The sequence below is a fragment of the Clostridium sp. D43t1_170807_H7 genome (assembly GCF_015555905.1).
GTDB lineage: Bacteria > Bacillota > Clostridia > Clostridiales > Clostridiaceae > Clostridium.
Window position 1 is genome coordinate 1 of record NZ_JADNLK010000018.1, and the last position, 57,660, is coordinate 57,660.

General features: G+C 28.9%; 45 protein-coding genes, 2 tRNA genes, 1 pseudogene and 3 riboswitches. Of the genes and pseudogenes, 4 read left to right on the forward strand and 44 right to left on the reverse strand.

Going from position 1 to position 57,660, the window contains the following annotated elements:
• Position 1: 1 nt before the first annotated feature.
• The 5 genes from I2E98_RS11675 to rph form a co-directional block, all read right to left on the reverse strand.
• Positions 2–72, reverse strand: a tRNA-Gly gene (locus I2E98_RS11675).
• A 60-nt stretch (positions 73–132) separates the two neighbouring features.
• Positions 133–208, reverse strand: a tRNA-Pro gene (locus I2E98_RS11680).
• Positions 209–305: 97 nt separating this feature from the next.
• Positions 306–791: a metallophosphoesterase gene (locus tag I2E98_RS11685; protein ID WP_207737608.1), complete on the reverse strand. Its 486-nt coding sequence runs from the start codon at positions 789–791 to the stop codon at positions 306–308.
• Between the two features lie 197 nt (positions 792–988).
• Entirely contained in the window at positions 989–1,591 is a 603-nt protein-coding gene (locus I2E98_RS11690; RefSeq protein WP_195469078.1) for an XTP/dITP diphosphatase, read from the reverse strand.
• Between the two features lies 1 nt (position 1,592).
• Positions 1,593–2,336 carry a ribonuclease PH gene (rph, locus tag I2E98_RS11695; protein ID WP_195469079.1) on the reverse strand — a complete coding sequence of 248 codons (744 nt, stop codon included), beginning with the start codon at positions 2,334–2,336 and terminating at the stop codon, positions 1,593–1,595.
• A gap of 123 nt (positions 2,337–2,459) precedes the next feature.
• Between rph and I2E98_RS11700 the strand changes: the two genes are divergently transcribed.
• A complete protein-coding gene (locus I2E98_RS11700) occupies positions 2,460–4,109 on the forward strand; it encodes a hypothetical protein (protein WP_243251104.1) in 1,650 nt (549 codons plus the stop codon).
• Between the two features lie 67 nt (positions 4,110–4,176).
• On the opposite strand, the gene I2E98_RS11705 is transcribed toward I2E98_RS11700, so the two are convergent.
• Positions 4,177–5,670: an ABC transporter substrate-binding protein gene (locus tag I2E98_RS11705; protein ID WP_195469080.1), complete on the reverse strand. Its 1,494-nt coding sequence runs from the start codon at positions 5,668–5,670 to the stop codon at positions 4,177–4,179.
• A 267-nt stretch (positions 5,671–5,937) separates the two neighbouring features.
• Between I2E98_RS11705 and I2E98_RS11710 the strand changes: the two genes are divergently transcribed.
• A complete protein-coding gene (locus I2E98_RS11710) occupies positions 5,938–6,222 on the forward strand; it encodes a hypothetical protein (protein ID WP_195469081.1) in 285 nt (94 codons plus the stop codon).
• 80 nt (positions 6,223–6,302) lie between these two features.
• On the opposite strand, the gene ligA is transcribed toward I2E98_RS11710, so the two are convergent.
• The 34 genes from ligA to I2E98_RS11875 all read right to left on the reverse strand — a co-directional run bounded on the left by ligA (position 6,303) and on the right by I2E98_RS11875 (position 49,813).
• Positions 6,303–8,288: an NAD-dependent DNA ligase LigA gene (gene ligA, locus I2E98_RS11715; protein WP_195469082.1), complete on the reverse strand. Its 1,986-nt coding sequence runs from the start codon at positions 8,286–8,288 to the stop codon at positions 6,303–6,305.
• An 84-nt stretch (positions 8,289–8,372) separates the two neighbouring features.
• Positions 8,373–10,700, reverse strand: a complete 2,328-nt coding sequence (pcrA, locus tag I2E98_RS11720; RefSeq protein WP_195469083.1) for a DNA helicase PcrA — start codon at positions 10,698–10,700, stop codon at positions 8,373–8,375.
• A 427-nt stretch (positions 10,701–11,127) separates the two neighbouring features.
• Entirely contained in the window at positions 11,128–11,844 is a 717-nt protein-coding gene (locus tag I2E98_RS11725; protein ID WP_195469084.1) for a pseudouridine synthase, read from the reverse strand.
• Positions 11,845–11,974: 130 nt separating this feature from the next.
• Positions 11,975–13,975, reverse strand: a complete 2,001-nt coding sequence (locus I2E98_RS11730) for a triple tyrosine motif-containing protein (RefSeq protein WP_195469085.1) — start codon at positions 13,973–13,975, stop codon at positions 11,975–11,977.
• A 152-nt stretch (positions 13,976–14,127) separates the two neighbouring features.
• The gene (locus tag I2E98_RS11735; protein WP_195469086.1) at positions 14,128–14,571 is read right to left on the reverse strand and encodes a YaiI/YqxD family protein; all 444 of its coding nucleotides are present in this window, start codon (positions 14,569–14,571) and stop codon (positions 14,128–14,130) included.
• A gap of 12 nt (positions 14,572–14,583) precedes the next feature.
• Entirely contained in the window at positions 14,584–15,936 is a 1,353-nt protein-coding gene (locus I2E98_RS11740; protein ID WP_195469087.1) for a glucose-6-phosphate isomerase, read from the reverse strand.
• A 95-nt stretch (positions 15,937–16,031) separates the two neighbouring features.
• Positions 16,032–16,757, reverse strand: coding sequence for a DUF6241 domain-containing protein (locus tag I2E98_RS11745; protein WP_195469088.1), 726 nt, complete (start codon positions 16,755–16,757; stop codon positions 16,032–16,034).
• Positions 16,758–16,844: 87 nt separating this feature from the next.
• Complete coding sequence (locus I2E98_RS11750) at positions 16,845–17,669, reverse strand: M15 family metallopeptidase (protein WP_195469089.1); 825 nt, start codon at positions 17,667–17,669, stop codon at positions 16,845–16,847.
• A gap of 237 nt (positions 17,670–17,906) precedes the next feature.
• Positions 17,907–19,448 carry a glutamine-hydrolyzing GMP synthase gene (gene guaA / locus I2E98_RS11755; RefSeq protein WP_195469090.1) on the reverse strand — a complete coding sequence of 514 codons (1,542 nt, stop codon included), beginning with the start codon at positions 19,446–19,448 and terminating at the stop codon, positions 17,907–17,909.
• A gap of 159 nt (positions 19,449–19,607) precedes the next feature.
• On the reverse strand, positions 19,608–21,062 hold the full coding sequence (guaB, locus tag I2E98_RS11760) for an IMP dehydrogenase (RefSeq protein ID WP_195469091.1): 1,455 nt from the start codon (positions 21,060–21,062) through the stop codon (positions 19,608–19,610).
• A gap of 164 nt (positions 21,063–21,226) precedes the next feature.
• A riboswitch (purine riboswitch) is annotated at positions 21,227–21,324 on the reverse strand.
• Between the two features lie 288 nt (positions 21,325–21,612).
• On the reverse strand, positions 21,613–22,362 hold the full coding sequence (locus I2E98_RS11765) for an A24 family peptidase (RefSeq protein WP_195469117.1): 750 nt from the start codon (positions 22,360–22,362) through the stop codon (positions 21,613–21,615).
• A gap of 224 nt (positions 22,363–22,586) precedes the next feature.
• Positions 22,587–24,215, reverse strand: coding sequence for a chaperonin GroEL (gene groL / locus I2E98_RS11770; protein ID WP_195469092.1), 1,629 nt, complete (start codon positions 24,213–24,215; stop codon positions 22,587–22,589).
• 17 nt (positions 24,216–24,232) lie between these two features.
• Positions 24,233–24,517, reverse strand: coding sequence for a co-chaperone GroES (groES, locus tag I2E98_RS11775; RefSeq protein WP_133016411.1), 285 nt, complete (start codon positions 24,515–24,517; stop codon positions 24,233–24,235).
• A gap of 311 nt (positions 24,518–24,828) precedes the next feature.
• Positions 24,829–26,316 carry a 4Fe-4S dicluster domain-containing protein gene (locus tag I2E98_RS11780; protein WP_195469093.1) on the reverse strand — a complete coding sequence of 496 codons (1,488 nt, stop codon included), beginning with the start codon at positions 26,314–26,316 and terminating at the stop codon, positions 24,829–24,831.
• Positions 26,317–26,550: 234 nt separating this feature from the next.
• Positions 26,551–27,618, reverse strand: coding sequence for a M28 family peptidase (locus I2E98_RS11785; protein ID WP_195469094.1), 1,068 nt, complete (start codon positions 27,616–27,618; stop codon positions 26,551–26,553).
• Positions 27,619–27,817: 199 nt separating this feature from the next.
• Entirely contained in the window at positions 27,818–28,741 is a 924-nt protein-coding gene (locus I2E98_RS11790) for a DNA-3-methyladenine glycosylase 2 family protein (protein WP_195469095.1), read from the reverse strand.
• Positions 28,742–29,035: 294 nt separating this feature from the next.
• A complete protein-coding gene (locus I2E98_RS11795) occupies positions 29,036–29,458 on the reverse strand; it encodes a C-GCAxxG-C-C family (seleno)protein (protein WP_195469096.1) in 423 nt (140 codons plus the stop codon).
• Between the two features lie 37 nt (positions 29,459–29,495).
• A complete protein-coding gene (locus I2E98_RS11800) occupies positions 29,496–29,876 on the reverse strand; it encodes a PH domain-containing protein (protein ID WP_195469097.1) in 381 nt (126 codons plus the stop codon).
• Positions 29,877–30,230: 354 nt separating this feature from the next.
• Positions 30,231–31,079 (reverse strand): 3-hydroxybutyryl-CoA dehydrogenase, encoded by an 849-nt coding sequence (locus I2E98_RS11805; RefSeq protein WP_195469098.1) that lies wholly within the window; start codon positions 31,077–31,079, stop codon positions 30,231–30,233.
• A 196-nt stretch (positions 31,080–31,275) separates the two neighbouring features.
• Positions 31,276–32,304, reverse strand: coding sequence for an electron transfer flavoprotein subunit alpha/FixB family protein (locus tag I2E98_RS11810; protein ID WP_195469099.1), 1,029 nt, complete (start codon positions 32,302–32,304; stop codon positions 31,276–31,278).
• A gap of 22 nt (positions 32,305–32,326) precedes the next feature.
• A complete protein-coding gene (locus I2E98_RS11815; protein ID WP_195469100.1) occupies positions 32,327–33,106 on the reverse strand; it encodes an electron transfer flavoprotein subunit beta/FixA family protein in 780 nt (259 codons plus the stop codon).
• Between the two features lie 15 nt (positions 33,107–33,121).
• Positions 33,122–34,261, reverse strand: coding sequence for an acyl-CoA dehydrogenase (locus tag I2E98_RS11820; protein WP_195469101.1), 1,140 nt, complete (start codon positions 34,259–34,261; stop codon positions 33,122–33,124).
• Between the two features lie 77 nt (positions 34,262–34,338).
• Entirely contained in the window at positions 34,339–35,148 is an 810-nt protein-coding gene (locus tag I2E98_RS11825) for a short-chain-enoyl-CoA hydratase (RefSeq protein WP_195469102.1), read from the reverse strand.
• A gap of 344 nt (positions 35,149–35,492) precedes the next feature.
• Positions 35,493–36,122, reverse strand: a complete 630-nt coding sequence (locus I2E98_RS11830) for a redox-sensing transcriptional repressor Rex (protein ID WP_195469103.1) — start codon at positions 36,120–36,122, stop codon at positions 35,493–35,495.
• Positions 36,123–36,526: 404 nt separating this feature from the next.
• Positions 36,527–38,722 (reverse strand): heavy metal translocating P-type ATPase, encoded by a 2,196-nt coding sequence (locus I2E98_RS11835; protein ID WP_195469104.1) that lies wholly within the window; start codon positions 38,720–38,722, stop codon positions 36,527–36,529.
• A 30-nt stretch (positions 38,723–38,752) separates the two neighbouring features.
• Positions 38,753–39,121, reverse strand: coding sequence for a metalloregulator ArsR/SmtB family transcription factor (locus tag I2E98_RS11840; protein WP_195469105.1), 369 nt, complete (start codon positions 39,119–39,121; stop codon positions 38,753–38,755).
• 225 nt (positions 39,122–39,346) lie between these two features.
• Positions 39,347–42,013 (reverse strand): cation-translocating P-type ATPase, encoded by a 2,667-nt coding sequence (locus tag I2E98_RS11845; RefSeq protein ID WP_195469106.1) that lies wholly within the window; start codon positions 42,011–42,013, stop codon positions 39,347–39,349.
• A 570-nt stretch (positions 42,014–42,583) separates the two neighbouring features.
• On the reverse strand, positions 42,584–43,099 hold the full coding sequence (locus I2E98_RS16340) for a magnesium transporter (protein ID WP_347708033.1): 516 nt from the start codon (positions 43,097–43,099) through the stop codon (positions 42,584–42,586).
• Positions 43,100–43,146: 47 nt separating this feature from the next.
• Positions 43,147–43,701: a CBS domain-containing protein gene (locus tag I2E98_RS16345; protein WP_347708034.1), complete on the reverse strand. Its 555-nt coding sequence runs from the start codon at positions 43,699–43,701 to the stop codon at positions 43,147–43,149.
• A gap of 255 nt (positions 43,702–43,956) precedes the next feature.
• The gene (locus I2E98_RS11855; protein WP_195469107.1) at positions 43,957–44,526 is read right to left on the reverse strand and encodes a xanthine phosphoribosyltransferase; all 570 of its coding nucleotides are present in this window, start codon (positions 44,524–44,526) and stop codon (positions 43,957–43,959) included.
• An 87-nt stretch (positions 44,527–44,613) separates the two neighbouring features.
• A riboswitch (purine riboswitch) is annotated at positions 44,614–44,714 on the reverse strand.
• A gap of 135 nt (positions 44,715–44,849) precedes the next feature.
• Entirely contained in the window at positions 44,850–47,267 is a 2,418-nt protein-coding gene (locus tag I2E98_RS11860) for a L,D-transpeptidase family protein (RefSeq protein ID WP_195469108.1), read from the reverse strand.
• A 157-nt stretch (positions 47,268–47,424) separates the two neighbouring features.
• The gene (locus I2E98_RS11865; RefSeq protein WP_195469109.1) at positions 47,425–47,925 is read right to left on the reverse strand and encodes a DedA family protein; all 501 of its coding nucleotides are present in this window, start codon (positions 47,923–47,925) and stop codon (positions 47,425–47,427) included.
• 35 nt (positions 47,926–47,960) lie between these two features.
• A complete protein-coding gene (locus tag I2E98_RS11870; protein WP_195469110.1) occupies positions 47,961–48,491 on the reverse strand; it encodes a phosphatase PAP2 family protein in 531 nt (176 codons plus the stop codon).
• A 137-nt stretch (positions 48,492–48,628) separates the two neighbouring features.
• Entirely contained in the window at positions 48,629–49,813 is a 1,185-nt protein-coding gene (locus I2E98_RS11875) for a chloride channel protein (RefSeq protein WP_195469111.1), read from the reverse strand.
• 182 nt (positions 49,814–49,995) lie between these two features.
• Positions 49,996–50,069, forward strand: a riboswitch (Fluoride riboswitch).
• Positions 50,070–50,128: 59 nt separating this feature from the next.
• Here I2E98_RS11875 and I2E98_RS11880 point away from each other — a divergent pair.
• Positions 50,129–51,361: a cation:proton antiporter gene (locus I2E98_RS11880; RefSeq protein WP_195469112.1), complete on the forward strand. Its 1,233-nt coding sequence runs from the start codon at positions 50,129–50,131 to the stop codon at positions 51,359–51,361.
• A 49-nt stretch (positions 51,362–51,410) separates the two neighbouring features.
• Here I2E98_RS11880 and I2E98_RS11885 read toward each other — a convergent pair whose 3' ends face one another.
• Together I2E98_RS11885 and I2E98_RS11890 are read right to left on the reverse strand one after the other, a co-directional pair.
• On the reverse strand, positions 51,411–51,620 hold the full coding sequence (locus I2E98_RS11885) for a heavy metal-associated domain-containing protein (protein ID WP_195469113.1): 210 nt from the start codon (positions 51,618–51,620) through the stop codon (positions 51,411–51,413).
• A 66-nt stretch (positions 51,621–51,686) separates the two neighbouring features.
• Positions 51,687–53,915 (reverse strand): heavy metal translocating P-type ATPase, encoded by a 2,229-nt coding sequence (locus I2E98_RS11890; RefSeq protein WP_347708035.1) that lies wholly within the window; start codon positions 53,913–53,915, stop codon positions 51,687–51,689.
• A gap of 250 nt (positions 53,916–54,165) precedes the next feature.
• Between I2E98_RS11890 and I2E98_RS11895 the strand changes: the two genes are divergently transcribed.
• The gene (locus tag I2E98_RS11895) at positions 54,166–55,599 is read left to right on the forward strand and encodes a carbon starvation protein A (protein WP_195469114.1); all 1,434 of its coding nucleotides are present in this window, start codon (positions 54,166–54,168) and stop codon (positions 55,597–55,599) included.
• 131 nt (positions 55,600–55,730) lie between these two features.
• Here I2E98_RS11895 and I2E98_RS11900 read toward each other — a convergent pair whose 3' ends face one another.
• Positions 55,731–56,537, reverse strand: coding sequence for a hypothetical protein (locus tag I2E98_RS11900; RefSeq protein WP_195469115.1), 807 nt, complete (start codon positions 56,535–56,537; stop codon positions 55,731–55,733).
• 122 nt (positions 56,538–56,659) lie between these two features.
• Positions 56,660–57,511, reverse strand: a pseudogene (locus I2E98_RS11905) (DUF4145 domain-containing protein); the annotation flags it as partial.
• Positions 57,512–57,660: the final 149 nt, after the last annotated feature.

A 57,660-nucleotide genomic window follows, 5' to 3' on the forward strand; every position in this document is an offset into this window, starting at 1 on the left:
GAGCGGGTAGTGGGAATCGAACCCACCTTTCCAGCTTGGAAGGCTGGAGTATTACCGATATACGATACCCGCATATTCCTTATTTAGTTAATCAGATTTACTCGCAAAAGTCAAGTTCTTTTTTAACTAAACTGGTCGGGGTGACAGGGATCGAACCTGCGACCTCATGGTCCCAAACCACGCGCGCTCCCATCTGCGCCACACCCCGGTAATCACATTGCTACATCTCGCAGCGACAATGATTATTCTACATGATGATTTTTAATACGTCAATACTTTTTTTTAATTTTTTTTATAATTTTATTTTATATCTCTTTTATATATACTATTGGCTCTTTATTATCAACTAAATCAATATAACCTAAAGTCTTATCAACTCTACCCATTCCATGTGAAATGCTTCCTGGATTCATCAATATTAAACCATCATATTCCTCAATAATAGGTAAATGAGAATGACCAAATAGAACTATATCTGCTCCTACTTCTTTTCCTCTATAATAAATAGAATTATATCCATATTTAACACCATATTTGTGTCCGTGACACATAAATATTTTCTTACCTTGAATTTCTATTATTCTTTCTTCTGGATATTTGCCATTACAATCGCAATTTCCTGTAACTGCATATACATCCCCACTGAATCCTTCTGTAATTTCATCTAGGTCATTTTCTCCATCACCTAAAAACAAAAGTACTTGTGCACTACTTATTTTTTTCTTTATTTTACTTATACTATTTCTATTACCATGAGAATCACTTATAACTGCAATAAGCACTATAATCATCCTTTCATTTATAAATATAACTAAATTACCAAGCAACTTCTTTAGTTAGGAGTTAGTAGTTTATGTAGAAACTCCTATTGTCGTTTCTACATAATATATCTTTTTAAATTCAGTTCAACTGAATTTATTTATTAACTACTAACTACTAACTCATAATTGAAAAAAGTGTTTCTCACTTTTTTCAATTATACTCTTTATTAAATTAATATCTCTTTAAGTTTTTTAAGGGCATTTCCTCTATGAGATATTGCATTTTTTTCTTCTGGTGTCACTTCTCCAAATGTTTTATTGAATCCTTTATAGAAGAATAATGGATCATATCCAAATCCACCCTCTGTTTTTATCTCTTCTATAATATAGCCCTCAACTTCACCCCTTACAGTTTTAACATTACCATCTTCAAATACTACCGCTATTACACAAACGAATCTAGCACTTCTCTCATCACCTTTAAAAGCCTTCATTTCTTCTAATAGCTTAATATTATTATTATGATCATTTCCATGTTCACCAGCATATCTAGCTGAATATACTCCAGGTGCTCCATTTAAACAATCTACCTCTAACCCAGAATCATCTGATAAAACTATAAAGTTACTTTCACCCTTATTTAATAAATATTGATGTATTTCCATCGCTTTCTTTTTAGCATTTTCTTCAAAAGTTAAACCATCTTCTTCAACTTCTATATCAATAGCCATATCCTTTAATGAATAAACTTCATAAGGACATCCTTTAAGTATTTCTTTTATTTCTTTTATTTTCTTTAAATTATTACTAGCTAAAATTATTTTTTTCATACTACTCACCTGTTCCAATCCATAAAGAATCCATTTTTAAACATTCTTTTTGTAATTGAATCATTTGTTTTATTCCCTTTTCAGCTAAATCTAATAATTCATCTAATTCTTTTCTATTAAATGGTGCCTCTTCTCCTGTACCTTGAATTTCTACGAATTCACCCTCATCTGTTCCAATAACATTCATATCAACTCTCGCTGTTGAATCCTCTTCATAACATAAATCAAGCAACTTTTCTTCTCCAACAATACCTACACTTGTTGCACATAAAAATTTTCTAATAGGATAAACTTTAAATGGTCTTTGTTTGTGAAGCTTATTCATAGCATCAACTAATGCAACAAAAGCACCACAAATAGAAGTAGTTCTTGTTCCACCATCTGCTTGAATTACATCACAATCTATCCAAATAGTTTTTTCTCCTAATGCTTTTAAATCTACAACAGATCTTAATGCTCTACCTATCAATCTTTGTATCTCCATAGTTCTACCATCAACCTTTAGTCTTGATATATCTCTAGGTTTTCTTGTTGAAGTAGAACGCGGAAGCATATTATATTCTGCTGTTATCCACCCTTCTCCTGTACCTTTTAAAAAGGGAGGAACTTTCTCTTCTATTGATGCAGTACAAATTACCTTAGTATCCCCAACTTCAATTAAAACTGATCCCTCTGCATGTTTTATATAATTTCTAGTTATTTTTGCCTGTCTAACTTGGTCATTCTTTCTTCCGTCACTTCTCATTTATAATTCCTCCATTTTAACAACTACTTATATATATAAATTTCTCCTTTTTTTAAAAATAATGCAACAAATTCTCACTCTATTCATACTATTAATATAAGGATTAATTAAGAGGTGAAAAATTTGAGATATATTGGGCCATTTTTTAGAATGAACAGCCTTTCCGAAAAGGAAATTAACGGACAACTTTTTTATTTATCTAAAGAAGCAGTAAAAACTATTGTACTAAACTCAAGATGTGGTTTAGTCTCTCAAATAAAAAAGTATAATAAATTATATTCCTCAATTGATATTACCACAAATAGTAATTTTTCTCCACTATTATGTGTATATAGAAAGGCTTCTCCAACCTTTATTCATAGTAAAAATTCAAACGGATTTGATGAAGAAACTTTTAAAAAGGAAATCAACCCAGGTACTAATGCATTAATGTCATTATGCCTATTAGAATTATTAGACTACTATAGAAGTTTTGAAAATATAGACAAAAATATTTATTCAATAAATGAAATATATAGAAACCTAACAAAGGATCAGCTTGATTTTTATTCAACCCATTTAAGAAATAGGGAAGGCGTATTTGTAGATAAGAAAAACCTATTAGAAAATAACACTAAAAACTTTAATTTGGTTGATAAAGATAAGAAATTTAAATTTTCTGATCAAGCATTTATGATGCTTGCATATTATTTATACTCTATAAAGAATCCTAATGATGAATCTTCTGATTCATATAAGGAATTCTCAGAACAAATTTTAAAGATGTTTTGTGATTTTAAGGATCAAATTTATGATTGCTCATTAGACGAGGTGTGTAAAGTTCTATTATCATTAAATATTCTCTATAGCTATAATGATAATAATAACGATGAATTAAAAGATTTAATTATAGATCTTGCTGATTATGCTATGTGTAAATTCGATGAAAAAGATTATTATATTGATTCATTAGACACGGCTTCTTTATGTTCTATAGTTTTAACTTTGTCTTATAAACATACAAAAATACTAACCTTTTCAGAAAAGACAACAGAAATTATAAATAGACTATATACGTTATATGATGAGGATAAAGGTGCTTTTTATAAGCTTTCTTCAAAGAAAGAAATTAAATATTCATGCTTTGATATTACATTCTATATTTTAGCTTTTATTATTTATCAAAGCATAATTAATAATTCTAATGAATATAAAGTTATGATATCTACAATATATAAAAAATTTATTATTAATTCTGGTCTAATAACAAGCTGGCCAGAAGCTCCAACTTTAGATGATTATGAAAGATATCGTGGATTTAGTTTAAATTCTAATGACATGGTTGATGAAAGCTACTTTAGAATGCCTAATATCCCTACTCCCGAGAGTACTGGCAACGCGCCTATATTCAATAAATATATAACTTACAACAAACGTAAAGACTCTTTTTCTATTAGTAAAAATACATTCGATAGCTATAGAAATTTCTTAAATTTCTTTTTACTTATTCATTTTTTTAAAAATGAATATATGGATGAATTAGGTTTACTAGAAGATAGAACTAATCCTATTTCTGAAGTTAATTCATTACAAGAAGATTCAATTGATGATGTTAAATCTACTTCTGATATAACTATTGAAACCGAAGATATTATTGGAAGTCCTGTTAATGCTTCTATCGAAGTCATTGACATTATGCCTGAAGAAGTAACAATTAATGAAGAAGTTAAAGAAATACCTGCAAAAAACGTAGATACATCTAATGCAGATACCATAGAATCTGATAAAGATTAATTAAATATTAGTTTACTCAAAATAGAAGGACAATCAAGGAACTATGTTTATTCCTTGGTTATTCCTTTTATTTTTTTATACTTTTAAAGTCTATATTGCCATTTCCATCTAATATACTGCTATCAACAGTACTATCAACAGCTATTGTATTATTATAAAATAATAATGGTAGTATCCTATAATTATTAAATAAGTCTTCCTCTATTTCTGCAAATAACTCTTCCTTTTCAGCCTTTGAGTTTGAATTATTTATCATTTCTCTTTGCTCTTTTGGAATAAAACTAGAAATAGTATTTAAAAGTTGCTCATCATCATCTAATTTTGCATAAACATTAACTAATGCAATATCATAGTAATTTTTTTCACTAATTAAATTCATATCTTCTTCTGATAATAAATTAGCTACAATTGTAATATCAGTATTATTATTAAACCAACTATATATATAGCTAGTTATATCTTTATTTTCAAGACTTTCTTTAGCTACTAGAACTATCTTAGATGGCATAGTTATGTCTTTTTCAGTATTTACCATAACATTTCTACTTTGAAGCTTAGTTAAATCATCTTTATTTTCTCTGAAATAACTGCACTCTGCTAATTCAACTAATATATTGTTTTGATTTTGATATTCCTCTATAGCTTCATTTACTAACCTATAAATTTCATTTTTTACCTCATTAGAAAAATTTGAATTATTTATATTAAAAGCTAAATATAATGCTTCATTTGACGGAGACTCAACTAGCTTTCCCTCCTTTTTTAATCTTTCTAATTGACTTTTAGGTGGGTTAATTACAATGTCTCTATTTCCTATTTCAAATGATGCCAATGCTAAATCTTCACTATCATCCTTAACTAAATGTATTGTTTGTGCCAACTCTACACTAGACTTATCGCTTCTTTTTAGCATAACTTCACTTTCATTTATACTGTCAATGTAATAATCTCCAGAATAAGGAATATTATTGTAATTCAAAGCTATATCTTCCCAAAACAAAACATCCTTCCTTAATCTATATTGTGGCTTTGTTAATTCTTCTATAAATCCATCATCCTTTGAATTTAATCTTATTTTTATATTATTTTCATCAAAAGTAATTGCAACTGTCCCACTGAAGCTTTTATTACTTTCTAAATACTCTTTTACTCCAAAAACATTTAATAATGCTGATATTTCATTATCCTCTGTAATTACTTCTCTAAAAAATGAGACAATATTTTCTGGTGTTATCTTATTTCCATCACTCCAATATGCATCATCTCTTATTTTAAAAACATATTCTAATCCATCATCATTCACTTCATAACTTTCTGCTAATGAAGGTTGTATATTTCCATCGGAATCAAGTTCTACTAATCCCTTACTAGTTGCACAAACTATATCCTGTTGCCTTTTATCTAAATCTCCTATAGATTTTAAATTTGTTGGTATACTATTTATTGAATAAACAATATCGGCAGTATTATTTGAAGCTTGTTGTGGAGTTCTATCTATAAAACTCAATAAAATAATTATGGTTATAATCGAAATAGAAATAGTTAATATTATTTTTTTCAAATTAATTTCCCCTTTCTACATACTTTTTTATAATTATAGACATAATTATAAAGAATTAATCCTTTAAAATATAAGTTAATATTTTTTATAGCATTATTTCCAATTTATGATATAATCATTTAAGTAAGATTCAAAATTTTATATTTTGTCAATCGAACTTGCCTGAAGCTCCAAATTTTCAATTTGGCTAGCTGAAGGTACACTTTAATGTACTTATCGTATAAAAAAGATGAGTTTCCTTTTATAAACTTATGGAGGTACTAAAACATGACAACTGCACTGCAAGTAGTTCAAATAATTTTCCAATCAGTAGCTATTATTTTTATGATTTGCTTTATGTTTATTGGAATATGGTCTTTCATAGCTTTTCTTAAAATGGCTAAAAACCAACGAATTCAAACTTTTTTACTTGAAAAAATAAATAAAAGTATTTCATCACTTGAAAAAGTAACAACTAAAGATGAACCTTCTTTAGATACAGATTTTTTAATGGAAAATTTAACACCTAATGAAGATAATAATATTATAAAATTTGATGATAATATAAATTAAAAAAGCAGTTACAAATAACCCTTATTTGTAACTGCTTTTTAATTAATATCTTAGGATAATATTCATTATTAATTAATCCATTAAATCATTTTTTCAAATTCCTCTTCTGATAACACAGTAATTCCTAAATCTTGCGCTTTTGTTAATTTAGATCCTGCTTCTTCTCCAGCTATAACATAATCTGTTTTCTTACTTACGCTTCCTGAAACTTTTGCACCTAACGATTCTAATTTAGCTTTTATCTCACCTCTAGAGTAATTTTGTAAAGTTCCTGTGACAACTACAGTTTTACCATTGAATGAACTTTCTACTATAACTTGCTCTTCAAATGAAGGATTCACTCCAAGCTTTAACAGCTCATCTATAGTAGCTAATACTTTTTCCTCTTGAAAAAATTCTAAAACACACTTAGCAACTATATCCCCAACATCTTGCACAGATACTAATTCATCAAATGTAGCATTTTTTAATCCCTCAATAGACTTAAACTTATTAACTAAATCTTTAGCAGTTTTAACACCAACATTAGGAATACCTAACGCATATATAAATCTGTATAATTCAGGTGTTTTACTTCTTTCTACTGCATCTAATAGATTTTGAGCCTTCTTTGGTCCAAATTTATCTAAAGTTAATAATTCTTCATAATCTAACTTGTATAAATCAGCAATTGATCTTATATCAAGTTTTTCAAACAACTGCTCTGCGGTTTTTTCTGAAAACCCTTCAATATTCATAGCATCTCTACAAGCAAAATGAACTATACTTTTTACCATTTGAGGTTTACATGATAATGTATTTTCACAGAAATAGTGAGCTCCATCTAAAACTAAATGACTTCCACAAGCTGGACAAGTTTCTGGAACCTTAATTTCAGTAGCATTTTCTAAACTTGATTCAACAACTCCCATAATTTCTGGAATAACATCATTAGACCTTCTAATAAATACATCTGCACCTATCATTACTCCTTTTCTTTTAATATCATCCATATTATTAAGGGTTGCTCTCCTAACTGTAACCCCAGCAAGTTCAACGGGCTCAAGGATTGCTGTAGGACCAACTCTACCACTTCTACCAACATTCCATTCAACATCTAAAAGTTTAGTTGTAGCTTCTTGAGCTTCAAATTTAAATGCAATTGCCCATTTAGGGAACTTAACTGTATATCCTAGAAGTTCTCTTGTTCTTATATCATCTATTGCAATAACAACTCCATCAATATCATAGTTCAAATCAAATCTCATATCTTTGATTTCATTTATATATTTTTCTACTTCTTCTAAAGTGGTTGTATATCTTATATAATCATCCATTGGAAGCCCTTTTTCTTTTATGAAGTTAAGCATTTCTTCATAAGTTTTAAAGTTTTCTCCTTCTTTATATCCTACATCGTAAAAGAATGCTGAAAGTCCTCTTCTAGCTGTTTCTTTAACATTTAAGTTTCTTAAAGCCCCAGCAGCACCATTTCTTAAGTTTTTAAGAGGCGTTTCTGATGTAGCATTATATTTATCAAAAGCTTCAACAGTCATTATTGCTTCACCATGAACTTCGAACAAATTACCACTTGAAGTCTTTAAAGGAATTTCCTTTATTGTCTTAACTTGAGCAGTTACTTCTTCTCCAGTTTCACCATTTCCTCTTGTTGCTGCTGTTTGAAGAATTCCATCCTCATTATATGTTAAGTTAATAGTTAATCCATCAAATTTCTTTGTTATAACATATCTAAGCTCTGGCAAATTTTCGCCTCTAGAATTCATCTCGTTTACAAACTTAACATTTCTATTATGCCAGTCCTTTATTTCATCAAAGTTTTGAGCTTTGTCTAAACTCCAAAGTCTTGCTTTATGAGTATATTTATTAAAACCTTGAAGAACTACATCACCGACTCTTTGCGTTGGAGAATAAGGTAATATATATCCTGTCTCTTCTTCTAAAGCTCTTAATTCATCATACTTGCTATCATACTCTTTATCAGATACCGATGGATTATCTAAAGAATAGTATTCATATGCATATTTATTTAAAAGTTCAACTAATTCCTCTATACGAATCTTCTTATCCATTCAATTTTTCCTTTCTTTATTAAAAATTTAAAAGTGATAAGCTAAGAGTTTAATCTTGAGCCTCCCACTTATCACTTATAACTCTTATAAAAGCTCTAGTTTTGCCATTGATAACATTAGCATTTTTACTCCTTGTTGATTAAATGCTATTGTTAATTTTTTATCTCCATTTACATCTGATACTGCAACTATTGTTCCCTCACCAAATTTATCATGTTTAACTTTTCTTCCAATTGTAGCTTCTGCTGCAGTCATTTTAGATGTTGCTGCTACTTCATTTGATATTGAACTTGATCTATTTGCTCCACCAAAATTCCTATTCTCAAATGTTCCATAATTACTTCTTAAACTATGTGGATTGCTATAAGATGGCTTAAATCTACCATTTACTGTTCTAGCTCCTGAAGCTGACGTTACATCTTTGCTATCACCAGTAATTGTAACGTATTCTCTAAGTTCAGGTTTAATTTCAGAAATAAAGTCTGATTGAGGATAAGCAACCGTTCTACCAAATACCCTTCTAACTTCAGCAGAAGTCATAAATAAGGTTTCTTTAGCTCTAGTTATACCAACATAGCAAAGTCTTCTTGATTCTTCCATCTCAGCATCACTATTAAATGAAGCTTGACCTGGGAATATTCCATTTTCCATACCAACCATAAATACTACTGGGAACTCTAATCCCTTTGCACTATGAATAGTCATTAGAACAACAGTACCATTTTCATCCTCTTCATCATCAAGCTTATCTGTATCTTGAACAAGAGAAACCTTTTCTAGGTAAGCTTCTAATTGTGTCTTATTTATATCAAATTCACTTGATCCTGCCGCTTTTTCTTTTTCATAATTTTTCTCAAAATCAACGGCGTCAGATACAAGTTCCTTTAAGTTTTCTATTCTACTCTTATCTTCAATTTGTTTTGAAGCTTCAAGTTCTTTAATATACCCTGTATCTTCTAAAATTGTCTCAATTAAATGTGATACTGGTACAGTTTCAGAAATCATCATTAGATTTTCCATAAGCTCCATAAACTTTTCAATCCCTGCGCAATTTCTAGCAGTTAATGTTGGAATAGTTCTAACTTCTGATAATGCATCCCATAAAGGTAATTCATAACTTTCAGCAAAATCTAAAACCTTTTGTATAGTTGCATCTCCTATTCCTCTCTTAGGAACATTTATTATTCTTCTCAAAGCTATACTATCAGAAGGGTTAACTAGAACTTTTAAATAACTTAACATATCTTTAATTTCTTTTCTGTCATAGAACTTAGTTCCACCAACAATTTTATAAGCTATTGCTGCTCTTCTCAAACTTTCTTCAAATATACGTGACTGAGCATTAGTTCTGTAAAGTATAGCAAAATCTTTATATTGTTTATTTTGCTCTTTCTTTATTTTTTCTATTTGATTAGCTACGAATGTACCTTCATCTCCATCTGAATATGCTCTATATACTTTAACCTTATTACCAGAATCTTGTTCTGTTCTTAGAACCTTACTTTTTCTATTTGAATTATTTACTATAACAACGTTAGCCGCATTTAATATATTAGCTTTTGAACGATAATTTTGCTCAAGCTTTATTACTTTTGCATCTGGATAATCCTTCTCAAAGCCAAGAATATTTTTAATATCAGCACCACGCCATTGATAAATGCACTGGTCATCATCCCCTACAACACAAATATTTCTATGTTTTGCTGCAAGTAATGTTACAAGCTCATATTGAGCTCCATTAGTATCTTGATACTCATCTACCATAATATATTGGAATTTTCTTTGATAAAATTCTAATGTTTCTGGATTCTTTTTAAATAATTCTACTGTCTTACAAATTAAATCATCAAAGTCTAAGGCATTATTTTCCTTTAACCTTTTTTGATACATTTTATAAACTTCAGCAATCTTCTTTTCTCTGAAATTAGATTCATGTTCTCTATAGTAAGAATCAGCACTTTGCATATTATCTTTTGCTCTGCTTATCTTACCCATTATTTCTTGTTCGGTTATTTCCTTGTCATTTATATTAAGAATTTTTATGCACTCTTTAATAAGAGTTTTTTGATCTGTTCCATCATATATCGTAAAATTCTTTTTATATCCAAGTTTCTCTATCTCTCTTCTTAGTATTCTTACACAAGTTGAGTGAAATGTAGATATCCACATGTCATTAGCCTTATCCCCTATAAGTGCCTGAACTCTCTCTTGCATCTCTTTAGCTGCTTTATTCGTAAATGTTATTGCTAATATTTTATAAGGAAAAATATTTAAATCTTCTATCATATGAGCCATTCTATGTGTTAAAACTCTGGTTTTACCTGAACCTGCTCCTGCTAAAATAAGTACAGGCCCCTCTACAGTTACCGCACCTTCATATTGTTCTTTATTAAGTAAAGATTTTAAATCCAAAAGAACATCCTCCCTTCATTTTCACGACTAAACTATATCTTTTAATCGAACATACAATCTATATAAAAATTATTATAACATAGTTAGTATATATTATTACCATAATTAATTAAATTTAAAAAACCTATTATAATAGAGACTAATATAATAAACCGTATTTAATTAGTGCCCTTTAACAAATTATATAAAATATCTTAACGAAATCGTTTACCATCTTTATTTTTGAACGCAAAAAAACGCAACCCTTGGGGCCAGGTTGCGCTTCAGCAATAAGCAATAAATAAAAAGGGGGCTATTTAATTCCTTTTATTTATCCTTGCATTAATATTATAGTAAAGAAAATTTTATATTGCAAGGGATTTTTGAAAAATATCTTGCTAATTTTTATACATATGAATGTTTTCCTATCATTTTTTGTTTTCTTTCGTTAAAAACTCTTTAATATAGCTAATTCTTCATCTGTAAGCTCTCTATATTCGCCTTCTTCTAGATCTTCATCTAAAGGTAATGTACCAAATTCAGTTCTCTTTAAATATGTAACTTTCTTACCTACTGCCTCAAACATTCTTTTAACTTGATGGAATTTTCCTTCTTGAATAGTAATCATAACTTCTGATCCTTCATCAGTTGCATTTAATATTTCAAGTTTTGCCTCTTTACAAAGATATCCATCATCTAATGTTATTCCAGCTTTAAACTTAGCTATATCCTCATCAGTAACTTTTTTGTCTATTTTAGCATAATAAACTTTATCAACCTTCCACTTTGGAGATATTAATCTATGATTTAATTCCCCATCATTAGTTAATAATAATAATCCTACTGTATCCTTATCTAATCTTCCTACTGGGAATGGTTGAAATACTTGATGTTCAACCTCTAATAAATCAATTACTGTTTCATCTCTATTATCATAAGTAGCAGATACTACTCCATCAGGTTTATTCATCATTAAATAAATAAACTTTCTATAGAAAATTTCTTCTCCATTAATAACAATTTTATCATTTTCAGGATCTACTTGCATTCCACTATCCTTGGCTACTTCCCCATTAACCTCAACTAATCCACTTCTGCAAATTTTCTTAAGTTCTTTTCTTGTACCATAACCTAAATTAGATAGTACCTTATCTAGCCTTTCCATAAAACACCTCGTAAAACTTTTATATAGCTTATTCTATTATTAATATCTCCTAATTGCAAGAATTTAAAAATACAGCCTCCCGAAAATCCATATATTGTCTGTTCCTCGGAGGCACATACATTTTTTGGAATTATTTGACCTCAAATTCAATATTATCATAATCTTCGTATGGAACGTCTTTATGAAAACTTTTATCTAAAACTAGAACTCTATAATTTCCACTCTTAAATGGAACAAATGTATAATAATTTTTTCTACTATATCCTTGTGCTAAAGTCCATTCCCCATTTATCATAATATAAAATTCATAACATACTTCTTTTCCACCTTCTGATATCGCTTCAAAAGTAACTTCATCTCCCACTTTTAATTCATTGGATGAAATCTGTAATTTAGTTGAGTTTACAGGTACAACCTCATGAACATAAATAGAAACTTCCTTTTTACTATCATATTCTTCAGTAGATTTTATATTTTTTGCATATATTACAAAGGTATATTTTCCAGGACATTTTGGTTTTATCATTATTGATTTCTCAGCTACAAAACCAGTATTTTCTACTTCATATCCATTTATTTTAGTTACAAATTTAGTTAAAGCATCTTTTGTATTTTTAATAATTGCTTCAACATTAATTGTGTCTCCTACTAAATATGTTTCCTTACTATTCAATAAAATATAATCGATATCTGCCGATACATAATCTTTTGCTTCAATAAATAAAGATGTAGATGCATCATAGTTTTTCGAAGAAAATTCATCCTTTATTTTAATATCAACTTCATATTCTCCGGCTTCTGTTGGTATAAAATTAACCCAATTATTTGTTCCATAATCTATCTTTTCTTTTTCTATACCATTTTCATATATTGTAAATTTATAAAGTGGCTTAATTCCTCCATCAGTTTTAACCTTAATATTTACCGTTTCACCTATTATACATCTTTTTCCTCTATCACATTTAACATCAACTATTCTAACTGTTTTTTCACCTTTATTATAAATTTTATATTCAATAGATGTTGTATCTTCATAGTCTCCTTCAAATGAAATATCTTTAACTTTAAGAGTTATTTTATATTTTCCTTCATTCCTAGGCTCCCATATAAACTCATTTCCTCTTATATAACCGCTATCTTCTGAGATAGGTCCTTCTATAATATATCTATATAATAATTCCCTTCCTCCATCTACTAAGGCTAATAAATTCACTTCAGTTCCAACTGCTTGTGGTGACTTAATATCACTTTTAAATGATCTGATTTTAATCTCATTATATGGATTTACATTATAAACAATAACAGCTCTATCATCGAATGAATTAGCTGAAAACATATCTCTTACATAGCATAATAGCTTGTACTCTCCCGGCGACTTTTCCTTAAAAGTAACCATACTCTTAGAAGAAAAATCCTGAATACACGTAACCTTTCCTTCTTTATTTATCTTTAAAAATTTATATAATAATTGTCTATTTTTTTCATAGTTAGCTTCTACTTTAAAAATTAACTCTTCATTAATCAATATATTCGGAGTTAAGCATAAGAAGTTCGTTATTTCAATTTTTTCTAAATCCTTTACTTCAAATTTTATAGTTGTAAAATCATCGACATTTCTTTCAGAGTCTACCTTTTTACATTCTATTAATACTTCTATATTACCTGGTTTTGTAGCTGTAAAAACAAACTCATTCTCTGTAGTATAATCCCTTAAAACTTCCCAGTCTTTTTTACCTTTTACCCAAAATCTATATAACACTAATTCTTCATTTGCTGTAACATTAATGTGTAACTTTTCTCCAACATTTATCTTATTCTTATTTATTTCAACTTTATTAATCAATTTCGAATTTTCAACTATTTCATATTCTGACCTACCAAGATAGTCATATGCATTTTTACAATTAGTTGATTTTCCTTGAACCATTATCATATATTTTCCTGGTTTAGTAGGTTTCCATGTACAAATATTGCTTTTTGAAAAGTCTTGTATAGGCTTCCATATTCCCTCAATACCCTCCATAAATTTATATTCAACATCATCATTTTCAGTTAAAAATGCTGCAATATTTATATTTTTATTTAAGTCAGCAGGGCTTTTATTGTCAAAATCAATTAAAACCTCTTTCATCTCTTTCCACCTCACCATATTATATATACTCAAATTAACCATTATTTACATAATTTTCTATTTCAATTATACTATTTCCTTTTCAAAATAAAAACTGAAATTTGTCTAATATATATAAAAAAAAGAACAAACTATAGATATATTTCTACAGTTTATTCTATATTTTTATCCTTCACCAAATATATTAAATTTTTTTGTAATCTCTTATCATCTTCTATAGTTCTTTTCTTAGCATTAGGAGTTTTTCCTCCACCCCGTCTTATCTTTTGGGATAAATGCCTTTGTTCTAACATTGCTCCAATGTTTTCATTTGTGTAGATATATCCTTTAGGACTAATTACAGCAGCTTTTCTACCTAAGCAAATAGCAGCAACTCCATAATCCTGAGAAACTATAATATCATCACTAGTACATTCATTTACTACTTTCATATCAACACTTTGAAATCCACTATCAACAACTCTAACTTCTCCATAGTCTACTGTTATGTAATGATGAATATCACAATAAATTATAAGGTCTAACTCATACTCTTTTGCTATCTTTGTAATAATGGAGATACCTGGACAGGCATCTCCATCAACTATAATTTTCATATTGTAAAATAATTATTTTAATCTAGATTCTAATTCAGCTTTTAAATCTTCATAACCTGGCTTACCAAGTAAAGCAAACATGTTCTTCTTGTATGCTTCAACTCCTGGTTGGTCAAATGGATTTACTCCTAATAAGTATCCACTTATTCCGCAAGCTTTTTCGAAGAAATAAACTAATTGTCCAAAGTAGTATGGGTTTAACTCAGGAATATTTAATACCATATTTGGTACTCCACCATCATTATGAGCTAATAAAGTTCCTTGGAATGCTTTCTTATTAACGAAGTCAACAGTTTTTCCTGCTAAGAAGTTTAATCCATCGGCATCATTTTCAGAAGCTTCTATGATTATTTCTTTAGTAGCCTTTTCTACATTAAGAACTGTTTCAAACATTATTCTATTACCATCTTGGATGAATTGTCCCATTGAATGTAAGTCAGTTGAGAAATCAACTGCTGCTGGGAATATACCCTTTTGATCCTTACCTTCTGATTCTCCATATAATTGCTTCCACCATTCATTGAAGTAGTGTAAAGATGGCTCATAGTTAACTAATACTTCTACAGCTTTACCTTTATTGTATAAAGCATTTCTCATAGCAGCATATTGATAACAAGCATTTTCTTTTAATGAAGGATTAGAGTAAATTTCTCTTGCATCAGCAGCTCCTTGCATTATTTCTTCAATATTTACTCCAGCAGCCGCGATTGGTAATAATCCAACTGCAGTTAAAACAGAGAATCTTCCTCCAACATTATCTGGAACAACAAAAGTTTCGTAACCCATTTGATCAGCTAAACCTTTTAAAGCTCCTCTTTCTTTATCTGTAGTAGCAAATATTCTTTCTTTTGCTCCTTCAACTCCATATTTCTTTTCCATGAAGTCTTTGAATAATCTAAATGCTATTGCAGGTTCAGTTGTAGTACCTGACTTAGATATAACATTAACAGATACATCTAATCCTTCGATAGCTTCAAATAATTCTGTTATATATGTTGAACTTATATTATTTCCAACAAAGAATATTTTTGGAGTCTTTCTCTTATTGTTTGGTAGCATATTATAGAAGTTATTTGTTAACATTTCTATAGCAGCTCTTGCTCCAAGATATGAACCACCTATACCTATAACAACTAAAACGTCTGAATTTGATTGAATTTTTTTAGCAGCAGCTTGTATTCTTGCAAATTCTTCTTTGTCATAATTAACTGGTAGATCAACCCATCCTAAAAAGTCATTACCAGCTCCTGTACCCTCATGAACTGTATCGTGAGCCCACTTAACCATACCTTCCATCTTATCTAATTCACTTAAAGACGCATATGGTTGAACTTTTGATAAATCTAAACTTAAACCATTTTTCATTTTCATACCTCCAAATAATGTGGGATTTTTAACAAGCTTTATTATATCATAATTTTTCTTATACTAACAATTTTAACAATAATTAATTTAATAAATTATTCTGTCATTACTTTAATTACTTGCTCAACCTTTTCTTCATTTAATGCCTTGGCTTTCCCTACATTTCCACCAAGCTTATTCCACACATAATTATGCACTTCAACACCATTTGAAAAATCCAATTCTAACCACTTTTTTAATTCATCTGAAAGATAATCATCTTGGCCTTTTAGTTCATTAACCATTTGAGTAACAGCCTCTCTAGTAATTTCATTTTGTCCCCATATTTGCCCATCATCTGCTATTATTATAGTATTAGCCATATGATGTACTATATCATAACATTGAGTTAAATCCATATGTGATACTGCACTATTGGAATTTTCTGTAACTTCATTTTCTATCACTGTATTTTCCTTTTTTGAATTTTTATTCTCATTAATTTCACTTACTTTATTAAATGCAAAATTAACAATTTCATATCCATTACTCCATAATACTAATATTGTTGAAAGTGATATTATTAATACTAAAAGAATTACAATTATTTTTTTCCCATTAGGTGATTCTTCTTCAAGCTCTTCTTCAAATTCATCATATTCATCATCATCTTCTAACTCTTGTTCCCCATCATCCATCATCTCTTTAATTTTTTTATTCATAAAATCTTCTACATTAGTTTCCTTATTCCCTTTTATCCCCATCTTATTATCCTCTTCAGCGATCTCTCGTTTATCACGCTTAATAGTTTCATCTAGTCTTTCTTTAACACTTTTCCCCATAAATGTACCCCTCCCAATTTATATCTAGTTACACAATAATTATACCATATTATACCATTTATGGTTATTGAAAACATTTTTTTTACTTTAATTTAGTTTTTTTAAATCATCAATTTTATTTTCCACTTCATTTATATATTCCTCAAAAGTTAATCCTCTATTCATTATATCTTCAGCCACTTCTTCATTACCAATATATCTAAAATGCCAAGGCTCATAATTATATCCTGTTATATCCTCCTTACCCTTTAAGTATCTCAATATGAATCCATACTTATAGCAATTTTCATTAAGCCATCTAAATGCATCCGTATTTTCAAAACCTTCATCTAAGGTTAAATACTCATCACACAAAATGTCTATAGCTAGTCCACTTTGGTGTTCTGAAGCACCTGGCTCTGCAGTATAAGCACGAGTTCTCTCCTTTCCATTTTGCTTCATCCTAGTATAATATAATCCCTTCTGTATACCATAACTTCTATACCCTGATACTCCAACCAATGAAATACCATCTTTCGCTGCTGCATCAAACATTTTCTTTACTGCATCTGCTGCAGCATTCTCTAAATTATTATCTTGAACATAATCCAAAAATTTTGCTTCACACTTTTTCAAATTACTCGGAATATAATCCTCAGTTAATTTATTCTCCCTATTAATTAAAATAAAATACTCATTATTTAATATATTTTCTAATCTTTCTATTTCCTTATAATCACTTTCCATATCTTCATATTCTAATTTTTTCTTCTCTGTATTGGCCAATAAAACTTCACTACCACTACTATTTACACTAACACTCTCATCATCTTTCTCTAAGTTACTCAGTCTAATATTTGTTAAATAACATACTCTAACTATAACCACACCAATTACTAGCGCAAACCCCAACTTTTTTAAAATATTATTCATAGTATTCTCCTTAATGTAATCTATAATTATATAATATAATGATTCTACATGTATAATTTTTCTAATAATATTCAACATTTATTATAATCGCTTTATACATTTTTTTCCAATGATTTTATTCAAATTTTAATCTATTTATATTAATTATTATTTATATAAACATAATAACACCATTATAATTCCATAACAAAAAAAATCGCTACATTCCTGTAAAAATACAGGTTTGTAGCGATTTTTTTATTCAAATTCAATAGTTGCTGGTGGTTTTCCTGTACAATCGTACATTACTCTGTTAACACCATTAACTTCATTTACTATTCTAGTTGTTACTTTTCCAAGAACTTCCCATGGAAGATCTGCTGATTCAGCTGTCATGAAGTCACTTGTAGTTACTGCTCTTAGAGCAATTGCATAATCATAAGTTCTTTCATCACCCATAACTCCAACTGATCTCATATTAGTTAAAGCTGCAAAGTATTGTCCAATAGATTTATCTAATCCTGCTTTAGCGATTTCTTCTCTGTAAATTGCATCCGCATCTTGAACTATTCTTACCTTTTCAGCAGTTACTTCTCCAATTATTCTAATACCAAGCCCTGGTCCTGGGAATGGCTGTCTATATACTAATTTTTCTGGTATTCCAAGTTCTAAACCAGCTTTTCTAACTTCATCTTTAAATAATAATCTTAATGGTTCGATTATTTCTTTAAAATCAACGTAGTCAGGAAGCCCTCCAACATTATGGTGAGATTTAATAACTGCAGATTCACCTAATCCACTTTCAATTATATCTGGATAAATTGTACCTTGAACTAAAAAGTCTACAGCTCCAATTTTCTTAGCTTCCTCTTCAAATACTCTTATAAACTCTTCACCTATAATTTTTCTCTTAGTTTCTGGATCCTCTACTCCAGCTAACTTTTCATAGAATCTTTCTTGAGCATTTACTCTTATGAAGTTTAAATCATATTGTCCTTCTGGCCCAAATATAGCTTCAACTTCATCACCTTCATCTTTTCTAAGTAGACCATGGTCAACAAATACGCAAGTTAATTGCTTACCAATTGCTTTTGATAAAAGTACTGCTGCAACAGATGAATCAACTCCACCTGATAATGCACATAGTGCCTTACCATTTCCTACTTTTTCTCTTATTTCTTCAATTGTCTTTTCAACAAATGAATCCATTTTCCAGTCTCCTGAACATTTACAAATGTTATAAACAAAGTTTGATAACATCTTAGTTCCTTCTACAGTATGCATAACTTCTGGGTGGAATTGAACTGCATAAAGGTTCTTTTCTTCACATTCCATAGCTGCTACTGGACAAACTGGAGTATTACCTATTATTTTAAATCCTTCTGGATATTTTTCTATATAGTCAGTATGACTCATCCAACAAATTGTTGTTTCATGTACATCAACAAATAATTTTGATTCATTATCAACCTTTACTACTGTTTTACCATATTCACTTACTGGAGCAGTAGCAACACTTCCTCCAAGAACATGTGCCATAAGTTGTGAACCATAACAAATACCAAGTACAGGTATTCCTAATTCAAATATTTCTTTATCACATAACGGAGAATTTTCACCATATACACTGTTTGGTCCACCAGTGAAGATTATTCCCTTTGGATTCATTTCTTTTATCTTTTCTACGCTTAAATTATAAGGATGAACCTCACAATATACATTGCACTCTCTAACTCTTCTTGCAATTAATTGGTTATATTGACCACCAAAGTCAAGTACTAATACTAATTCTCTATTCATTAGAATCCTCCTAATGTTTTTTCTTTAATTATCTCGTAAAATTATACATTTTTCAACAAAAATAGAATTATATTTATTCATTTATAACTATGAGATAACAGTCAAGGTTTAAATTCATTTCTGAATTACCTTAACTATCATCTATTTATCAACTTCAAATTATTCTCTAACACTATAATTTGGTGCTTCTTTAGTAATATTTATATCATGTGGATGACTTTCTCTTATTCCTGATGCAGTTTGAACAACAAATCCTGCATTTTCATATAAATCTTCTAAAGTCGCCGCTCCAAGGTATCCCATACCAGATCTTATTCCACCAATTAATTGATATAAAGTATCTGCTACTACACCTTTATAAGCAACTCTACCTTCAACACCTTCTGGAACAAATTTCTTAGTTCCATTTTGGAAATATCTATCAGATGAACCTTTTTCCATAGCTCCTAAAGATCCCATTCCTCTATAAACCTTATAGCTTCTTCCTTGATATATTTCCATTTCTCCTGGTGCTTCTTCACATCCTGCAAGCATTGATCCCATCATACAAGCACAAGCTCCACCAGCTAAAGCTTTAACTATATCTCCTGAATATTTAAGTCCACCGTCGGCAATTACTGGCACTCCATATTTTCTTCCTTCTTCAGCACAATCCATAACTGCAGTTAATTGAGGAACACCTACCCCTGCAACTATTCTTGTTGTACAAATAGATCCTGGTCCAATACCAACTTTTACACAGTCTGCTCCAGCTTCTGCTAAATCTTTTGTAGCTTCTGCAGTTGCAACATTACCAGCAATTATTTGAAGTTCTGGATACTTAGCTTTTATCTTCTTAACTCCTTCAATAACTCCTTTTGAATGACCGTGTGCTGTATCTAATGTAATAACGTCAACTTGAGCTTTAACTAAAGCATCAACTCTATCCATCATATCGTTAGTTATACCAACAGATGCTCCACAAAGAAGTCTTCCTCTTGAATCTTTTGCTGCATTTGGATATGCTCTAACTTTTTCTATATCCTTAATTGTTATAAGACCTTTTAAATTGTTATTTCCATCAACTAAAGGTAATTTTTCAATCTTATGAGCCTTTAATATTTCTAAAGCTTCCTCTAAAGTAGTTCCTTCTGGAGCTGTTACTAAAGGACTTTTTGTCATAACATCTGAAACCATTTTATCGTAGTTTGTTTCAAAAACTATGTCTCTGTTAGTTATGATACCAACTAATTGAGTTCCTCTTGTTACTGGAACTCCTGAGATTCTATATTGAGCCATTAAGTCTAATGCTTCTCTTACAGTATGGTCTTCATTTAAGAATATTGGATCTGTAATTACTCCATTTTCTTGTCTTTTAACTCTATCAACTTCTCTTGCTTGGTCTTCTATTGGCATATTTTTATGAATAATTCCGATTCCACCTTCTCTAGCCATAGCTATAGCCATTTTCGATTCAGTAACTGTATCCATACTTGCACTCATTAATGGAATATTTAATGTTATTGTTTTTGTTAATTGAGTTCTTAAACTAACTTGATGTGGTAAAACTTCTGATTTATTTGGTACTAATAATACATCATCAAATGTGTAAGCTGTTTTTAATATTCTTGCCATACTTAATCTCTCCTATCATTATTATTTATGTTTTTATGTATGTGCTAAACGCAATTCTTATTTAGTTATCTTGGAGCCAGCTAAATAAAAATAAGCATATTAAGTCCGCTATCTATAAGTGAACATTAATATGCTTTTGCTTTACACATTATTCGTGTTTAGGTAAATATATTAAATTCACTCATAGATGAAAATTTAAGGTTTTCAGTAGAAACACCCTGCCATATTCAGGGTTTATATGAGTTGTTTTATTATTCGTGTTTTTTTGCTTTTTATTATTATAGTTTATACAATATAGGTTGTCAATACATCAATTTTAATTAAAAAATATCAATAATATATTTTTCTATATAATAAAATATTTTTATCATAAAATTTAATTCTCATTATTTTATATTTAATTATTATTAATATTTAATTTATGACAATTTCTACTTTATAATAAATTTATTTTTTTCATTTTTTAAAATTAAATCTAATCTTATTATTTTATCTCTTTAAAGATTTATTTTAATAATCCTATATTTTTATTATTTGATTTAATACCATACTAAAAGCTTTTAAAATACATTTCTATTAGTGAACTTCCATAAAGGCATGCTATTATTCCACCAATTGCTAAATAAGGTCCAAAGGCTATTTCAGATTCTTTATCCTTAAGTTTAAAAATTAAAATGAAACCAGCTACAATTCCGCCAAGAATTATAGCTATAAATAAAGTAACTATAATACCTTTAATTCCCAAAAACAATCCACAAATCAATGCAATATCAATATCCCCTTCACCCATACCATGCGTTAAAATAACTATAAGATATATAACTCCAAATCCAATAAATCCACCAGCTACATAATCCCAAGGTATTGATTTAGTTTCTATGCACTCCAAAGCAAGAAATAATACTCCTGCTATTACACCAAATATAACTGTTGAGTTATAAACATATTTAGTTTCAAGATCAATAAAGCCTATTACTATTAATAATGATGCAAATAAGCAGAACTTAAAGCAATCTACCGTAAATCCAAATTTAAGATAAATCAATAAATACAAACATGCGTTTAAAGCTTCAATTAATGGATATTTTATAGATATCTTCTCCTTACATTTCCTACATCTACCACCTGAAAATATATAACTAAAAATAGGTATCAAATCTTTAAGCTTTAAATTATATCCACAACTTATACATTGTGACTGTGGAAAAGATATTGATTCTTCTCTAACAATCCTATATATGCAGACATTTAAAAAGCTCCCTATAATTAATCCTAATAATATTACTAAAATCATTTCAATTATTACTCCTTAACATAATAAAATATTACTTAATTAATAATATTGTTAATTAAGTAATATTAACTAATTCTTAATTTAGTCATTATACCATTATTTGGTTTTATTTTCTATAATTTATTATAATATATGCAATCTAAATCCTTATACTGAAATAAAAAGAGGATCCAAATCTGAATCCTCCTTATTTATATACAATTATAAATATTATTTACTTTTGCACTTAATTAGTACATTCCATCCATTCCACCCATTCCTGGTGCACCTGGCATTGGAGCTTCTTTTTGTGGAATATCAACAACAGCTGCTTCTGTTGTTAAGAATGTTGATGCTACAGATGCTGCATTTTGAAGTGCACTTCTTGTAACCTTAGTTGGATCAACTATTCCAACCTTAAGCATATTTACATATTCATCATGTAATGCATCGTATCCCATTCCAGCCTCAGAATTTTTAATTCTTTCTATAATTACAGAACCTTCAACTCCTGCATTAGTAGCTATTTGTCTCATTGGTTCTTCTAATGCTCTAACTATGATATTTATACCAACTTGTGTATCAGCAACATCTGATTTTAATTCTGCAACTTTGTTAATTACATTAACATAAGCAGTTCCACCACCTGGTACTATACCTTCTTCAACTGCAGCCTTAGTAGCAGCTAAAGCATCTTCAATTCTAAGCTTTCTTTCTTTAAGTTCTGTTTCTGTAGCAGCACCAACTTTTATTACTGCAACTCCACCAGAAAGCTTAGCTAATCTTTCTTGTAATTTTTCTTTATCAAATTCAGAAGTAGTTTCTTCTATTTGACTTCTTATTTGATTAACTCTTTCCTTAATAGCATTACTATCTCCTCTACCATTTACAATAGTAGTATTGTCTTTAGTTATTTTAACACTTTCTGCTTGGCCTAACATATCTAAAGTAGTTTCTTTTAAATCTCTTCCTAATTCTTCAGAAATTACTTGACCACCTGTTAAAATAGCTATATCTTGAAGCATTTCTTTTCTTCTATCACCAAATCCAGGAGCCTTAACAGCAACACAATTGAATGTTCCTCTTAATTTATTAACTACTAATGTAGCCATTGCTTCTCCTTCAATATCTTCAGCAATTATTAATAACTTCTTACCTGCTTGAACAATTTGCTCTAATACAGGTAATATTTCTTGTATGTTTGTAATCTTCTTATCAGTTATTAAGATAAGTGGATTATCTAATAGGGCTTCCATTTTTTCTGTATCTGTTACCATGTAAGCAGAAACATATCCTCTATCAAATTGCATACCTTCAACAACATCTAATTCAGTACCCATTGATTTAGATTCTTCAACAGTGATAACGCCTTCGTTACCTACCTTTTCCATAGCATCTGAAATAAGTTGACCTATTTCATAATCAGCTGCTGAAATAGCTGCAACTCTAGCTATATCCTCTTTACCGCTAACAGGTTTAGATATTTCTAATATTTCTTTAACTGCTGTATCTACAGCTGTTCTTATACCATTTCTAAGTAACATTGGATTTGCACCAGCTGTTACATTTTTTAAACCTTCTCTTATAATAGCTTGAGCTAAAAGAGTAGCTGTAGTAGTACCGTCACCTGCAACATCATTAGTCTTTGTTGCAACTTCCTTAACTAACTGAGCTCCCATATTTTCATATGGATCTTCTAATTCTATTTCCCTTGCAATTGAAACACCATCATTAGTTATAAGTGGTGAACCAAACTTCTTATCTAAAACTACATTTCTACCTTTAGGTCCTAAAGTAACCTTAACTGTATCTGCTAATTTATCAACACCAACTTGCATTGCTCTTCTAGCTTCTTCACCAAATTGAATCATTTTTGCCATAATATTTTACCTCCCAACTATTCTACTATTGCTAATATATCATCTTGTTTTAAAATTATATATTCTTCACCGTCAACCTTTACGTCTGTCCCTGCATATTTAGAATATAATACCTTATTTCCAACTTCTACGTCCATAGGAACTCTCTTGCCTTCTACCATTGCCCCAGGTCCTATTGCAACAACCTTTGCTTCTTGTGGTTGCTCCTTTGCTGTTCCTGTTAAAAGTATTCCACTCTTTGTAGTTGTTTCAGCCTCTAATTTTTGTATTACCACTCTATCACCTAATGGCTTTATATTCATAAATAAACCCTCCTATATTTTCATTATTAGCACTCACTTCATTAGAGTGCTAACATCTTTATATTTATAATATAATTTTAGTTGCAATCTTTCAACAATTACTTTCTATATTATTACCTTACTAAGGTCAAATATTACTAATTATTCTAATTTATTTTCACTTTACTTTGTTTTCCATTATTTTTCTAATGTTTTTCTATATATAAGATAATATTTTATTTCATATATAAAAGCTATGAATTTACTTTAAAATTTCTAAACTCATAGCTAGTTATAATTTTTCAAATTTCCCTTTTCTCTAAGAAAATTATTTATCTTTCCAAATTGACATCCTCAAATTTATCAAGAGTTTCATTTTTAAGAACTGCCTTAATAGTTGTTCCATTATTTATTTTAGTAAATGCTGCTTTTGCCCTAAGTGGTGGTACTATTGTTCCTGCTCCATTAATACATCCGCCTTCACACATCATACCTTCAATAAAGTTTCCAGGTAATTTTCCCATTTTAGCAAGCATCATTGTCTTTTTACAATCAAGTCCTGATACTTGAACTGACTTAAACTCAACCTGTACTCCTGAATCTTGTACATAATTCTTAATAGCTGCTGTTAATCCACCAGCTGCACCAAATCCTCTTCCAAATACAGATGCATCATTAACATTTTCTTCTTCACATTGAAATGGATTAACATCAAATGCTTCAAATAAAGCAAGTAATTCTTCAAAAGTTAATACATAATCAACAGCATCGGCTATTCCTATTCTAACTGCTTCCCCCTTCTTAGCTGTACAAGGTCCTATAAATACAACTTTTGCTTCTGGATCGTTTTTCTTAATAAATCTAGCAGCTGCAACCATTGGAGAAACTGTTCCAGAAATTCTCTCTTTTTCAGTTGGATTAACTTTTTCAATAAAACTTAAGAAACCTGGACAACATGAGTTTGTCATATATTTATCCCCATTTTCCATCCTTTTCACAAATTCATTAGCTTCATGAACTGTAACTGCATCGGCTCCTAATGCTGCTTCTATCATATCTTCGAATCCAAGGGCTTTAATAGCATTTCTAACTTTTCCATAATTCATAGTTGGTCCAAATTGTCCTGTTATAGCAGGTGCAACTACTGCATACATTTTTCTCTTTCTTCCTAATCTCTTAGCAACTGGAACTATTAAACTCTTATCTGAAATAGCTCCAAACGGACATGCTCTCATACATGAACCACAATTAACACACATTTTTTCTTTAATCATAGCCCTTCTATCATCTGGATTTATATCTAAGGCCCCTGTTGGACATGCTCTTTTACATGGTCTCATAACCTCTGATATTGCATCATAAGGACATGCTTTTTTACATCCTCCACACTCTTTACATAATTCTTGATTTATATATGCTCGTCCATTAACAATTGTTATAGCTCCAAAATTACATGCTCCTTGACATCTATGTGCAATACAATTTCTACATGAATCTGTTACATTAAATTTATTTATAGGGCATCTATCACAAGCTGCTTCTATAACATAAATAATTTGCTCATCTGGTCTAATATCAATTAGTGATTCTTCTGCATTATCACCATTAGCTAAATATCCAGCCGCAAGCTTGGCTCTTTCTAAAACTATAGCTCTTTCCTTATAAACACAACATCTATATTGTGCTATATCTCCCTTAATAACCTCATATGGAACTTTTTCAATACTTTCTAAAGTAATATTATTATCTTTAGCAAGCCTTGCAACCTCTGTTAATACCTCATGCTTTAATTTTTTAAGCTGGGTTTCGAACTTAAACATATCACCACTCCCTTTCACCTGTATACCACTTCTAATTATACAATATTTTACCATCAGTAACCAACCTTTCATAATTTTCTGATGATTTCATTTACCTAATTTTTTTACATTATGAGACATATTTTTTAATATAATAATCAGTTATTTGATAAAAAATTTAAACATTTTTTTACTATTTATATATAAAAAAGCCTTATGAAATACAAATTCATAAGACTCATTAAATCTAAAACTCTAATAAACTTTATTCTCACTCTTTATTATAAAATCAACTAAAGCATCCTTAATATTATCTATTAATTCAAAATCAACTATAGACATATTATCTTCTTTACTATGAACAATACCGACTATTCCATCTTGACCAATTACTAAAGATGCATCATTTCCTTTTCTAAATGACATATGGTCACTACTACCTACAATTCTACCTTCCTCATTTCTAGCATATGGAACCATTTCATAATAAACTTTATCCTCATCTAATACTTCTATAAAATCATCATATAATTCTTGACATAATGGATTAGTATTTTTAACTGCTAAACCTTCATTGCTTTTGATACCTACACAATCAATATTTATATTATACCAATCTTCATAACTGTCTTTAAAATCTTCTACAAATTTTGAACTGCCTATTAAACCTAATTCTTCTGCATTAAAAGCAGCAAAAATTATATCATGTTCTGGTTTCTCTTCTTTATAATATTTAACTAAGTCTTTTGCTGACTCAAGCAATACTGATATTCCAGAAGCATTATCAATGGCACCTTGAATTTTTGTTACTTTTATTTGAGAAGATTCACTACTATTAGATGACTCTTCTAACTTTTCTCTTACAGTAACATGATCAAAATGAGCTGAAATTACAACTGCTTTAGAACTATCTTTGCCCTTTATTACTCCAATTATATTATTTACATTATTATCATTCTCTTCATTAGGATTAAATATAGATCTCATTTCTTTATTTAAATAAACCTCATGATAAAAACTACCATCATTAAATGGATCTAAACCTATAGCCTCAAAGTAATTTTTTATAAATTCCGCTGATCGAGTATTCTCATCAGTTCCAACAACTCTAGATAAGTATTCATCTGATGTAAGTTCTTCCATTATACTTTCTATATCTAATTTTTCAGGATTTTTACCTGCTTCAGTACTTAACTGTTCTTCGTAATCAATTACTCCTCTACTAGATACAACTTTATCTACTACACCGCTACATCCAGTGAAAAGTAAATTCAAAACTAATACACTTGATATAATAGATATTAATTTATTTCTTATGTTCATAATACTCTCCCTTAATATATTAAATTCTACTCTTTTCCCTTTATATTCTCCATCTTATATTAAATATATTCTCACTTTTAATCTGTTAATTTGTACAAAAAATAATACACAATAATAAGCCCATTTTAACTCATCATTGTGTATATTCTTTATAAACTAAAACTAAAATTAGTTTTCTAGTGATTTTCTCTAAATATAACTATTCAACTTTAATATTGTTTTCTCTTGCATAATAGAATAAATATTGTTGAGCAAGTCCTGCAAGTTCTCCAAATTTCTCTCTACCAAAAACTCTTATTTTATTTAATGATACATCTGGTGCTAAATAAAAATGAATCATTGCTCTTTTTATCCATACATCAACAGGGAAGGCTGAATGTTTACTCATTGAAAATAACATTATACAATCTGCAACCTTAGCTCCTACCCCCATAAAATTTTGAAGTGCCTTATGACACTCATCAACAGGTAACGATTTAATATATTCTAAATCAAATTGTTTTAATTCTTCATTTAAAGTTCCACTCTTTTTAGCTTCAATTGCAGCATTAACTTTTGATATAGTATCTATTATGTATTTACTTCTGAAAGATGCTCCTGTTTCTTTTATTTCTTCTAAAGTTGCTTCTTTTAATTGTTCTGGAGTTGGAAATGCATAGTATATATTTCCCTTGTATTCAATTTTATCTCCCCATCTTTCAGATATCTTTTTAATAGTTTTCATTATTGAAGGAATACTATTTCTTGCAGATATTATGAAACTTATTAACATTTCGAAAGGATCTTGATTTAATATTCTTATACCATAACCAAATTCAACACTTTTCTTTAAAAGCTCATCTTTTGATAATTCTTCTTTTACCTCTTCATAATTCACATTTAAATCAAAGTAATCTTTCCATATTTCATCAAAATCTTTCATATTAGTATTAAGAATTGTTACTGTACTTCCTTCTTGGACCACCTCTATAACTCTTCTATATGCAACAATTATGTAATTTGTATCAGTAATTCTTTCCCATCTAAAACATTGCCCACACTCTAATATTTGCTTTATATTAAAATCTTTAACATTTTCTAGTATTATTGAATTTTCTTTTTCTATTATATTTGTATAATTCATTTTTTCACCTCATTATGACACTAACGGACTTTTATCATTTATACTTCTATTGTTTCAAAACTTTTATCTTTATATTCTAAAGATAAATATTATTAATTAATAATTTATATCTTTAATGCTATATTAAATGACTTTCTTTTTCAATGTTTTAATAATATAAACTTTAAAATTTATTATAAAATAAACCATTATAGTTTCTACCCCCTAACTATAATGGCTTATTTATGAAATACAATTAATTATTCTAATAGATATAGATTATAATCTTAAATTTATAATAATTATTAAATCTTCTTATCTATTAATTGAATATACATTTTTATATTCTTCAATTATATTTTCTAATACTTCAGCCGATACTCTCATCATTTTAGAACATCTTGTTTCATTTTCATAATACTTCTCCTTTAGAGTAATACAATCTAAAGTATTCATTCTATAATTAAATTCATTTAAAAATTTTGAAGTCATTTCTCTAACATGAGGACTTTGATGTCCCCTTTCTGTAGTAAACATTACTCCTAATGCTGCTATAGCTCCCGTTGCTGCACCACAAACACTACCTATAGTCATTCCTCCACCAAATGATGCCATTGTCATTAAAGTTTGTTTTGAAAGATTTAAATCATAAACTTCATTAGTAGCTAAAAGTATACATTCGGCACAATTTAAATCATACTTTTTATCATAATATTTCATTGTAGTTTCTAATAACATTTAATCAGTCTCTCCCTCTAAATAAATCCTTATCTACTTATAAAGTTGCATATTCATTTATAAGGTTAAATACCTTTCTAAGCAGTTGATCCATATTTTTTCCTCTTAAGAATTGCATCTCTATTTCTATTCCCCCTGTTAGGAATAACTTAATTTCAGAATCAATATCAAAATGTCCTGCTGTTTCTATTGCATAAGTTACTATTTTATTATAAGGTATTGCATAATACTCAGTTTTTTTTCCAGTAATCCCTTGTTTATCACATATTAATACTTTTTTATCTGTAAATAATGCTGCATCCCTAACAGTCTTTACAGCAAATAAAGCTTGTTCATTTCTACCTACAAAAGACATTAATGACTGTGGTATTTCTATTTCTCCATAAAAATTAAACACTCTCTTACTACTTTCTTCCATACCTAAATTCCTCCTTGATGTATATAAACATCATAAAATTTTATCACAATTATATCATAAAACACTAAGAGGTAACTACCCGTCAGCAGTTACCTCTTAGTGTTAAATTAAAGCGCATTTTTCGTTTTATTCTTTTTAAGTATATTAAAATCCAAATATTTTATAACAGCATACTTAAATAAACATTTTCTTAGAAATATCTAAAACTCAGATTACTAATTCTCTATTTTTTTAAACATATAAGCAAATATTTCAACAACTTAAAAGAACATTTATCCTTTTAAGTCCTAATTGTATTTTTTATAATTTAAAGTTACAAAGCTTAACTTTTAAGCTTCACTTTTATAACTTCAATTAAGCATTATAGTTGTAGAATCCTCTTCCAGTTTTTCTACCTAACCATCCTGCTCTAACATACTTTCTTAAAGTGCTACTAGCTCTATATTTATTATCTCCTGTTTCATTATATAAAACATCCATGATAGCTAAACAAACATCTAATCCAATTAAATCTCCTAATGCTAAAGGTCCCATTGGGTGATTTGCACCAAATTTCATAGCTGTATCTATATCTTCAACTGATGCAATTCCTTCTTGAAGAATAAATGAAGCTTCGTTAATCATTGGAATAAGTATTCTATTAACTACAAATCCTGGTGCTTCTGCAACCTCTACTGGTTCTTTACCAATTGCTAAAGATAACTCTTTAACAGCATCAAAAGTCTCTTGTGAAGTAGCCATACCTCTTATAATTTCAACAAGCTTCATTACTGGAGCTGGATTAAAGAAATGCATTCCTATAACCTTTTCTGGTCTACCAGTTGCTGAAGCAACCTCTGTTATTGATAAAGAAGAAGTATTTGAAGCTAAAATAGTTTCTGGTTTACAAATCTTATCTAACTCCGCAAATATTTCTTTTTTAATTTTCATATTTTCAATTGCAGCTTCAACAACTAAGTCACAATCTGCAGCTAAATTCATATCAGTAGTTCCTGAAATTCTAGATAATATATCTTCCTTAGTTTCCTCTGTCATTTTTCCCTTAGAAACTAATTTAGATAAGTTCTTGTTAATTCCAGTAAGTCCTCTTTCAACAAATTCATCCTTTATATCTCTAACTATAACTTCATAACCTTTTTGAGCAAAAGCTTGAACTATTCCAGCACCCATAGTTCCTGCACCTAAAACAAAAATCTTTTCCATTATAACCTCTCTCCTTTATTAAGCGAAAAACTAAAAGCAACTCATTATTAGTTATTAACATAGAAATTAGAATTTAGAATTTTAAACATATTTTACTTCAAATAAGTACTTATTAATTTTTCACTTTATCAATTCTAAAATATCTGATCTTTTATTTATATAAGTTTATATTTAATACCATTTAACCCATACTATACTAAATTCTACAAACTAACGGTTCTTCAGTTTCTACAGATTCTTTTAGTTTATTTATCATTTCTGGTATAACCTTATTTAAATCACCAACTATAGCATAATCAGCAACTTTCATAATTGGAGCACTTTCATCTTTATTAATAGCTATTATCATATCTGATTCTTGCATACCAGCAACATGTTGAATTGCCCCTGAAATACCACAAGCAATATAGATTGTTGGCCTTACAGTTTTACCAGTTTGTCCTACTTGATAATCTCTTTCTATCCAACCTTTATCTACAGCACCTCTTGATGCACCAACAACTCCACCTAAAACAGTTGCTAACTCTTGTAATAATCCGAAGTTTTCTTTGCTTCCAACTCCTCTACCACCAGCAACTATAAATTTAGCTTCTCCGATATCAACAATATCTTTATTAGCTTTAACTACTTCTAAAACTGTAGTTCTAATATCTGATGCTTCTAAATGAACATCAACTTTTTCTATATTATAATTCTCTTTCTTTTCAGTTAACTTTGAGAATACTCCTGGCCTTACAGTCGCCATTTGTGGTCTGTGGTTTGGACAAGCAATTGTTGCCATTAAATTACCACCAAATGCAGGTCTTGTTGCAAGTAAATCTCCATTAGTAACATCTACTTCTAAAGATGTACAATCCGCTGTTAATCCTGTTGAAAGTCTAGCTGCAACTCTTGGTCCTAAATCTCTACCTATGAAAGTAGCTCCAATAAATAATATACCTGGCTTTCTTTCATTTGCTAAATCACAAAGAACTTTTGTATATCCATCTGTCGTATAATTTTCTAATTCTTCATGTTCAGCTACTAGTATTTCATCAGCACCATGTTCACCTAAAATATCAGCTAAACAAGCTACATTATTTCCTAATAATACAGCAGTAAGATTAACTCCTAACTCATCTGCTAATCTTCTACCTTCTCCTAATATTTCTAAAGAAACCTTTTGTAATTCACCATTTCTTTGTTCAGCGAATACCCAAACGCCATTATATTCTGCCATATTCATCTCCAATTACCCTCCTACTATCTTAGATATAGTGTTTTTCTTTTAACTTTCCTAAAACATATGCTACTGCTTCTGGAGCTGATTCTTTAACAATTTCTCCTGCGCCCTTAGCTTCTTTAGTCATTGACTTTTTAACCTTTGTTGGTGAACCCTTTAACCCTAGTTCTTCAACTGGTACATCAATATCTGCTGCAGTCATCATTTTTACTTCTTTATTTACTGTATCAAATATATATTGAACGTTCATATATCTTGGATTATTTAATTCCTCAATTGCTGTTAAAAGAACTGGAGTTTGAACTTTTATTAATTCATATCCATCCTCTAATGCTCTATTAACTATTAGTCCATCTTCCTCAACCTTAACATCTTGTACATATGTTACTTGAGGAACATTTAAATGCTCTGCTATTTCTGGTCCAACTTGTGCAGTATCTCCATCAATAGCTTGTCTTCCAGCAAAAATTATATCGTATTCTAATTCTTTAATTGCTGCTGCAATTGCTTTTGAAGTTGCTAATGTATCAGCTCCTCCAAATGCTCTATCAGTTAAAAGTATAGCTTCGTCAGCTCCCATACATAAAGCTTCTCTTAATGCATTCTTTGCTTGAGGAGGTCCCATGCTAATTACAGTCACGTGTGCCCCATAATTGTCTTTTAATTGTAATGCTGCTTCTAAAGCATGTTTATCTTCTGGATTTATTATTGAAGGAACACCATCTCTTATAAGAGTTCCTGTTTTTGGATCAATTTTTACAACAGTTGTATCTGGTACTTGTTTTAAACAAACTACTATCTTCATTATTAAAGCCTCCTCTTATCTTAATGCAGCGCCTGCAATAACCATCTTTTGAACTTCAGAAGTTCCTTCATAGATTTCAGTTATCTTAGCATCTCTCATCATTCTTTCAACTGGATATTCCTTAGTATATCCATATCCACCATGAAGTTGAACAGCCTTAGTTGTTACATCCATCGCAACTTCAGCAGCAAATAATTTTGCCTTAGCAGCATCTACTGAATATGGAAGCTTATTTTGTTTAAGCCATGCAGCTTTATATACTAATAACTTAGCCGCTTCAATTTTTGTTTCCATTTCTGCAATCATCCATTGCAATCCTTGGAATGCTGATAAAGATCTACCAAATTGTTTTCTTTCTTTCATATATTTAACAGATTCTTCATAAGCTCCTTCTGCAATTCCTAAAGCTTGAGCAGCTATACCAATTCTTCCCCCATCAAGGGTTTTCATTGCTATACTAAATCCTTTACCTTCTTTACCAATTAGATTTTCTTTTGGAACTATACAGTTTTCAAATATAAGCTCAGTTGTAGAAGATGCTCTAATTCCTAACTTTTCTTCTTTCTTACCAATTGAGAATCCAGGGAAGTCTTTTTCAACTATGAAAGCTGATATTCCTCTAGTTCCTTGCGACTTATCAGTCATAGCAAATACTATGAAAGTATCAGCAACACCACCGTTTGTGATGAATATTTTAGAACCATTTAAAATATAATTATCTCCATCTAATACAGCTGTAGTTTGTTGCCCTGCAGCATCTGTACCTGCACCTGGTTCAGTTAAACCAAAAGCACCAATCTTTTCACCTTTAGCAAGTGGCACTAAATACTTTTCTTTTTGTGCCGGAGTTCCGTTTTCATATATTAATGAAGCACAAAGTGAAGTATGAGCTGAAACAATAACACCTGTTGTTCCACAAACTTTTGATAATTCTTCAACAGTGATGATATATGATAATACATCTCCACCAGCTCCACCGAATTCTTTAGGAAATGGTATACCCATCATTCCTAATTCAGCCATCTTCTTCACATTCTCCATTGGAAATCTTTCTGTTTCATCTATTTCTGCAGCTATTGGTTTTACTTCATTAACTGCAAATTCTCTTACCATTTGTCTCACTAACTCTTGTTCTCTAGTTAATCCAAAATTCATTGCCTTTTTACCTCCCTGCAATACCCTCATTTATGTGTATAATACACTTGCTTATATATTTAAATTTAATTAAATAACTATTTATTTTGGAAATTCTTTTCTCTTCTTTCTAAGAATGCAGTCATTCCTTCAACTTGGTCTTCTGAATCAAAGCACTTACCAAAATCCTCTGCTTCAATTTCAATAGCTTTATCTATATCTACTTGGATACCTCTATTAATAGCATCCTTACAAAGCTTAACTGCTATTGGCGCATTAGCACAAATTGTAGCTGCCATTTTTTTAGCTTCTTCCATTAAATTTTCTAACGGTACAATTTTATTAACTAAGCCAATTCTTAAAGCCTCCTCGGCATTAATCATTGCACAAGTATAAATTAGTTCTTTAGCCTTACCTAAACCAACTATTCTAGGTAATCTTTGAGTTCCCCCAAATCCTGGTGTAATTCCAAGGCCAGCTTCTGGTTGAGCAAACTTCGCCTTTTCTGAAGCTATTCTTATGTCACATGCCATAGCAAGTTCACAACCTCCCCCTAAAGCAAATCCTGATATTGCAGCTATAACTGGCTTGTCTAAATTTTCTAATCTTCTAAATACTCTATTACCTAAAAGACCAAATTCCTCTCCAGCTTTAGAATCTAGATCTTTCATTTCAGCTATATCTGCCCCAGCAACAAAAGATTTTTCTCCCGATCCTGTAAGTATTACACAATAAACATTGCTATCATTCTCAATATTTGTTATAGCTAAATCTAAATCTTTTAAAGTATCTGAATTTAATGCATTCAATGCTTTCGGTCTGTTTATTGTTATAATTGCTAAATTCCCTTCTTTTTCAAGAGTTACATTTTTTAACTCTTCATCTAAAATAACATTTTTAATCTCCATAAATTCTCCTCCCATCATACCCATCAATACCATAAATACCCATTTTATTGTTAGATAATTAACAAAGAACCTCAAAAAAACTCTCATATTTCTCCTTCTTTGTTTCCTCTTTGGTTAGAAGATTCTGAATAATCATAACTCACTTATAATTATAATATCTAAATTTATCATTTGCAATCAATATTTTCTTAATTAGTATATAAATTACATTTTTTCAATCTTTTTCTTAGAATACGTTTTCTAGCTCTTTTTTTCAACTTTATTTTCCATTGTATACTTATTGACAAAGTTAGAAAATAAAATTTAGAAATAAAAAATAGTTGTTGCCATAAGCAACAACTATTTTAATTATCTTTCATTAAATATACTAAAGTTAATAAACTTTCTGATAGATGAACATTTTCTACTTTAACATCCTCAGGTACAACTAAATCTACAGGTGCAAAATTCCAAATACCTTTTATTCCACCCTTAACTAACATATCACTAACCTTTTGTGCATTAATTCTTGGAACACATATAATCCCAATATCTACGTTATTTTCTTGTAAAAATTCAGCTAAGGTATCTATATCTCTAATTTCAATATCTCTTATTCTCATTCCTACAAGCTTTGGATTAGCATCAAAAATGCACTCAATAGATAAACCTAACTCAGAAAATCTATTATAGTTAGCAATTGCCTGACCTAAATTACCTGCACCAATTATTACTCCTGTATATTCTTTATCTAATCCTAAAATTAAACTTATTTGTTTATATAATTCTTTTACATTATATCCGTATCCTTGTTGTCCAAAGTCACCAAAATTATTTAAATCTTGTCTTATTTGAGATGCTGTAAATCCAATTTTTTCACCTAACTCTTTAGATGAAATTCTATCTACATCATTTCTCATTAGCTCTTTCAAATATCTATGGTATTTTGGTAATCTTTTAATTACTGCCATAGAAACATTTTTCTTTTTCTCCATAGTATATGAATCTCCTTAATACACTTCAATAATATTCCTATTATAATCCAACTTTGATAATATAATAACATACTTTTTGTTTTTTTTCTATATTTTAATATATAAGTAAAAATTTTTTATTATAATTTCCAAATTTAGTTTTTCCCATTTTATTTAATTTTATTAATTTTTATGTATGAAAATTCTTTAAAGATTTGTAAATGTTTTTACTATTTTAAAAAATAGAGACTTATGTATAACTTAGCAGATCAGTTATACATAAGTCTCGTATAGAAGCAAAGTCAGATATTATGGACTATCTGACTTATATACAAGAATCAAAGTGATCTTGTATGCTATGCCCTTACGCCTAAAATGTTCTCGACTTATTCTATTATAATCAAGGTGCTATTCTTTGTCAATATTTATCGAATTATTCTCATTGAATTTAAGACAGCTATTAATGTTACTCCTACATCAGCAAAAACTGCAGCCCACATATTTGTTAAACCTAATACAACTAATAACATTACTATAATCTTAACACCTAGTGAAAATATTATATTTTGCCATAAAATTTTATTAGTTCTTCTAGATACCCTTATAGCTTCTGATATCTCCTCAATCTTATCTTTCATTAAAACAACATCAGCTGCTTCTATTGCTGCATCTGAACCTATTCCACCCATAGCGACTCCTATATCAGCTCTTGCTAAAACTGGAGCATCATTTATTCCATCTCCAACAAATAATACTTTTCCTTTTGATCTTCTCTTATTTAATATCTCTTCTACTTTACTTACCTTATCTCCAGGTAAAAGTTCTGAATATACTTCATCTATTCCTATATCCTTTGCCACCTTATCAGCAACACTTCTATTGTCACCTGTAAGCATTATAGTCTTCTTTATTCCAACTTCTTTTAATTCAACTAATGCTTCTTTTACATTTCCCTTTATTTCATCTGAAATAACTATATTTCCTTTATACTCACCATTAATAGCAACATGAACTATTGTTCCAATAGAATCTATATCATCATAACCTATATTGTTAATCTTCATTAATTTACTATTTCCAAGTAAAACATCATTTTTTCTTATAGTTACTTCTATTCCATGTCCTGAAATTTCTTTATAGTCTTTTATTTCATCCTTATTAACTTCTTTTCCATAAGCCTTTGCTATTGATATTGCAATTGGATGATTTGAATGTGATTCTCCCATAGCAGTAATTTCTAATAATTCTTCTTTACTTATATTTTTAGCATTTATTTCAGTCACTTCAAAAATACCCTTTGTTAAAGTTCCAGTCTTATCAAATACTACTATTTCACTATCTTTAAGTGCCTCTAAATAATTTCCTCCCTTAACTAAAATACCTTTTTTAGAAGCTGCCCCTATTCCTGAGAAAAACCCTAATGGAATTGAAACAACTAAAGCACAAGGACAAGATACAACTAATATAGAAAGTGCTTTATAAATCCAATCCGAAAAAGTGGCATCTTTAATTATCATAGGCGGTATTATAGCTACTAATGCTGCAATTGTAACTACTATTGGGGTATAAATTTTTGCAAACTTAGTTATAAACTTTTCTGTTGGAGCTTTTTTATTAGATGCATTTTCTACTAATTCTAAAATTCTAGCAACTGTTGATTCTCCAAATTCCTTATCTACTTTAACCTTTAAAACACCATTATTATTTATTGAACCTGATAATATTTCATTTCCAATTGTAACTTCACGTGGTACTGATTCCCCAGTCAATGCAGAGGTATCTATAAAACTTGTTCCTTCTAAAATAGTTCCATCTAAAGGCACTCTTTCTCCTGGTTTAACAACAATAAATTCCCCTATCAATACTTCCTCTGGTGATACTTTAATCTCTTTACCATCTCTCAAAACATTTGCATAGTCAGCTCTTATATTCATAAGAGAAGATATTGATTTTCTTGATCTATTTACTGCATATCCTTGAAATACTTCTCCTATTTGATAGAACAACATAACTGCAACAGCTTCTGGATATTCCCCAATAAAGAATGCTCCTATTGTAGCAATACTCATTAAGAAATTCTCATCAAAAACCTCTCCTCTAATAATATTCTTAATAGCACTTAATATTACTTCTCCACCTATTATCAAATAACTTACTCCAAACAAAATAAGTGATAATAAATTTTCATTACTTTTATAAGCTAATGCAATAATATAAACTATTGCACCAATTATTAATAATAGGTTATCCCTAATATATTGTAAAAATCCATTATTATCTTTTTTTAATTCATGAGTATGACTATTATGATCTCCATCATGATTTCCATGTTCATCACTATCAACGCAACAGCTACTAGTACATTCTACTTTACTAACACTTATATCCTTATTATCTAACTTTTCAATTACTTTAACATGGGGTTCTAATTTTTTAACTATTGATTTAATTTCATTTATTATATTATTTTTTTCTTCTTTTTTATCAAACTCTACTGTTAATACTGTTGTTGAAAAATTTAATGAGGCGTTTTTTATTCCACTTATTTTATTAACTTTAGTTTCTATTTTATTAGCACAGTTAGCACAGTTTAATCCACTCAAAACCAATTTAATTTCCATACAAAATTCTCCACCTTATTTTTATCATATCTATTCAGTGATATGTTTTAACCCTTCATCAAATATATGCTTAATATGTTCATCATCTAAAGAGTAATAAATTATTTTTCCTGACCTTCTGAATTTAACAAGTCTAGAAGATTTTAAAACTCTTAGTTGATGTGATATTGCTGATTGACTAACATTTAATAAAGCTGATAAATCACAAACACACATTTCCGATTCAAATAATGCACAAAGTATTTTTATTCTTGTACTATCTCCAAAAACCTTAAATAATTCTGCTAAATCATATAAGACTTCATCTTTTGGTAATTTCTCCTTAACTTTATTGACTATTTCTCCATGTATAACATTACAGGAACAACTCTCAATATTATTATCAACATTAGTTTTCATAGTATATTCACTCCTATCATAAATAGTATTTGTATTTAAAATAATATTTATTTTTACATTTTAACATATGAATAATTGTTCATATGTTTATATTATTATTATATGCTTATCCTACTAAATTAGTCAACATTATTTTCCCAAATATTTCTTTTATTTTTTTATATAATAAAAAGCACCTAAATTAGTAATATATTTAAAACCTATTTAGGTACTTAACTATTTTAATTATGCTATATTTTTTAATCCATCATTAGAATTGCCTGAAACTTTTCTTTTTGATTTCTTACTTTCTACTATTTCATTTATAACCTTAAATATTTGAATTATTAATGTTGGTATAAATGCTAATACATATATTTGCACATATTGAATTGCCAATAAGTTTTCTACTTCAAATAACATTTGAAGTCCTGGAATAAATAATACTGCATTTAATAACACTAATCCTATTCCAAATGCATACCAAATATACTTATTAGAAAATATACCTAATTTAAATATTGATCCTTTGCCTCTGCAATTAAATCCATGGAATAATCTAGCTAAACAAAGTGTTGCAAATGCCATAGTTGAAGCTGTTAAAGGAGTTTTCATAGGATTTCCTAAATAAAAAGCAATTATTGTAAATATAGCGATTAATAAACCTTCTAACCCTAATCCTAATAAGAAATCTTTACTTAAAATAGATTCATCTTTTCCCCTTGGTCTATCTTTTAATAAATCTCTATTAGATTGTTCCATACCTATTGCTATAGCCGGTAAACTATCAGTTAAAAGATTTATAAATAATAAATGAACTGCTGCGAAGGGCATTGGTAAAGCCATAATTGAAGAATATAAAACTGCTATTATTCCTGAAGTATTACCTGATAATAAAAATTTTATAGAACTCTTTATATTACTATAAATACTTCTACCGTTAGAAACTGACTTTACTATTGTTGCAAAATTATCATCTGTTAAAATTACTGAAGCTGCATCTTTAGAAACTTCTGTACCTGTGATACCCATGGCTATACCTATGTCTGCTTGCTTCAACGCTGGAGCATCATTTACACCATCACCTGTCATAGCAACTATTTGTCCTTTTTCTTGCCAAGCTCTTACTATTCTAATTTTATGCTCTGGGGATACTCTTGCATAAACAGATATATGTTCAATATTCTCTTTTAATTCTTCATCTGACATTTTATCTATTTCTAATCCTTCGATTGCTCTATCTCCATCTCTTAAGATACCTATTTCCTTAGCTATAGCTGATGCTGTTATTTTATGATCACCTGTAATCATTATAGGCTTTATACCTGCCATTATACAATCTGCAACAGCTTGTTTACTCTCTTCTCTTGGTGGATCAATCATTGAAATTAAGCCTATAAAAATATAATCATATTCATCATCTAAAGTTAATTCCTTAACTTCATTTAACTCCTTATAAGCAAAAGATAATACTCTTAAACCACACTCTGATAATCTTCTATTAACATCTAATATTTTATTTTTATCATTCTCTGTTAATTCTCTAATACCTTCTGAAGTCATTATAAATTTAACTCTATCCAAAATAACATCTAAAGCGCCTTTAGTAAACATGATATTTTTATCATCAATCTTGTGTAAAGTACTCATAAGTTTCCTATCTGAATCAAATGGAATTTCAGCTACTCTTTCATACTCTTTTCTTAATTCTAATTCATTTATTGAAATGTCATGTCCTAGATTTACTAATGCCACTTCTGTTGGATCTCCAATTTCTTTTCCATCCTTTGAAGTTGAATCATTGCATAGAATAGAATTTTTAATTAAATATTCTTCAACTCTATTATCTAATGAAATTTCAGATCCATTAATCAATTTTCCATCAACATATATTTTTCTAACTGTCATTTTATTTTGAGTTAAAGTACCTGTTTTATCTGAACATATTATAGAAACTGAACCTAAACCTTCAACAGCTCTAAGCTTTTTGATAATTGCATTTTCTTTAGCCATCTTTTGAGTTCCTAACGCTAAAACAATAGTAACTATAGAACTTAAGGCCTCTGGAATAGCCGCAACTGCTAAAGCAACTGCAAACATTAATGAATCAAGAACTGGCATTTTTCTATACAATGATAATCCAAATACAATTGCACATATAGCTAGTATTATAACAGCAAGCTTTTTACTAAAATCATCTAAGCTAACTTGAAGAGGAGTTTTCTTTTCCTGAGTGTCCTCCATAAGAGTAGCTATTTTACCTATTTCTGTTTTCATTCCTGTACTTGTAACAAGTATTAATGCTCTACCATAAGTTACTAAAGAACCTGAAAACACCATATTCTTCTGATCACCTAAAGCTACCTCTTCATTATCTATCTTCTCAGTAACTTTATCTACACTTAAAGACTCTCCCGTAAGTGAACTTTCATTTACTTGCAATGAATAACTTTCAATTACCCTACCATCAGCAGTAATTAAATCGCCAGCCTCTAGAACTAAAATATCTCCAGGAACAACATCTTTTGATTGTATTTCTATCTTTTTACTATCTCTTATTACTTTAGCACATGGTGCTGATAATGCTTTTAACGAATCTAAAGATTGTTCTGCCTTAAAATGCTGAACTGTACCTAATACTGCATTTAGAATTATTACACTAAATATAACAATAGTACTTTCTACATTGTTACTTAACATCGAAATTATTCCTGCAGCAATCAAAATAAATATTAGTAAATCCCTAAATTGGCTAAAGAATACTTGAACTACACTTTTTTTCTTTTTTTGATTTAATTCATTAAAGCCATAATAAGATAAGTTTTCTTTTGCTTGTCTACTGCTTAATCCCTCTTTTGATACATTGAAATAATTTAATGACTCTTCTGTAGTTTTAGAAAAATACTTTTCCATAGAATCCTCCTTATTTTTAATAATAAATTTTATAATTTTAGGATTATCTCTTATTAATTAATAAAAAAAGAGACCCTTAATATAATCCTCAAACTTAAGTAACAGTAACTTAAGGATTATATTAAAAGTCTCGTAACCCAAATGGTATATAACACCAGGCATAAGCCGCGATTGTTGATGCTATATTTTATACTACTCCCCTTTAATAGAGATATTCTCTTTTACAAGAGTTATTATATTCTCATTAATATTTTTTGTCAATTATTATCCGTATTGCTTTTTATTTCAATTTTCTTTTTTTTATTGTAATATCTCATAAAAATTTATATTTTTCTCAAAATCATAGATATATCTTATTTTATTATTTGTATTTTTATGGTATAATTAATACATAAACCTACCAGGCAAAAATAGGTTTGAAACAGGGGTAATCTGCTAGTGCTCCTGTTTTTGCATTTATATAAGAAAATTATTATTGTTTTCAGTAAACTTTTAAAGAAATTTTTAAATAATTATTTATTGTTTTAACTATATAAAAATATAAAGATAATAAAGTGGACTTTATTATCTTTATAGGAGATATTGTATTAAAAGAGTTGCTAATCCTAAGAAAAAGAAAAATCCTAAAACATCAGTAAATGTTGTTACAAATATTGATGATGCTAAAGCTGGATCTACTTTAAACTTCTTTAATACCACTGGTACTAAATAGCCTGTAACTGTAGCTACCACCATATTTAAAACCATAGCCACACCAATTATTATTCCAAATACTAAATTCCTTTCCCATAAGAATCCTAACAATCCAATTATAGCTCCTATGGCTATACCAGTTAATAATCCAACTCCCACTTCTTTTAAAAATACTTTCTTCATATTTTTGAAGTTTAGTTCTCCTAAAGCCAATCCTCTAACTATAATAGTTAATGTTTGTGTTCCCGCATTTCCCCCCATACCTGTAACAATGGGCATAAATGTAGCTAATGAAACAACAGCTTGAATAGTTCCCTCAAAAGCTCCAACAACTGCTGATGCTAAAATTGCAGTAAACAAATTCACTATTAACCAAGGTAATCTACTCTTCACAGATTCACTTAGTTTTCCATCAACTTTTTCACCTTCATCTACTCCACCTAAACGATTGAAACTACTCCCTTAAGCTTATCAAAATTATCTACTACATATAAATCATATATATTTTCATTTTCTTCACCGTATTTTTGTAAATACTTTAATGTTTGTTCAATTGTCATATTTTCTTTAAGTGCAACAAATTCTGTTGCCATTATACCTGCTGCAGTATCGGGATCATAACTTAATAATTGACGAACCTTTCTTGCATCTTCATCTGTCATTTTTTCTAATATTTTATTAGCTTGTTCTTCATCCAACATACCAAGCAAATCTGTTAATTCATCTGATGACATTTCTTCTATAATATTTTTTTGCTTATTTTCAGAGAACTCCATTAAAATATCATATTTTTCTTTATTTTCAGCTTCATCAATAATATCAGCAATTAATTCCTCTGGTAATCTACATAAAATATCACTTCTATCTTCTGGGTACTCACGTAATACATCAAGAACATCAACTGGATGTATATTCTCATAATACTTAATTATACTTACTTGTGGTGCATGTAATAAGAACTTTCTTAGTTCTTCTTTATTCATATTTAATTTCATTGCACTTCCTCCTAATTTTATGCATAGGAAAAAACATTTTATTAAATGATATAATAAATTAGTGGTATCAGTGAGTAACTTCCTATATATCTCATATTTAATTTTTCCAATAATTAAAGTTTTACTCGGATATAAGTCTATTAAATAGTAACTCATATTTATAAGTAATAAAAAAGACATTTTGTCTCAATAACAAAATGCCTTTTTAATATCTTACTTATTAAATTATAAAACTTTAGTACTATAAATAGTAAATTAAATGAACTCTATAATTCCTTTTCCTAACTTTCCAATTCTAGCTAAAGAGTAAACATCATATCCTTTTTCATCTAAAATAGCTCGTCCTGGTTGGAATGATTTTTCTATTACTATTCCTATTCCTCCAACCTTTGCTCCAGCTTCTTCAATTAATCTTATAGCACCTAAAGCAGCTTCTCCATTTGCTAAAAAATCATCTATTACTAATATATTGTCCTCTGGAGAAATATATTTTTTTGATAATGTTAATTCATAATCAGAACCTTTTGTAAATGAATGTACTGTTGTTTGATATACATCTCCATTTAAAATTTTAGAACTTTGTTTCTTTAAAGTTACCATAGGAAGTTCCATTTGCATTGCAGTCATTACTGTAGGTGCTATTCCTGAACTTTCAATAGTAAATATCTTCGTTATTCCATGATTTTTATAATATTCCTTAAAATAAGTTCCTATATCATACATTAATCTTGCATCTACACCATGATTTAAAAAAGAATCCACCTTTAATACAGTTTCACTTAATGCTTTACCCTCTTGTAATATACGTTCTTTTAAAATATCCATTATCTTTCTCTCCCTTATAAACATATCTATAAAAAAATAAACACCTCATATAAATTGAGGTGCCGACATTACTTATACATAAAAAAATATATAGTTTCAACTCCTCGTAGTCTACTGATTTACGGTCAGTAGGTAGAAACTTTCGGACCAATTACCGATTTTATACGAGATTTTTACAAATTCACTTATTGGTATTATACCACGAACATTCATATTGTAAATACATATTTTATTTATATATTCCAAATTTAATTTTATATTTATTCATATTAAAATAATAATAACTTCGCAATAACACTATTAAATGTATTGCGAAGTTATTATTAATATCTACAAATTATTGTAGTCTTATCTTCTATATTATTATAAATTGCCTGTGCTACACTATATGGCATATTAACACATCCATGAGACCCATTAGTTTTATATATACTTCCTCCAAAGCTACTTCTCCAACTTGCATCATGCAGACCTATTCCACCATTAAATGGCATCCAAAAACTAACTGGTGAAGCATACCCATCCCCTCTTAGCACAAAATCCTTAGCCTTCCAATCTAATCTATATACACCTGAAGGAGTTGCATGTCCTGCACTAACATTTCCTGTAACTACATTTCCTTGAGTAATTAATTCACCATTTTTATAATAAACAACAGTTTGATTAGTTAAATCAACTTCAACAAAAGTATTTATCACATAGTCATCTGTAGCAGTTGGTGTTTTAAATGATAAATCCTTAGTTGTTTCACTACCATTACTTATTGCTTCAACTATTTGTGAAATAGTTGTATCTCTATCTATATAATATATTCCTGGTGTAGTACTAACCTTTATAACTTCACCTGACCATCTAGTAAATGTTCTAGTGCTTCCTATATTATCGTAAATATCCCCTAGTTGATTTACATACTCTTTAATAGCATCTTCATTAAGTGTAACATTAAAATCTTCATCTATATTAATCCATGTGTTTATCAAACTTGAATCTATAACAATTTCATCTCCTGATACATTATAGGTAATTTTTGATGACATATATTTATCAATAGTATTTTTAGCTTGTACCACAACATCTGTCTCACTAGTATACTTTGGTTCTTCATAACAACCTTCTTTATCTAAATCTAAAACATCATTTATATTTTGAATATAAGTTAGTACCTTTGAATAAAATTCATCATATTTTACTCTATTACCTTTATCTTCTTTTACAATTTCATATCCATCATCTGTATAATTAATATATGCACTTACAGGATCTTTTACATTTGATTCGTTAAGACAATTAAGTTCTCCTAAAATTTGCTTTAATAATGATTCATCATAGGAAATACCATCAGTCATTGTATATTTATTACTAGAAAACATAGATTTAATCCATAAAAAAGGATTTTGTTCTTCTAATAATCGGCTTATTTCATTGTTAAAATCATATTCTAAACTAATCTCCGCTCCACTTAACTGTTCAGTATTATCATGTCTTTCGTTAATTGTTAAAACATAATCACTAGCTTTTTCTGTCATTAAAGCTTGTGCTGATTTGCTACTCTTTCCGGTAACATTAATTCCATTTATATATGTTCTAAAGAAGAAATGATTATTAAAATATGCTGTCATTATTAAATATACTACTAATAAACTAGCGCCAATAATTCCTGTTGATATCCAAACCTTTTTATTATCTTTTTTATCTTTTCTAATCTTTTCATTAACTTCTACCGTTGCCATCTGAATAGTTTTTTCTATCTCTTTAGTCTTTATTGAATCCTCTATTTTAACTTGATCTTTAAGCATTTTATTAAGCTCGTCCACATATTCTGAGTATTCTTTAATCCCAAGTTTATTTGAAAATAATACTATACTCTCTTTAGCTTTATTTATATCTTCTTTTGTAGAATTAGGCAGCCCTCTATAGTATTCATCTAATAACTTATATTTATATTCATGGATATTATCGTATCCTAAGAATTCACCTAATTCTTCTAATTGATTATCCTTATCCCCATACTTGTACAATAATGCCTTATATATATTTTCATTATATGGATTTAACTTTATTATCTCTTTTATAGTATTTACTTCTTCATCTTTTGAGATTTTATTTTCTAATAATTCTTTAATTAAAGTATTTGATTTATTTATATCTTCAGCATTATTATATGATGATACAGCATCCACATTATTGTAGTTTAAAACATCTATTATTGCAAAATTAATATTAAATATACTTTCTATCATAGAATTAACTAATTTATTTATTATTTCTATAGAAATACCATTTTCAATTTTATCACTATCTAAAATTATATTTTTCTCTTGCAACTTAAAAGGCTTTCTTATTAATTCCGAATTAATATTTAACTTAGCATATGTTATATCTTCTATCTTATTATCTATAAATTCCTTGTTATTATCATTATTTATTTCCTCTAAAGTATTTTCCCATGTACAATAATTATTCAAATAGTATTTTTTATTAAATGTATCATTATCAATTTCTTTTATCCCAAATTCATTAATAATATCTATTGCTTTCGAAATATAACTATTTAAATATTCATACCCAAAGCTTTCTCCATCCTTTAATAGTTGTTCAATACTATTGAATTTTTTAGTACATTCTTCAGTAAATGTTGAAACTGAATTAAAAGCTAATTGTAAGAATTCTCCCCTTATCTCATTTAGCTTAACAAATTCATTTGGAAAATAAATATCCTCATTTAATACTTTAAAGTTCATACTTTCCTCCCATATTATTACCATTTAATTAGTTAATGCATTACCCCTTTTTATTTCTGCATCTTTCTATAATATTAATTCTTTGTTAATTTATTACAATTTTAACACAAAAATCGTCTCTTTCATATATAAATTTTTAAAATATTATTACTTACTTCTATTTCAAGAATAAATAACCAAAGGCATATCCTGCATATATAAATATAAAGTTCCATATAGTAATTCCTATAATTGAATATAAGGTAAATTCTATAAATCCAATATTGAATGTACCAGCAACTAAGGATATTAACGTTCTAGCAACTGGTATAACTCGTGCTACAACAATTCCTATATTCCCATATTTATCTATATATTTATAAATTTTATCTATCGCCTTTTTAGATTTTGGAAATTTATTTTGTAATTTACTCAAAATTGGCTTTCCACAATAATGTCCTAATATATATAAAATAAAACTACCTAATAATCCTGCAATTACTGATATTATAAGAGTATATATAAAATTTAATCCATCTGATTTAACTAATATACCGGCTGCAGGCATTATTATTCCTGCTGGCAAACCTGGTAAGTTTAAATATTCTAAAAAAACTATTACTGCTAAAAATATATATCCATACTTACCTATATATTGAAGCATATTATTTATATCCACTCCTCTTATACTCCCCTCTATAAATTTACTTATATTTAATAAAATTTACTCATAAACAACATAACAGTTATTAATCCACATAAAGTTCCTATTATCCCACCGCCAATAACATCTGAAGGATAATGCACTCCTAAATATATTCTTGAAAAAGCAATTAAACATGCTAATAACATTATTTCTAAAGAAGCAGCATTATCAGTCTTAATAAAAACAGTTGCCACAGCAAAAGATGAAGCAGTGTGCCCTGAAGGAAATGAATATGTAATTGGTCTTGATATTAAAAGTTCTTTATCATCATCACCATAAAATGGTCTTTTTCTCTTTACAATATTCTTTATTATTCCTTCACCTATAATAGTAGTGATTACAAGTGCTATAAGTATTGTTTGCCCTAATACTCTATAATCTTTTTTTGTAATTAACAAAACAGATATCACAATCCATATTATCCCTAAGTTTCCTGCAGAGGTTATAATGGGCATTATCTTATCGAAAGTCTTATTTCTAAACTTTACATTTATCCATCTTAAAATTGTATTATCTACTTTTTTAAAAATTTCTATCATTGTCCTCTCACTTTCAATAATATAATTTGTTTATATTCTTTCCATGACATATAAGCTATATGCATTTATTCATCCAATAAAAAATATCAGTAAATCTTAAGTATGATTTACTGATATTGGAATTATTTGTTTGTGTTTTATTCGTTCCACAATTGCGATGTATAAATCCCCTTATGTCCTGAGATAAAAACTGCTATCATACAAACAAGCATTGCAAATATAATATTATTTGCTCCAAAAAGCTCTAAATACATCATAAAACACGCAATAGGTGCATTTGTTGCTCCAGAAAAAACTCCAACAAGACCTAATGCTGCTGAAAATGCAAATGGTAAACCAAGTATATGTGATAAAGTGGCTCCTAATGTAGCACCTATAACAAATAATGGTGTAACTTCTCCTCCTTGATATCCAGCTCCTAAACACAAAGTGGTTAACATGAGCTTAATAATAAATGCTAAATAAGGCACATTTCCATCAAAAGCATCACTTAACAATCCCAAACTTAAGTTATTATACAGATTATTTCCTATAATTAATGTAGCTATAACCATCAAACTACCACCTACAAATATTTTTAAATATTGATTTTTACAATATTTTATTAGCTTTTCCTTAAACCACTGTGTCATATACACAAATAATCTACTAGCCAATCCAAAACAAATTGCTAATATAATAACTTTTGCAGTATTAATTAGATTAATAGACTCTACTGGTGGTATTTTATAATGAGTATGTTTAACGCCTAAAAGCTTAACAACTGAATTTCCTATAATAGCCGATGTTATTGCTGGAATCATTGAGTTATAGCTTAAACTACCTACTTTTGAAACTTCTATTGCAAATATTGTTCCTGTAAGAGGTGTTCCAAAAACAGATGAAAATCCAGCAGCTACACCACTTATTAATAATATTTTCTTTTCCTCTTCCGAAGTTTTTAAGGCTTTAGACAATGAATTTCCTATAGTTCCTCCTATTTGAACCCCTGTTCCCTCTCTCCCTACAGATCCACCAAAAAGATGAGTTAATACAGTTCCTAAAAAAACTAATGGCGCCATAATAAATTTAATTTCTTCTTTGCTTCCATTTATATTTTCAATAATTATATTATTACCCTTTTGAGAATTACCACCATATTTACTATAAAGAAAAGTCATTATCATACCAGATAAAGGAAGTATAAATATCAAAGATCCATACTTCAAATTAAGAGTTACTGAATTTTCTAAAAGTATTAAAAATATCCCTATAAACACCCCTGAAATGCTACCTATTATTATAGAAATCAGTACCAATTTCAGTATTGTCTTACTTTTCATCTATATCACTCCTTTTACCTATTACTTATTAAATTTCCCTAAATACAAAAATAATACCTATAAATAGAATACTTTTTAAATTTTACTCATTAAAATTAATTATAATTTCACCCTTTGGAACACATATTGTATCGTTTTCCAATAATGGCTTTATTGAAATATATAGTTACTTATGATAAAATCAAAAAACAGGGAATGAAGTACTCCCTTGATACTTATCAAAACCGCTTATTAAGCTAATGACTTCTACAACTTTTTTTGTTGTAGAAATCATTAGCTTTTTTTTACTTTCACTTTATTTTAGGAGGATTATTTATGTTAATTAAATTTTTAGTAATACTAATTAGCTTAATATTAATAGGAATATTAGCTAATTATAGTGGAAAATTAGTAGAACTTATAAAATTACCTTCTCTTATAGGTATGATTTTACTTGGAATGATTGTAGGACCATCATTTTTAAATCTTGTACCACAATCAACTTTGACTATCTCTCCCTATATCAAGGATATTGCCTTAGTAACAGTATTATTTATAGGTGGACTAGGAATAAGTATAAATCAAATGAAACAAATAGGTAGACCTGCTATTTTATTAAGTATAATACCTGCAACCCTAGAAGGCTTAACAATTGCCTTTTTATCAATGATATTTCTTAATTTTACTTTTGTACAAGGTGCAATCCTAGGATTCATAATAGCTGCTGTAAGCCCAGCTGTTTTAGTACCATCAATGGTTGATTTAATTAAAAGAAAAATCGGACAAGATAAAGCAATTCCTCAAATGCTTTTAGTTGGTGCTTCTGCAGATGATACTGTTGCAATTACTTTGTTTACAACTTTTTTAGGAATTTATATGTCTAGTAATAATGGGCAATCTATTTCTATTGCTAGTGAACTTTTTTCAATTCCTATTACTATTTTTACTAGTATTTTTATAGGCTGGCTACTTGCATTTTTAACTAAAAAATTATTAAAATCTATTAAAATTAATACTTTAAGGGTTATTCTTACATTTATAATTTGTTTATTAATTAGATTAGTAGAAAACACTTTTCATTTAGAAATATTTAATTCTTTATTAACTATAATGATTTATGGATTTTTCTTAAGAGCCTTTTTAAATGATTTAGCCCTTAAAATTCAAGATGGAATAAATGTTGTTTGGAAGTATGGGAAAATTTATTTATTTGCCTTTGTTGGAATGGCTATTAATCCATCTCTTGTTGGAGAATATTTATGGATAGGAATATTAATGCTTATTATATCTTTAACTATTAGATCAATAGGTGTTGCTATTTCTTTAATTGGAACTGACTTATCTTTTAAAGAAAGAATTTTTTGTATTATAGCTTACTTACCTAAAGCAACTGTTCAATCTGCTAAAGCTGGTATTCCTCTTCAAATGGGTGTTGCTGGTGGTGAAGTAATGCAAGCTATTGCTATTTTAAGTGTATTAATCACTGCCCCTATTGGAGCTATTGGCATTAAACTTTCATCACCTAGATTGTTAAATCAAGAAAACACCAAAGAAGATATGGCTATATAACCAATCAAAAAAAGAACTGATATTTAATTTAACATCAGTTCTTTTTTTGCTATATATTTTCTATTTTGATTACATCATATCCCATGTCTTCAACTTTTTCTTTTATTGAATCATCTGATTCATTTGTTTCTACAACTGCATACTTTCCTTCTAAATTAACTTCAATTCCTGTTGCATCATTTAATTCTTCTAAAGCTTCAGTAACATGAGCAACACAGTTTTTACAACTCATTCCTTCAATTAATATTTTCTTTTTCATAAAATCTCCTCACTTTCATCCTCTTTAAGATATCTTTATTTTAATATTATTAATAACTATTTATACTTATTTATTTGGATCAAAACTTCTTAATCTTAATGCATTTGCTAAAACTGAAACTGAACTTAAGCTCATTGCAGCTGCACCTATCATTGGATTTAATAATGGTCCTCCAAATATATGAAGTACTCCCATAGCTACTGGAATACCTAAAACATTATATCCAAATGCCCAGAATAAATTTTGTTTTATATTTCTAATAGTTGCTTTACTTAATTTAATAGCTGTGGCAACATCTCTTAAATCACCTTTCATAAGTACTATATTAGCTGATTCAATAGCTACGTCAGTACCTGTTCCAATTGCAATACCAATATCAGCTTGTGCTAATGCTGGAGCATCATTTATTCCATCCCCAACCATAGCAACCTTACTACCCTTTTCTTGAAGTTTTTTAACTTCATTTGCTTTATCTTCAGGTAATACCTCTGCAAGAACAATGTCAATTCCAACTTGCTTTGCAATAGCATGCGCTGTTTTCTTATTATCTCCGGTAATCATAGCAACCTTAATTCCCATCTTATGAAGATTTTCAATTGCTTCTTTACTACTTGGCTTAACTGTATCTGCAACTGCAATAATACCTTCTAACTTATTATTTATTGCAATATACATAGGTGTTTTACCCTCATTTGCTAATTTATCTGACTTAACACCTAATTCTCCAACTTCAATAGAGTTTTCACTCATTAATTTTTTATTTCCAAGTAAAATAGTCTTACCTTCTATTTCAACTTGAATACCATGACCAGGAATAGCTTTAAAATTAGATATTTCTTTAAACTTAATATTTCTTTCCTCTGCACCTTTTACTATTGCTTCACCTAAAGGATGTTCAGAACCTTTTTCACTACTTGCCGCTATAGATAATAATTCATTTTCTGATATTGTAGTAGTAATAATATCTGTTACTACTGGTTTACCTTCAGTAATAGTACCCGTCTTATCAAATACAATAGTATCAATTTTATGGGTAATTTCTAGAGCCTCTCCACCCTTAATTAATACTCCATATTCTGCTCCTTTTCCTGTTCCAACCATAATTGCTGTAGGTGTTGCTAATCCTAAAGCGCATGGACAAGCTATAACTAAAACTGAAATAAATATTGTTAATGCAAATACTCCATTTTCACCTGCAATTATCCATCCTATACTAGCAAGTATTGCAAGGACAATTACTATTGGGACAAAATATGATGCAATAATATCTGCCATTTTTGCAATTGGAGCTTTTGATCCTTGAGCATCTTCAACTAATTTAATAATTTGAGATAATGCAGTATCTTTACCAACCTTAGTAGCTTTATATTTAATAAATCCTGTTTTATTAATACTAGCTCCTATTACCTTACTTCCAACTGTTTTTTCAACTGGGATACTTTCACCTGTAAGCATAGCTTCATCGATTGCAGTAGCCCCTTCTATAACTTCACCATCAACTGGTAATTTTTCACCTGGTTTAACTATAATTATATCTCCAACAATAACTTCATCTATAGGAATACCTAACTCTTTTCCATCTCTTACAATAGTAGCTGTCTTTGGTGCTAATCCCATAAGCTTTTTAATTGCTTGAGATGTTTTTCCCTTAGAAATTGCTTCTAAATATTTACCTAAAGTTATTAAAGCAAGTATTGTAACAGCTGCTTCATAATATAAACTCATAGCATAAGAACCATCACCTGTATAAATTTTATATGTTCCATATAAACTATAAATAAAGGCTGCACTTGTTCCTATTGCAATTAAAGAATCCATATTAGGACTTAATTTAAATAAATTTTTATATCCAATATAATAAAATTTATATCCAATTATCATAACTGGTATTGTTAAAACTAATTGAATTATAGCAAAGTTAAGTGGGTTCATCATTGGATCAATAATCTTAGGTAACGGCATACCAACCATATGTCCCATTGTTATTGTTAAAAGTGGTACTGCAAATATTAATGATAATATTAACCTCCTCAATAGCTTTCCTTTTTCATCTAATTTCTTTCTCTTTTCTTCTACTTTCTGCTCATCTTCTCTTATTAATTTATATCCAGCTTTCTCAACCTTTGCTTTTATATCTCCAAAATTTATAGCATCTGCATCATAGCTTACTGAAAGTTTTTCTGTTGCAAAATTAACATTCGCCTCTTTAACGCCATCCATTTTGCTAACTACTTTTTCAATTCTGTTAGCACAAGCAGAACATGTCATACCACTTATTTTAAATTTACTATTCACCTATATCACTCCCTTAAATAAAAGTATTTATTTAAATTATTATTCTCCTTTATTACACCCCCACCTAGGGTGGGGTTATAAGCTTATTATATTCCTTTTTTTATTATTTGCAATAGCTTTTTTATTATTTAATGATATTATTTATCAATTAAAATATTTATTTTAATTGCTTATCATAAGTATTTATTTTTTACATATATATTTATTAAGAAATTATTGTAAACGTTTTATTAATTTAGGAGGACTTTTTATGATCAGTTTCTTTGTTTGTCTAGCTATATTGATAATAGGTTATTGTCTATATAGCAAACTTGTTGAAAAAATCTTTGGGCCAGAGTTTGACAGAAAGACACCTGCATTAGTCCACCCAGATGGAGTTGACTATATGCCAATGAAACCCTGGAGGTCATTCTTAGTACAACTTCTTAATATTGCAGGACTTGGTCCAATATTTGGTGCATTATCAGGAGCTATCTGGGGGCCATCAGTATACCTTTGGATTGTTTTTGGTACACTTCTTGCTGGTGGTGTTCATGATTTTCTAAGTGGTATGCTATCAGTTAGAAATGACGGAGCAAGTATTTCTGAAATTGTTGGTATTTACTTAGGTAAAGTAATGAAAAATGTAATGAGAGTATTTTCAGTTATTCTTCTTGTTATGGTTGGCGTTGTATTTATGGTTGGCCCCGCTGGTTTATTAGCAAAACTTACACCTAATTTTATGAATGTAACCTTCTGGACAATTGTTGTATTAATTTATTATTTCCTTGCTACTTTATTACCTATTGATAAGATTATCGGAAAACTATATCCTATTTTCGGTATATGCTTAATTGTTATGGCTGTAGGTATTGCAGGTGCAACAATATTAAATAATGGTACTAATCCAATGATGGAAATTACACTTGAAAATCTTCACCCTGATGGTGCTCCAATTTGGCCATTAATGTTTATTACAGTAGCATGTGGTGCTATTTCAGGTTTCCATGCGACACAATCACCTATTATATCAAGATGTATAGAAACTGAAAAAGATGGTAGAAAAATATTTTATGGTGCTATGGTTGCAGAAGGAATAATTGCTCTAATATGGGCATCTGCTGGTATTGCTTTCTATAAAGGAACTGGTGGATTGCTTGCTGCAGGTGGAGGTAATTCTTCAACTGTATATGATATGTCAATTGGCCTTTTAGGTAAAGTTGGTGGAGTTCTTGCTATGATTGGTGTTATTGTATGCCCTATTACTTCAGGGGATACAGCCTTTAGAAGTGCAAGACTTACAATATCAGATTGGTTTAAAATTGATCAAACTAAAATTCCTAAGAGATTAATGCTTGCTATTCCTCTACTTGGAATTGGATATTTAATTTCACTTATAGACTATTCAGTTGTTTGGAGGTATTTCTCATGGTCAAACCAAACACTAGCTATGATAGTTCTTTGGGCAGGTTCTGTATATCTTGCTAAATATGCTAAGATAAATAAACCAATTTCATCATTAATTGCAGTAGTTCCTGCAACCTTTATGTCAGCAGTAAGTTGTACCTATATTTTATATGCACAAGAAGGCTTTAGACTTACAACAACAATTGCATATCCTGTAGGTATAATTTTTGCAGTTATATGTTTATGCTTATTCTTATTCCGTACATTTATACCAGCTATAAAAGCTAAAGCTAATTAAAAATTAATAGTCTAAAAAATAAAAGTACTAAATTGAATTTAATATAAAACTCAATTTGGTACTTTTAACTTTTCATTAAATAATCTTATTTTCTTAAAATAAAAAACCATAGATTTCTCTATTACTCAACACTATTTCTTTTCTTCATATTCTTTTCTAAGCAGCTTTACTTCTTCTAATGATAAATCACACTTTTTTGCAATCATTTCATCGTTTAGAATATCCATTAAATTTTTAGCTATTTCTTTTTGCTTTTCTATTTGACCTTCATTAAATATCTTTTGCCCTAATGGTGACATACGTATCTTCCTCCCTAATTCATCACTAATTTCAACATTAAATTTTAATGCCAATGATAATAAAATAGTTTGACATTGAATTTTCAATTCTTTATCACTAATATCTGTACTTAATTCTAGTGCAGATTCTATTACTTTATCTTTACTTGTTTCACTATCCATTAATGGAGTAAATTCTAACCATGCAATATCAGTTAATGTAAGTTCTTTTCCTGAGACTAACTTTTCTTTTACATCATTCAAAATCTTATCTGCTGAGAAATTACCCATATAAATTGGATTAAATTTATATTTAACAGACCCATAATCCAGTTCATTATTTACCTTTAAAATATCATTTGTATATATTACATATGTTTCAATAGGCTTTTTGTATTGAGAAATTAAATGAGCATCATATAATTGAAATCTATATATATCATCATTTTTCTTTGTACTTTGGAATTCAAAATGTATAAGTTTTTCATTATCAACTTCATATATAAAATCAACAGAAAGCCTATCTAATTGTATTTCTTTTATATCTCCCCTTAGCGGTCTAAAATTAGTACCTTTTATTCCAAAAATATCTTTAAGACCACTTAATTGTTTAACAAAAGCCTGAGAAAATACAGTATCTTCTATCTTTAATTTATCCATATCAACTTTCCTTTACTATATATTTAATTATATCAAAATTAAAATTAGTCTTTCAAATATATTATCTTAATTATATACCATAAACCAATTAATAATCCTAAAAACTAAAAGTACCAAATTGAATTAAATTGTTTTTCTAAACAATCAGCATATAACTTTGCTTGTTGTTGCCCTATTTTAGGGTCCTTGCTACTTCTTTTAGCTTCAACTACAGCTAAAGGTTTTCCATTAGCTCCATATAAAACATAATCCACAAAACCTATTTTAGAATCATTTGGCATTCCTGAAACTTCTACTTCTTCTCCAATATCCTTATTAAACTCCCATCCAGCAAGCTTAAGTTCAATATCTATATATCTTTTTCTAGTTTCAAATTCACTTATTTCATCTACATTGAAATCATAGTTTTTAGAATTAGATTTTCTCTTTTCTGTAAGTTCTTTTCTTAGCTCTTCATTTTGCTTTCTTATTTCTTCAAGTTTCTTATCCTTAGAACTTAATTTATCATAAAGATCTTTAAGCTCTTCTGGTCTAGTTCTTTTATCTTCGCCATACATTAATAATTCTTCATTAAAAGGCTCTGCTTTATAATCACCATAACAGTAATCAATCCAAGCTACAAATTCATGAAGGTTATGAAGAGCAAGTACAGCTTCTTCTCTTTTAATATTTGCATTAGTATGAACAGCAACATTACCAAGCTTAACTATATATTTAATAAGTGGTAATAACTTAGAATCTATTGTTTCAATAAAATTATTATCATGTATTAAACTTGATAAATTATCTTGGTAAGGGAAATAAAGACTTTCATCAAAACTATAAACCCATTTAACTGCAAGCTCTAATGCTCTTCTTGTAAGAATTGCAGTAGTTGCAGGACTGACTAAAATACTTTTTTCTGCTTCAACACAAGCATTATAAAAACTTTTAAATATATCATTATCTTTTAAAAAGCTAAAATTTCCACTCATGCTTATTCCCCCAATTTTCTAAACATTGATTTAGTTTGATTATATCATGGTTTTAATATTTTTATGTATTAAAATGGAGCTGTCGCAATAGAGGGTAAAAAAATCCGCTAGCGATAGCTCTTTTTCTATATTTTCAAAAAAATAATTGT

Excerpts from the sequence above, each read along its gene's own strand:
- I2E98_RS11785 (WP_195469094.1), bottom strand. The coding sequence starts at position 27,618 with ATGAACATAAGAAATAAATTAATATCTATTATATCAAGTGTATTAGTT.
- I2E98_RS11825 (WP_195469102.1), bottom strand. The coding sequence starts at position 35,148 with ATGGAGATTAAAAATGTTATTTTAGATGAAGAGTTAAAAAATGTAACT.
- I2E98_RS11840 (WP_195469105.1), bottom strand. The coding sequence starts at position 39,121 with ATGAAAACTAATGTTGATAATAATATTGAGAGTTGTTCCTGTAATGTT.
- I2E98_RS11835 (WP_195469104.1), bottom strand. The coding sequence starts at position 38,722 with ATGGAAATTAAATTGGTTTTGAGTGGATTAAACTGTGCTAACTGTGCT.
- I2E98_RS11725 (WP_195469084.1), bottom strand. The coding sequence starts at position 11,844 with ATGGAAAGGCTAGATAAGGTACTATCTAATTTAGGTTATGGTACAAGA.
- I2E98_RS11800 (WP_195469097.1), bottom strand. The coding sequence starts at position 29,876 with ATGGAAGAAAGTAGTAAGAGAGTGTTTAATTTTTATGGAGAAATAGAA.
- I2E98_RS11795 (WP_195469096.1), bottom strand. The coding sequence starts at position 29,458 with ATGTTATTAGAAACTACAATGAAATATTATGATAAAAAGTATGATTTA.
- I2E98_RS11780 (WP_195469093.1), bottom strand. The coding sequence starts at position 26,316 with ATGTTTAAGTTCGAAACCCAGCTTAAAAAATTAAAGCATGAGGTATTA.
- I2E98_RS11790 (WP_195469095.1), bottom strand. The coding sequence starts at position 28,741 with ATGAATTATACAAATATAATAGAAAAAGAAAATTCAATAATACTAGAA.
- I2E98_RS11900 (WP_195469115.1), bottom strand. The coding sequence starts at position 56,537 with ATGGATAAATTAAAGATAGAAGATACTGTATTTTCTCAGGCTTTTGTT.
- I2E98_RS11805 (WP_195469098.1), bottom strand. The coding sequence starts at position 31,079 with ATGGAAAAGATTTTTGTTTTAGGTGCAGGAACTATGGGTGCTGGAATA.
- rph (WP_195469079.1), bottom strand. The coding sequence starts at position 2,336 with ATGAGAAGTGACGGAAGAAAGAATGACCAAGTTAGACAGGCAAAAATA.
- I2E98_RS11690 (WP_195469078.1), bottom strand. The coding sequence starts at position 1,591 with ATGAAAAAAATAATTTTAGCTAGTAATAATTTAAAGAAAATAAAAGAA.
- I2E98_RS11710 (WP_195469081.1), top strand. The coding sequence starts at position 5,938 with ATGACAACTGCACTGCAAGTAGTTCAAATAATTTTCCAATCAGTAGCT.
- I2E98_RS11855 (WP_195469107.1), bottom strand. The coding sequence starts at position 44,526 with ATGGATATTTTAAAAGAACGTATATTACAAGAGGGTAAAGCATTAAGT.
- I2E98_RS11870 (WP_195469110.1), bottom strand. The coding sequence starts at position 48,491 with ATGATAGAAATTTTTAAAAAAGTAGATAATACAATTTTAAGATGGATA.
- I2E98_RS11810 (WP_195469099.1), bottom strand. The coding sequence starts at position 32,304 with ATGAATATGGCAGAATATAATGGCGTTTGGGTATTCGCTGAACAAAGA.
- I2E98_RS16345 (WP_347708034.1), bottom strand. The coding sequence starts at position 43,701 with ATGAAATTAAATATGAATAAAGAAGAACTAAGAAAGTTCTTATTACAT.
- I2E98_RS11820 (WP_195469101.1), bottom strand. The coding sequence starts at position 34,261 with ATGAATTTTGGATTAACTAGAGAACAAGAGTTAGTGAGACAAATGGTA.
- I2E98_RS11830 (WP_195469103.1), bottom strand. The coding sequence starts at position 36,122 with ATGGAGAAAAAGAAAAATGTTTCTATGGCAGTAATTAAAAGATTACCA.
- I2E98_RS11845 (WP_195469106.1), bottom strand. The coding sequence starts at position 42,013 with ATGGAAAAGTATTTTTCTAAAACTACAGAAGAGTCATTAAATTATTTC.
- I2E98_RS11730 (WP_195469085.1), bottom strand. The coding sequence starts at position 13,975 with ATGAAAGAGGTTTTAATTGATTTTGACAATAAAAGCCCTGCTGACTTA.
- I2E98_RS11745 (WP_195469088.1), bottom strand. The coding sequence starts at position 16,757 with ATGGGGAAAAGTGTTAAAGAAAGACTAGATGAAACTATTAAGCGTGAT.
- I2E98_RS11895 (WP_195469114.1), top strand. The coding sequence starts at position 54,166 with ATGATCAGTTTCTTTGTTTGTCTAGCTATATTGATAATAGGTTATTGT.
- guaB (WP_195469091.1), bottom strand. The coding sequence starts at position 21,062 with ATGGCAAGAATATTAAAAACAGCTTACACATTTGATGATGTATTATTA.
- ligA (WP_195469082.1), bottom strand. The coding sequence starts at position 8,288 with ATGGATAAGAAGATTCGTATAGAGGAATTAGTTGAACTTTTAAATAAA.
- I2E98_RS11740 (WP_195469087.1), bottom strand. The coding sequence starts at position 15,936 with ATGAAAAATGGTTTAAGTTTAGATTTATCAAAAGTTCAACCATATGCG.
- guaA (WP_195469090.1), bottom strand. The coding sequence starts at position 19,448 with ATGAATAGAGAATTAGTATTAGTACTTGACTTTGGTGGTCAATATAAC.
- groL (WP_195469092.1), bottom strand. The coding sequence starts at position 24,215 with ATGGCAAAAATGATTCAATTTGGTGAAGAAGCTAGAAGAGCAATGCAA.
- I2E98_RS11750 (WP_195469089.1), bottom strand. The coding sequence starts at position 17,669 with ATGAATAATATTTTAAAAAAGTTGGGGTTTGCGCTAGTAATTGGTGTG.
- I2E98_RS11815 (WP_195469100.1), bottom strand. The coding sequence starts at position 33,106 with ATGAAGATAGTAGTTTGTTTAAAACAAGTACCAGATACAACTGTTGTA.
- I2E98_RS11885 (WP_195469113.1), bottom strand. The coding sequence starts at position 51,620 with ATGAAAAAGAAAATATTAATTGAAGGAATGAGTTGTAAAAACTGTGTT.
- I2E98_RS11735 (WP_195469086.1), bottom strand. The coding sequence starts at position 14,571 with ATGAAAATTATAGTTGATGGAGATGCCTGTCCAGGTATCTCCATTATT.
- I2E98_RS11860 (WP_195469108.1), bottom strand. The coding sequence starts at position 47,267 with ATGAACTTTAAAGTATTAAATGAGGATATTTATTTTCCAAATGAATTT.
- I2E98_RS11880 (WP_195469112.1), top strand. The coding sequence starts at position 50,129 with ATGTTAATTAAATTTTTAGTAATACTAATTAGCTTAATATTAATAGGA.
- groES (WP_133016411.1), bottom strand. The coding sequence starts at position 24,517 with ATGAATATAAAGCCATTAGGTGATAGAGTGGTAATACAAAAATTAGAG.
- I2E98_RS11875 (WP_195469111.1), bottom strand. The coding sequence starts at position 49,813 with ATGAAAAGTAAGACAATACTGAAATTGGTACTGATTTCTATAATAATA.
- I2E98_RS11685 (WP_207737608.1), bottom strand. The coding sequence starts at position 791 with ATGATTATAGTGCTTATTGCAGTTATAAGTGATTCTCATGGTAATAGA.